This window comes from Fibrobacter sp. UBA2449, assembly GCF_002342555.1.
Taxonomy (GTDB): Bacteria; Fibrobacterota; Fibrobacteria; order Fibrobacterales; family Fibrobacteraceae; genus Fibrobacter.
In genome coordinates, this window is the sequence record NZ_DDQF01000016.1 from 40,845 (window position 1) to 98,515 (window position 57,671).

Genomic DNA, 57,671 nt, shown 5'->3' on the forward strand with positions numbered 1-57,671 from the left:
GACCCGATGGGCCGCCGCGACGTGCGCGAGGCCATACAGCAGCTGAACCGTGACGGGGTGACCATTTTCTATTCGAGCCACCTGCTGAGCGACGTGGAAAGCATTAGCCACAAGGTCGCGATGATCGTGGATGGCAAGATTGTGCGCGAAGGTACGGTCGACGAGATTACCGAGTCGTGCGGGGTGGAATACCACGTGCGCACCCGTAAGGCGATTCTCGAGAGCGACCTGCCGCAGGGAGTCTCGCTTACGGGACACCCCGAAGAATTTGTGTGCGAAGACGATAGCGCCCGCGACCGCCTGCTTGCCTTCTGCCTTGCGAACGGGATTGCGGTCGAAAAGATGGACCACAAGCGTCCGAGCCTCGAAGACATTTTGACGGAGGAAATTGCCCGTGCAGACGCTTAAGCATATTGCAATCATTGCGCACAATACGTTCCGCGAATCCATACGCGACAAGATCCTTTACAACATCGTGTTCCTCGCGATTGCGCTTACGCTTTTCAGTATCGTGCTCGGTGAATGGTCGGTGTTCGACCGCGCCTACGTGATCAAGTCCACGACGCTTTCGGTGATGAGCCTTTCGGGCCTCCTGATTTCGATATTCGTGGGCATCAGCCTCGTGCAAAAGGAAATCCAGCGGCGCACGGTGCTCACACTGCTTTCGAAGCCGATTAGCCGCGTGACGTTTATCGTGGGCAAGTACTTCGGTCTTCTGGCGGTGGTGGCGGTTCATCTCACTTTGCTGACCGTTATCTACTATGTGATGCTGTTCCTCACGAACGCGGAGCCCACAGCAAGCCTGCTCCTTGCCATCTACCTCATCTTCTGCGAGATGGCGGTGGTGATCGCAGTGGCGCTCCTGTTCAGTAGCTTCAGCAGTACGGTACTTTCGGCGCTCTTTACGCTTGGCGTGTATTTCGCAGGCCACTTGAGCAACCAGCTCCTGGAACAGGTGCGCTTTGCGAGCCGCATGGGCGAGATGGGAGATGCCTCGACGGCGCTCTTCGAAAAGGCGGCTGTCGTGATTCACGCGGTTTTCCCGGGACTCTACCGTTACAACGTGACGAGTTACGTGGTGCATGGGCTTGCACTCCCGGATCTGTATTTGTTCTGGAACACTGTATATGCGGTTGGCTATGTGGGGCTGTTCCTCGCAATCGCTAGCTGGTGGTTCAGCCGGAGGGATTTCTTATGAGAAACCAGTATATGGCAAAGGTCCTCGTTCACAACAAGGTGGTGACGCAGGAACAGGTTGATGCCCATTGGGCCGAAGCGAACGACCAGGTCGATATCGGCCAGGTGCTCGTGAATGCGGGGCTCTTGCAACAGGCGATGTATGAGAAGGTCCTTGCTTTCGTGAAGAACCTGGAAGCAAAAAATGCGGCTGCGGCTCCGGCAAAACCCACGCCCGCTGTACCTGCGGCTCCCGTACCTCCGGTGAAACCTGCGGCGCCGGCTGTCGCGAAACCGGCTGCTCCTGTCGCTCCGGAATCTGCTCCGGAAGAGCCCGCCCTGCAGATCGAGGGCAATAATATCTACGGCGAATCGTCTTCTTCGAATATGGTGGTCGAGAAGGTATCGGGCCTCGAATCAACGAGTATCTCGAACATCGGAATCTTGACAGAAGCCGAGGCTATGGCGGCTGAGGGCGAAGATGGAGAGCTGCCGTCGCGCTTTGCGGTTGTTTCGGGCGAAGGAAGCGAAGTGTCGGCGCCCGAGACTCTGCTTACAACGATGAGCCTCAAGAAGGTGATGGCGTATGCGCGCAAGTTCGGCGCCACGGACATTTTCCTCTTCGCGGGCCGTCAGGTGATGATGCGCCAGTCCGGTTCGTTGTTCCCGGTGACGGAACAGTCGCTCGACAAGACGCGCGTGACGGAGTTCCTTACGGAGGCTTCCTCCGGTTTCGCCGATGGGTACCAGGTGGTTGCCGGCAAGAATTTTAGCAAGACGTTCGGTCTTCCGGGCGTTGGCCGTGGCAGGATTTCGGTTACGTGGGATGATGTGAATCCGAGCGTGTCCATCCGCGTAATCCAGAACGAAGCGGTGTCGTTCGATAATTTGTTCCTTCCGCAGTTCTGCCAGTCTTTTGCTGACTTGCCGAGTGGCCTGGTCCTGATTGCGGGGCCTTCGACAAGTGGGCGGTCTACGACGATTGCGACTTTTGCCGAGATGATTGCGGAAAGGCGCCCGTGCTATATCCATACGGTAGAACGCCCCATAGAACGCCTGCTCAAGAATCCGAACGGAGCGCTTGCTCAGAAGGAAGTCGGTCTCCACGTGAAGACGGGCGTCGCGGGTATTGAACTTGCTCTTCGCGATGGTGCGGATGTCATCTGTTTTGACCATCTGGAATCGATGGAAGAGCTGGATCTGCTTCTTCAGGCAGCCAACGCGGGCGTACTCGTGTTTGCGGTAACGGGCGGAAACAACATTCACGCCCTGCTTTCCAAGCTGCTCGTCTCTGTCCCTGAATCGCGGAGGAATTCCTTTGCCTGCACGCTTGCCGACCAGCTGAAGGGAGTTATCGTGCAACATTTGGTGCCGGTGGTGCAAAATCAGGGACTCGTGCTTGCGTGCGAGGCGATGCGTGTCACGTCTACGGTGGCGAACATGATCCGCAAGGGAGACCTTTCTCAGCTGGCGCAGGCGATTAGCAGCCAAAAGGACCAGGGCATTACGCTCGATGATTCTTTGCAGATGTGTGTAGAATCGGGCTATATCGATGGCGCAGAGGCATGGAAGCGTGCCTACGATAGCCGCCGTTTTGCGGCGTATAAGCCGGCTTAAGGAGATTGTGTTATGGCTACAGAAATCGAACCGATTTTAGATTATGTTGTCAACATTGGCGCAAGTGAGCTGATTGTGACAGAAGGTGCCGCTCCCGCTGTTCGCCTTGCTGGCAAGGTGGGCGTTGTTCCCGATGCTCCCGAGGTGGAATTCGGTTCTCTTCGCGAGTTCCTGGGCGCAATGGAAGGCGATACGGGTTTCATGGTTTGCGGCCCGTGGGCTGGATGCAAGTGGCGCGTCCGGTTTTTCCGTGCGGCCCTCGGAAACGCAGCCGTGTTTCGCCCGCTGATTGCGGAATGTCCGTCTTTTGATTCCTTGGGCGCCCCGCAGTCTGCCTCGAGCCTTTTGGCGCTAAGTTCGGGATTGGTCGTGTTTGCAGGGCCGGCATGCTCGGGCAAGACGACGACCGCGACGGCCTATGTGAGCTCTCTTTGCGAGTCCCGGGTGTTGCGTGCAAGCCTTCTGAATGGCTTCGAAGAAATTCCCGTGAATATGGGCGGTAGCCTTGTCCTGCGTGATTCCTCGGGCTCGGTGGCCGACCGTATTTCGCAGGCGCTCCGCAGTGGTTGCGATCTTATATGGCTTGGCGATTTCAGCGGCGAAAACCTGTTGCCGATGTTGCGTGCCGCAGAAGCGGGTGCGCTTGTCGTGTGCAATGTGACAGCGGGCAATTCTGCCGGAGTGATGGATGCCCTACTTTCGATGGTCCCCTCCACGGAGCGTGACCTTTGCCGCACGATGCTTGCCGCCTATCTCAAGGCAATTGTTGTACAACGGCTGCTTCCCGGTGCTTCCGATGGAACTCCGGTGTCTGCCTGGGAAGTGTTGTTCAATACGCAGAAGGTTGCTACGCTTATTCGTAGCGGCGAATTTTTCAAGCTTTCATCGATTATCGCCGCTTCGGGTTCGGAGGGGATGCTTCTGATGGATGATTGCTTGGCCGAACTTGTGAAGGCGGGGTACATTGCCCGCGATGTCGCGGAGAGGTATGTCTCTAACGTCGCGCTTCTCGGCTAGGTTGTTTAGAACCGTTTGCACGGCGGCCCTTGCCGCTTTTTCGCTGCTGCCCGCCCAAGCTACGGATTCCACGCAGGCTCTGGTTGCTGATACACTGTCAGGGCAGTTGCCGGAATCGCCCGGGAATGTCGATTCGCTCGCGGATGCCGCTGCGACCCTTGAAGCCCTGAGCACGGTGCCCGATTCGGTTCAAAATCGGAATCCCGAGCCGGAAAAGGATTCCGCGGTTTCCTCTCGCCAGATAAAGTCCGTTCTTTATTTGGGAAGCGGGGAGAATTCTCCGTGGTTCCACCTCGGCGTGCTTTATGCGGTTGAAGCTTATTCTGTGCCTGTAGATTCCGTTGTGGGGACTTCGTGGGGAGCCTTTGTCGGATACCTCTGGACGAAGGGCGTCTCGCTGGATGACATCCAGCGGATTTTGCGCGACGAGGATTTCTCGAGAATACTTTCTTCTAAAGAGGGTTTTGCCGGGGAGCCCCGCTACAGGCTTCCTGTTTCGGAGTCCGGCATGCCGGCTCTTCGCGAACGGTTTTCGTTCTATGTCGATTCCTCGGGAAATGTTCACAGGCGACAGAAATTGCTTATCCCCGATTCGGGTAACGTGCAGTCGTCTCTTTCTTATCTCCGCCTTCAGGAATCGATTTTGCGCCATAGCGGAAAATACAGAATCCCGTTTTCCGTTTTGGGTTGTGACGGCTCGCTCGGAAGTTCGTTCAAGGAAGTCATGGGGAGCTTGCCTGTGAAGGGAAGCGAAATGCCGGGAGACTTTTGCCCTTACCTTGCGCTCCCTGCGGAAGATTCTCCCGACGAAATGGCGATTATTGCGGTTGCGGCCCCTCTCCGCGGAGAACTTCGTGTCTCGGGACCGCAGAAGGCGATTGCGTTGAATACTCTAAAAAATCTTGGGTCGCAGCCCGGAATCGTAGTGCGTCCGCATACGGTGTCGGATACTTCGCGCAACGGCTGGATCCAGGCGGGATTCTCTGCGCTCGAATCGAAACTCTCTCAGATGGCTCCCATCGGCATGCGCCGAGGCGACTACGGTTCGGCTCACGTGGCGTCCATTCCGTGGTTCAAGTTCAAACCCTCGTTCGATAGCCTGTCCGCCGAGACGCATTCCCCCGTGAAATCCTACTGGAGCGAAAGCGATACGGGAATTGTCGCTCCGAGAAATTTTGCATACAGCCTTTTGCGGTTCCCTGCGATTGATTCCGTGGCTTTCGACATGCAGCTTGATGGGGATGTCCTAGTGGATGCCGAAATCAGGCCGACTTTCGATGTGGCTGTTGGCGGGTTCGGGTCGAATGTCATCGGTCCGAATGCCTATGCCGAAATCGATTTTTATCATGTGGATCAGATGGAAATCCAACTGATGTTTTCCGGTTTTTGGGGCGGAACCTCCTATGGCTTTGCCCCGAAGGCTCAAATCGGCCGGCTCTGGAGTTTGGATTGGGGAATGGAAGTCGGGTATACCTGGCAGAAACTCCAGCCGTTAAAAACCTTTGCCGAAGACGTTCCCGGATATTACAGGATCCGTTCCGAAAAGAAGAGCGATATCTTTGCATCCATGTTCTACAGGTTTGACAAGCACCAGAAGGTTTCTGCGGATTTCCTTTTTGCGGATCGCGTCTACGAACTTGAACGCCGCTACTATCCGGGCGGGGAATTCGAGATGTATCCTGCGTCGCAGAAACTGCGCTATGAATATGTCTCGGGCGATGGACGGGTCTGGTTCTCGGAAAACGGCTTTGCCTTCCATGGCGATATTGGCCTTACGTCCATCGGCTACGACTTCGGATTCGACGAGATTATCCCGACATTCATCACTTCGTATTTCGATGCGCAGTATGCCATTTCGCCCAAGCCCTTCGTGACATTGAATGCGCTTGCCGCCTTCGCGATGAACAAGTACCATAAGCATGGTTACGGTTACGTATATCCGGAATCCTTCGAGATTGAACCCCTCGACAACTGTATCCGCCCCCGCATCGCGGCGACGCCCTGGAGCACGGAATGGATTAATCCGGATTTGGTGTCGCACCATTATGGGTTGGTTCGCCTGCAGGGAGGCTTGCATTACAGGGGCTCCGGACTCTGGCTTAATTTTGCCTATGTCCATGATTTCGAGGAAAATCCGACCGCGACTTTCGGAAAGCACAGGTTCGTCTTTGAACCGGCCCTGCGCTTGGCCTACAAGTCCGTTAAGATTTATGCAGGAATGTCTCGTGTCGTGGATAGCGAAACCTTCGGCGATCTCGCGGATTTCGACAACTATAGCTACTTTATCCGAATCGGCGAATATGACCTGTTCTAGGATTTAGATTCCGCCGTTCTATTCGCCGCGGTTCTTTGCCGCCACGTCCTTGTACTTGTTGTGTTCGGAGAGCGTCTTGCTGAAGAAGTGCGTCATGCTCCCGTCATCCTTTGCGACAAAGTAAAGAGCCTCGGTCTTGTCGGGGTGTAGTGTCGCCTGTATCGCCTTGCGCCCGGGGTTCGATATCGGGCCCGGCATGAGCCCCTTGAACTTGCGGGTGTTGTACGGGCTGTCGCTGTTGAGCTGGCTCTTGTAGATGGGCCCGGTCAGGTTCCTGAAGATGAACCGCACCGTCGGGTCTGCCCCGAGCGGCATGCCAATCCTCAGTCGGTTGTGGAATACTCCGGCGATAAGCGGGCGCTCATCGGGAATGCCCGTCTCCTCCTCGACTACGCTTGCCAGTGTAAGCACCTTGTGCCAGCTGCCGAGCGTCTTCCACATGGAACTAGCCGAGTCGGGCATGAACTGGTCGCGCACCTTCAGGTTCGCTGCCACCATCTGCTTGAGTATCGTCTCCTCGTCCGCGTCGATGGGGAAGGGGTAGGTGTCCGGGAGCAGGTAGCCTTCCAGCGAGTTCGCATCGACTCCGAGGCTTCGGGCGAACTTCGGGTCCTGGACGAGTTCGTTCCAGCGTTTTTCGTTCAGGTCCGGGAACGCCTTCTTGAGATAGGCGGGGATCTCCCACGAGGCCCGACCTTCGGGTATGGTCACCCGGCGTACCGCGGTCTTGCCGCTCCCGATGATGCCTGCAATTTCGTCGAGGGTCTGGTGCGGGGGTATCTCGAACCAGCCGGCCTTCGGGGAGGGCGGGTTAAGCTTGCACCAGACCTTGTAGGCCAGTTCGTCGTCCCAGATTCCCTTCTCGCGGAGGATGCCGAAAACGTGCCCGGCGGAACTCCCCTTGGGTATATTTATGAGCACGGTTTCGCCGTTTTTGGAGGTCTCGGCCAGCCGATTTTTCATCTGGAAGGCGAAAAAGGCACAGGCGAGGGCTAAAAAAACGCAAAAAATGGCAAAAATCTTCTTCATGATGTAAAAATTTAAAAGAAATTGTGACCAATTGCAAAAATAAAAAGTATATTCCTTATGCATTGTTGAATATTTTACCTTGTTTTTGAGGAACGATATGAAAAAGCTTTTCGTAATGGCACTTGGTTTGATGGTCGCTGCAGCCTTCGCTGCTCCCAATAAGGTCAAATCCAAGCTCGGTGATATTGAACTCACCAAGGAAAAGGGTGGTGGAAACGTAGTCTGCACTGCCGGGTTCAATGACGAACTTACCATCGTCAAGGACGGCGATACCGATGTCCTGGTCAAGGGTAGCTGCGGCCAGGGCTGGGTGCCCAAGTCCAAGGTCGAATACGTTGCAGCTCTCGCCGGCGACAAGTCCATGAAACTCGATGGCGTGGACGTGGTGGGCTGGCTCGATAACCCGAGCGCCGTGTTCGTGTTGGAAAACGACGACATGGACTTTGACGGTGTGAACATCGACCGTGACTTCAAGGAATACCTGCAGCACACGATGGACCGCGAAACCATGGAAATGCACAACAACGAAAACTAATCGTTGCAGCGTTTCGAACGGATTTACGCCCCGCATTAAGCGGGGTTTTTTGTTTCTGTTGGCAGGGACGCGTTTACTGAGGTAAACGGCAATGTTTGCGCTGTGTTTTTTGTCACGTGGATTTTTGGCGTGTAGAAATTAAATTTGGGGGTAGGGAATGGTGTAACCTTTGAAGGATGTGTGTATGAGAAAGATTACGCTTTTGATGGCTGCCCTGTTGGCGGCGAGTGCGTTCGGTCGTGTCGGGCCTGTGAGCCAGTACGGCCAGCTCCAGGCGGGCAAGGTTGGCAATGGCCCGGGCCGGATTTACGGTTCCTGCAAGGGCGTCACTAGCGGTAATGAAGTTGTTGTGCAGGGCATGAGCCTTTTCTGGGCGATTGCGAGCGGTGATGCCGGTGCGGATTTCTGGACGGCAAGCACTGTGGATAAATTAGTAAAGGACCAGAAGATTCAGATTATCCGCGCACCCATGGGTGTCGACGAGGAATGGGGTGCCGGCAACTATTTCTCCAAAATGGATTACTACAAGGGCCTGATGAATACGGTGGTCCAGGCCGCCATCGATAACGACATCTACGTGATTATCGACTACCATAGCCATTGTGCGGAGGGTGATACCAGCAAGGCCAAGCAGTTCTTTGGCTACATGGCCGAGAGGTGGGGCGGCTATGACAACGTGATTTTTGAAATCTACAACGAGCCGAAGAATTCCTGCGGCGACTCGTGGGTGGATGCAAGCGGGGCGAGGACCTATTGGGTGAACGGCATCGCTCCCTATGCGAGGACCATTCTCAAGACGATCCGCCAGTATTCGGACAACCTTGTCGTGGTGGGAACCCCGTACTACGACCAGTATACGAACGCGGCACTCGCGGATCCGATCAATGACAATAACATCGCCTATACATTCCATTACTATGCGGGCGAGGATCCCTACCGCCATACGATCGACAACCAGGGCAAGAATGCAGAAGATGCGATGAACGGCGGACTTTCCGTATTCGTTTCCGAATGGGGCAATTCGGCACCTAGTGGCAACGGTGGATTCAACGCTTCGTATAGCACCGATTGGTACAACTGGATGAAGAAGCACAACCTTTCGGGAGCCAACTGGTCTGTCTCGAACAAGGATGAGACGGCCTCGTACTTTGACGGTGGCGCCTGGAATTATTCGACGAGCGGTCAGTGGGTCAATACTAATGTGTTCGCTTCACTCCCGTCATCCTATACGGCATGTTCTACGACTCCGACATCCAGCAGCTCTATCGCAAGTTCTTCCAGCTCGCTTCCGGCTGGCTACACCGACTACATCGACGACCTGGAAGACGGTGACGGCTTTGCTTTTACCGGTGGCGAATGGTACGCCTATACCGATGCAGGCGATAAGGGAGCATCGACGATTTCCAATGGCCTCGGCAGGAACGACGGCTACAATGTGGTCATCTCGGGCTCTACGGCAGGCAATTCTACCAAGTACGTGGCGGGAGTGACCGGCGTGAAGCTTTCGCAGGGCGACAACCTGTACGACCCGTATGTGGCGCTCGGCGTGGCCCTGAACGAATCGCAGACCGCCTACGATCTTTCTGCTTGTAACGAAATCAGCTACAAGTACAAGGGCGCCGCGCACAACTTTAAGGCCGAAGATACTGACGTGACGGATTACGGCTACCACCAGATAACAAAGGCCGCATCGGGCTCATGGACGACGGTAACGATTCCCTGGAACATGCTGTCGCAGGAAGCCTGGGCCAAGCCGGTGACGCTTTCCAAGAAGCGAATAGCCAAGTTCACCTGGGAAATCAAGGGTACGCAGCCGAGCATGAACTACCTGTATGTCGATGACGTGCGCTGCTCCGGTTTGGCGTTTAAGCCTGTACCGTCTCCGACATCCAGCAGTTCTTCCGTGATGAGCAGCTCGAGCGTAGCTTCTTCTTCCAGCATGTCCTCGAGTTCCTCCAAGGTCCAGATGGTGCTCCAGCTTACGAGCGGGAAAGCAGACCAGACGGTGACTGCGGGCTATTCCATCGAGTCTATCGTCTACGGCATCAAGAATGTCACGAATATCAGCGTTGCCGGGCTTCCCGCCGGATTGAACGGCGTGGTAAGCAAGAGCAATACGACCTTCACGATTTGGGGAACGGTCGCCGATTCTTTGAGCGACAAGGAATACTCTTATACGGTTACCGCGGTGGGAGCCGACTCGACTGCGACCGCTACGGGCAAGATAACCGTGAAGCACAAGCCGGTAACGACGACGGTTTCTGTGACGAACAACTCGACGCAGACGGTGACCGCAGGTGATTCCGTCAAGCCTATCGTGCTCAGCTATGCCAATATGGATTCTGCAAAGGTGACGGGGATTCCGCAGGGAACATTCTCGATGCTTCAGGACAAGAGCGCGAAAACGTTGACGATTGCTGGCGCCGTGGACGAAAGTCTTTCCGATAAGGAATACACGGCAACGGTGACGGTGTACGGTCCGGACAACAATGCGACTGCCTCCGCGAAGATTACGGTGAAGCATAAGCCGTTGGTGACTTTGATCGAGCTTGTTAGCGGGAATTCTACGCAGACGGTGACTGCGGGCGATGCCATCGAACCGATTGTCTACAGGTACGAGAATATGAAACAGATTACTTTGTCGGGAATACCTGCTGGCCTAAAAGGAACGAAGGATGACAATGCGAAGACGTATACGATTTCGGGTATTGTAGCCGATTCGTTGACCGACTATGTGTATGACTATACGATAGCGGTGACCGGTCTCGACAACAATACTTCTGCAACGGGCAAGATTACGGTAGTAGGACGGTCTTCCAGCTCTATCGCATCTTCTAGCAGTGAGGAAAGCTCGAGTTCCGCTGAATCGTCGTCTAGCATCGAAAGCTGCTCTTCTGAAGAAAGCAGTTCAAGTGTCGCTTCGTCCAGTTCGTCGATTGAATCGAGCAGTAGCGAAGCGTCTTCTTCGGGCGTAGAAATTGAGTCCAGCAGTTCGGAAGAATCGTCTTCCAGTTCTGCCGAATCTTCTTCGAGCGATGCGAACCAGGTTGTTGTGACGGGTAGCCTGAAGCAGACTGTTGCTCGCGGCGAAGCGTTTGAAACCATCACGTTCAGCAATGTGCGGTCGTTCAATCGCGATACATGGAATATCTGGTTCTTTAATTTCAAGGAATCTGGTGAAGTGGTGACCGTTGAAGGCACCGTGCACGAGGGCTTCCCGGTAGGTACGGCTGTAGAAACCGTGACGGTTAACGGGCAGAAGTACGAGATTACGTTTGTCGTGACTGCCCCCGAAAGCAGTTCCTCCGTGACGAGCAGCTCAAGCTCGGCGCTTTCTTCTTCCAGCGAGTCTCCGGTTTCGTCCTCGAGTGAAAATCCTTTGACATCCTCGAGTGCCGAGCCTGAATCCTCTTCCAGCGAAGGCACGACAGTCGCCATGTCGCGCGTATCAAACCCGCTTTCAATGGCTGTTGCCGGCCGTACGCTTCATGTCTCGGGCGCAAGCGACATGTCGGTAGAAGTATTCGACATGCAGGGCTCTCCGGTGGCGACCTTCGCGCATGTGAAGGGCTCTGTGAATCTCGAAATGCTCCGTCAAGGCAGCTTCGTCGTACGTCTCCGCGCGGGCTCCAACACGCTGGTCCGCCGCATTGTGGTGAAGTAACAAGGAAAATATTGCACCGATAGCTGCCCACGCAAATAATCCACGTAGTAGGGAAGGCAAAGCCTTCCCTTGTTTTTACGCCTTCTTATAAAATGCGTAAATTTGCATATTTGCATAGATTTCCTATAGAATTTTTCTATATTTGTCGCCATGAAGTTTTCTAAAGGCGTCCAGGACGGCCTTCCGATAGGCCTCGGGTACTTCGCGGTGTCGTTCTCGTTCGGCATCGCGGGCTCCAAGCTTTTGAGCTGGCCGCTGGTCACGTTCATCTCGATGACGAACCTCACCTCGGCGGGCCAGTTCGCGGGTCTCCAGATTATGGCCGATGCCGCGGGCACGTTCATCGAGATGGCGATTGCGACTTTCTTTATCAACCTGCGCTACAGCCTGATGGCGATTTCCCTGTCGCAGAAGGTGGCTCCCAGCTTCGGTACGGGCAAGCGCCTGCTGTTGGCAACGGGCATTACGGACGAAATCTACGCGCTTGCGGTAAGCCAGACGGAACCTGTGACGGCGCGGTATTTTGCGGGCCTCATGGTGTTCCCCTACATCGGGTGGTCCTCGGGTACGCTCTGCGGGGCGGTCTGTGGCGAGATCCTCCCTGCGGTAGTGACGAACGCCCTCGGGGTGGCGCTGTACGGCATGTTTGTCGCCATCGTAGTCCCGCAGATGAAGGCGCATCGACCCACGCTTATCGCCGTCCTGATTGCAATTGCCTGCAGTTGCGCGTTCAGGTACGTGCCTGCGCTCAGTGGCGTGACTGTCGGGTTCGCGATTATTATCTGCGCGCTGATCGCCTCGCTCCTCGGTGCAGCCTTCTTCCCGGTAAAGGACGATGACGATTCGACCGATGACCAAAATGTTGCGCAACCTTCCGGCGCGCAACCCGCGGGGGAATGCGGACAAAGTAAGGAGAGCGCATGAACCTGAGGGATTACTGCTTCTTCCTGCTCGTGATGGCGGGTGTCACCTACCTATTGCGTGCTGTCCCGTTCGTTCTCCTGAAGGGGAAAATCAAGAGCCGCTTCTGGCGTTCCTTCCTCGCGTACGTTCCATACACGGTGCTTGCCGCGATGACGGTACCTGCCATCTTCTATTCCACGAACAGTGTGCTTTCGGGAGCGTGTGCACTCGTTGCTGCAGTCATCGCGTCGCTCCTTGGGCGCGGCCTCGTGGGGGTTGCCGTTGTCGCCTGCGTTACGGTGCTCGGTGTCGACGGCATCATGCTGCTGCTATAAATCATAAACGGCTCGCGATAAGCGACACGCATCGCAAATAAAAAAGCGCTCCGTGCGGAGCGCTCTAATACCCATGTCCGGAATCGAACCGGAATAACCTCCTTCGGAGGGAGGGACACTATCCATTGTGATACACGGGCCCGGCCAATGCAATTCCGCGCGTGGCGGAATCCATCCGGTTTTGCGAATGCAAATATAGTAATTATTCAGTCCAGAATTTTGACAATCAGCTCGTGCGGTTCTGCGTCTACCACCAGCGCGTCGTGGAATTCTCCCACGTCGGCGTCGCCCTCGAGCACCTTCACGATGTCGTCGTTTTCCATCGAGTTGCCTTCGGTGCGCCCGTAAAAATGGTATTCGCTTTCTTCCGCCACCTGGTCGATGATGATGCGTACCTTTTTCCCAATCATCGATTCAGCGTGTTCCGCGTCGATTTCTTCCTGCAGGTCGGTCACGGCATCGAGCCTTGCGCGAGCCTCGCTCTCGTCAACGGCAGGCAGGTCCATGTTCATCACGGGAGTGCCTTCCTCGGGGCTGAACACGAATCCGCCCAGGTGGTCGAACTGGATGTCTTCTAGCAGTTCCATCAGCTCTTCAAAGTCCTCGTGCGTCTCGCCGGGGAACCCGACAAGTACGGTCGTGCGGAGCGTGACTCCCGGAATGCGCTCGCGAATCCTGTGCAATATGTCGACGAGCTCCTTCTTGCGGTAGTTCCTCTTCATGTTCTTGAGCACGTTGTCGCTGGCGTGCTGGATAGGCATGTCCACGTATTTCACGAGGCGCGGTTCGTTCGCCATCAGGTCTAAAAGTTCGTCGTCCACGAACATCGGGTACCAGTACAGCGTGCGTATCCACGGGATGTTCGTGTTGTCGAGAATCGCGCGGAGCAGGCCGGCCAAGGTGCCGCCCTTCTTGCCCTTCTCGCGCCCGAAGTATGTCGTGTCTTGCGCGATGAGGGTAATCTCCTGCACGCCCTGTTTTTCAAGTTCCTTGGCTTCTGCCACAATGTCTTCGATAGAACGCGAAACCTGCTTCCCGCGGATCAGTGGAATGGCGCAGTAGGCGCAACGGCGGTTGCAGCCTTCCGCAATCTTCAGGTAGGCGTGGTGCTTGAACCCGCCGAGGTTCATGCGCGGGAGGTTCTCTGCATCGCAGCTTTGCGGGGCGACAATTCCCATCTTCTTCAGGAGTTCGCCCGGCTTGTACGTGCCTACCCAGTAGTCCACCTCGGGCAGTTCCTTCACGAGTTCGTCGCCGTAGCGGCCCGAGAGGCAACCCGACACAATCAGTTTCTGCCTTGCCTTCTTGCTTTTAATTTGTGTGAGAATCGTGTTGATGGATTCTTCCTTCGCAGCCTCGATGAACCCGCACGTGTTCACCAGGATGTAGTCCGCCTTGGCTGCGGAATCACAAGTCGCGAACCCTGCGTGCAGCATCTCGCCGACGAGGTTCTCCGCGTCGACCTGGTTCTTGGCGCATCCTAAATGGACAACGAAAACTTTGGGCTTCTTTGTAGGCATGTTTGCAAATTTAGAAAATAGGTCCTGCAAAAAAAAGAGCCCCGGAGGAGCTCTTTTCGTAAAGATTGCGCGAACCGCTTATTCCCAGTCGTCCACGAAGTCTTCGGCAGGTGGGGCAGGCGGGGCTGCGGGTGCCGGAGCGGGAGCGGGTGCAGGCTCCGGTGCAGGAGCGGGTTCTGGTGCGGGAGCGGGTGCCGGTTCAGGTTCGGGTGCGGGCGCAGGTTCCGGTTCCGGTGCAGGCGCAGGTTCAGGTTCCGGTGCGGGCGCAGGCGCGGGAGCCGGTTCAGGTTCAGGTGCCGGGGCCGGTTCGGGCTGGTTGTCCTGCGGAGGAGCGTAGTACGAACTGGATTCGCCGCTGTTGTCGGAATCGCCGGCCGGATTGCCAACTTCGTCATTCTTGCTGTTGTCGACCCACCATTGGAAGTTCAGGGCCGAAAGCACCTGCTTGCCGTATTCCTGGGCATTGGCGTAGGTTGCAAAGAATCCGACGCGAACGCGGTAGTAGGTACCTTCGAGTTCGCCCGGGTTTTCCACTTCGGCGACGTAGGCCTTGATGTTCTGTTCGGCAAGCTTCTTGACGATGCCGTCAGCGCCCTTCTTCGAGGGCTGGATGCTCACCTGGATTACAAACGGACCTTCACTTTGCGGCTGGATGTCGCCTGTAGCGGTCGGTGCCGGCGCGGTTTTTGACTTTTCTTCAACAGCGGGTTCTGACTTGGATCCTTGGGAAAGGGACTGGATGGGTACCAATTCCGGCTCGTCTGCTTGTTCGGCGGCAGCGGGGGCCTTTTCTGTGGCTGCCGGTGCGGCTTGTTTCATGTCCGGAACGATTTCCTGTTCCTCTTTGCTGCAACCAACAAAGAGCGCGCCTGCGATGACGGCGGCACAAAGTGGGTACGACCATGCTGATTTCATTCGGAATCTCCCAAAAACGATGTAAAAAACCTAAAAGTAGGGGCTTTCTGGTAAAAATATATATAAGTCTTTGAGGAACCGCAAGTTATAAATAAGAAAATAACGAAAAAAAGCCCTAATTTCGCAAATATGCGACTGAAACTTCTGTTTTGAAGTTACCCTTGACGAAATCCCGCGAGTTAAATATATTTGGCTATCCAAAAAACGAATATCTAATTCAACCAAAGGATTATCGTGATCGGCGTAATTGTTAAGTCCAACGAACCTTTTGAACGCGCTCTCAAGCGTTTCACCAAGTCCTGCGAAAAGAATGGCATCATTTCCGATGTCAAGAAGCGTCAGCGCTTCGAAAAGCCTTCTGAAGAAAAGAAGCGCGTCGAAACGGCTGCCCGCCGCAAGCGCTTGAAGGAAATCGCTGACCAGAACCGCAAGCGCCTCTACTAGTAGGCGTCCGGCTAGGCCAAGGTGTCTTGGCTGCAGTCCAGGGTTTTTGAAGGTTTTTGATTTGAGTGATGAGTCGTCGGTCCATGACCGGTGGCTCGTTGCGTGTTTTTAGAACTTTAACCACGACGCCAGGAGCGGGGCGTTATCCGCTCGGGGTAAAACATGAGCAGTGCATTGCTGACAAAGATTAAGGACGATATCAAGGCCGCCATGAAGGCGCACGACGCCGAAACTCTCGGAACGCTCCGTACCCTCCATTCCGACATCAAGAACGAAGCCATGAAGTCTGGTGCCACTCCGGCCCAGATTGAAGAAACCATCACCGACGAGATGTGCGTCGACGTTCTCGCTCGTAGCGTGAAGCAGAAGCAGGAAGCCATCGAAATCCTCAAGAAGGGTGGTTTCATGGACAAGATTCCCGCCGAAGAATCCTGCATTGCGCTCTACCGCAAGTACATGCCTGCCGAAATGACTGAGGACGAAGTCAAGGCCCTCATCGCCGAAATCAAGGCGGCGACCGGAGCCTCTTCCCCGAAGGATATGGGCAAGATCATGAAGGAACTCTCCCCGAAGGTCAAGGGCCGCTTCGACGCCAAGCGCGCATCCGCCTTGGTTCAGGAAGCGTTGAAATAACTGTAAAAAAGTCCATTTTACGTGACCAATCGCAAGTTTAGCCTTGCGGTTGGTATTTTTTTATAAAATGAAATACATACCTTGCATATTGCAATACGGCATGCCAACGTTTATGTTGACATGCCTTTTTTGAACTGTCGTTTGACGCTTAGAGCTTGCGGATTTCGTCTTCAGTGAGCTTGGAAACCTGCATAACCTTTTCTACGGGAATTCCAAGATCGAGCATGGCTTTCGCCATTTCCCGAGCCTTGTTCTTTTCGCCTTCAGCACGCCCTTCTGTACGCCCTTCTTCGCGCCCTTCAGCACGTCCTTCAGCACGTCCTTCAGCGCGACCTTCCTCACGGGCACGGACCTTGAGGGCCGCCAGGTAGTCCAGTTCTTCTTCCGTCATCACCATGTTTCTTGCCTGCTGTTTAAGGATGCTGTCCGGAGCAGTCTTTACAAGAAGGCGCTTAATCGCCTGGGCGATTACATCGTCGTTGAAGTCGGGAAGCGAGTCGGATTCGCCGGCGTGCTTCAAAAGCCAAAGCCAGCGGTCTTCGTCAGTCTCTACCTGTTCCTTCGTCTTGTCGAACTGCGTCAGGTCATAAAGAATATACTTAACTTTGTCGGTCAGCGTCAACCCCTTCTCGTTGCGGATGCCCCAGGTGCCGCAGTAGCCGTCCTGCTGTTCCAGGCGAAAATCGCAGACCCAGATGGCGTAGGTGGGAGGAATTTCGTAGCGGAGGTCGTAGCGCTGGGCGCGAATCTCGCTAGGGGTGTCCTGGTCGGATTCCTTAAAGAAATCTTGGTCCCATTCGTACTTGCTTTGGAGCATGAAGGCGCTGTGCTGCAAAAGGATGCGCTCGATAAAGCGGCTGTGTTTCGCCTTCTGCATCTCCACATTAATGCAATACCCGTTGGATGTTGTCGCGCGGATGTCGAGGCGGAAACTCTTGGTCTGCGGGAAAAGGATGTTCACCTCGGTGTTCTTCACCGTAACGGAGACGATGCGCTTTTCGCCTTCCAGGTGGAAAACTCCGTTCAAAAAGCTCACAAGAGCCTCGGGGTCGTTCAGGAAAACCTTGAATGCCACATCGTAGAGCGGGTCTAGGTAGGTGCGTTTTTTGATTTTTTCGTAGGTCAGTTGTTCCCAGTATTCGCGGGATGCTTCCGCAAAATCGGGAAAGACGGGATTGATAGACATAAAAGTCCTTTGCCGCGTATGCGGCAGAATAGGGGTGTCGCCCCTGAATGGTTTTATGAGTGATGGTATGTGCGCCAAGCCATTGCTTGGCGGAAGTCTGTCACCTTGCAGGAGGAGGCTCACTCCCGTGGTCGGCTGCGTCGCTTGCCGACTTTATACCTGCTTTCTTTAAACGCTAGGCGCAGATAGTGTAACATCCGGGCCGGGAACTCGCTTGCGTTGATATGTTCCGCAAGTTTACCACTGTCGTCCGGGTTGTCCGAATACGATAACGAATATATAAAAACGCATGACAAAAAACAAGAGGAAGGTTATCTTTACTCCCGTGCCCACATTCACCAAGTACATCCAGAACGAGGAACATTACTCCGAGGTCATCGCGCGGATTGCGAAGGTTCGCGAGACGTTGTGGATCGGTACCGCCGACATCAAGGATGTCTACGTAAAGCAGGATGGCGAATCGATGCCGCTGCTCGGACAGCTGGCCGCACTCCTGAAGCGCGGCGTGGGCGTGCGGCTCATTCATGCGAAGGAGCCGGGCCCGAACTTCCGCGAGGACTTCGACCGCTTCAAGATTTTGGCGACCGACCTTGAACGCGTCATGTGCCCGCGGGTGCATTTTAAGATGATGATTTTCGACTTGGAAACCGCCTACATCGGCTCCGCGAACTTGACGGGGGCGGGCATCGGCATGAAGAGTAGCCTGCGCCGTAACTTCGAGGCGGGTATCCTCACCAACGACCCCGAGCTTGTGCAGCCCGCGATTGAACAGTTCGACACGCTCTGGATGGGCTCGCACTGCAAAAACTGTGGCCGCCAGGAATTCTGCGGCGACCGGATTAAGTAAATTTCACATATGCACGGCTCAGTCTGTGCGTTTGTACATGGCATGTAACCTCTACAGGTTTACCTTTCATATATGTATTTGTGTATATTTAAGGAAAATTAAGGAGTACTTTATGCGTAAATTGTTTTTTCTGATGCTGATCATGCTTGTGTTCCAGCTGACGGGCTGCATGGGGTTCTTCTTCCGAATGAACCGGCTGGAACAAAAAACGTTCGCTCCTGAACTTTCGGATGCATATAAGAACAATGTCGGACTCGATACGACTTATGATGTTAGTGCCGGCAGTATGAGCTTGGAACAGATCAAAGAAAAAACGCATCCTGCTGTGCGGAAAATCCTAATGACATTTATTCTACAAGACGAATTTGATTATAGGAAGCATCTGAAGTTTAATTTGGTCAACGGTTATATCATGGACGCCGTCATGAAACGCGATGATGATGAAAACGCGACAGTTTACTTGGCGCATGTGAACTACGGTGGCGAAAAAGATGACGTTCTAAGAAACAAGCTAAAAGCCGTTTATGATGTGTGGCATATTAATGGCCGGGTCACGAGGATAAAGCATCGGATTGATGATAAGATCCTTTATGACATGGATGTCGAGAAAAAATATGAGCTGCAATACTACGACAACGGTCAAATGATGGCCGATTACCGAGGTGATTTCCTAAATGATACTGAAGGCGCTGTTCGATATAACGGAATATGGACCATATATTCCGAAAGGGGCAAAAAGGTTGCTGAATGCGAAATTAGCGATGCCCGAGTGAACGAAAGTTCCTGCCAAAAATGGGATGAAAAGGCTGATTTAAGCAAGCTTGATCGCCATCTTTATTAATCTGTACTGCCTATGTCCTCCTCGCAATCCAAAATCCAGGAACTGGAACTGCTCTACAAGATCAGTTCCATTCTGAACCAGACGCTCGATTTCGAGAGTGTTGCACATCCGATTTTGGAGGTGGTGGAATCTACGATGGGCGTGGAGCATGCGACGCTTACGCTGTACAACCGCCACACTGGCGAAATCTCCATTGAAATTGCGGAAGGCTTGAGCAGTCGCCAGGCGCGCAAGGGCCGCTACAAGGTGGGCGAGGGCATTACCGGCCGCGTTGTGGAAACGGGCAAGCCGATTATCATTCCCTCGGTCGCAAAAGACCCGGACTTCCTCGACCGCACGGGGCGCGGCAAGACGGAGGACAAGGCGTTCCTCTGCGTGCCTGTGATTATGGAGCATCAGGTGATTGGCGCCTTCAGTGCCGACGTGCAGAATCCGGTCGAAGACGAACTTCCCGAAAAGCTCCGCCTGCTGGAAATTATCGCGCAGATGCTTGCGGCGGCAGTGAAGCTCCGTCGCGAAGCCCGCGAAGAAAATGAACTCCTGAAGGCCGAAAACGAGCGCTTGACATTGGAACTCAAGGACCGTTTCCAGCCCGACAACATCATTGGTCGCTCCAGCGAGATGCAGCGCGTGTATGCGCAGATTGACCAGGTCTCGAAGAGCCCCCTCCCCGCGCTCATCGTGGGCGAGGTCGGTACGGGCAAGGGGCTCGTTGCAGAAGCAATCCATTACCGTTCCGACCGCAACATGGGCCCGTTCGTCCGCGTCCATTGCGCCTCCATGCCCGAATCGGTTCTTGACCGCGAACTGTTCGGCAGCGTGCGTGGCGCCCTTGTGGGCGTGTTCGCCGAGACGCCCGGCCGCGTAGAACAGGCCGAAGGCGGCACGCTGTTCCTCGACGAAGTGGGCGAGCTTTCGCCGAACCTTCAGGTGAAACTCCTGCGCCTGTTGCAGAACGGCGAGGTGGAACGCATTGGTGCTCGCATCCCTAAGAAGGTGAGCGTCCGCGTGATTGCGGCCACCACCAAGAACCTGCAGCAGATGGTCGAAGAAGGAACCTTCCGCGAAGACCTCTATTACCAGCTGCACATCTTCCCGATTTACGTGCCGCCATTGCGTAACCGCAAGACAGACATCGTGCTTTTGGCGGACCACTTTGTGGAGCATTACTGCCGCATCGTGGGCAAGAACGTGCGCCGCCTTGCACGTACGACCATCAACATGCTCATGAGTTACCCGTGGCCCGGAAACGTGCGCGAACTCGAAAATGGAATTGAGCGCGCCGTCCTCGTTGCTGACGAAGACGTCATCTACCCGCACCATTTCCCGACCACGCTCCAGACTGCAGAGACGAGCGGCACTCCCGTGAACGGCAATCTGAAACTCATGGTGGAGGCCTACGAGAAGGATATCATTTGCGATGCCCTCAAGAGTAGCAAGGGAAAAGTCGCCGCTGCGGCGCGCAGTCTTTCCACGACTCCGCGCATTCTTACGTACAAAATAAACCAGCTCGGTATAGACCTCGCTGGTTTTGGAAAATAGATTTTTTGCTGGAAATTTTAGTTCCAGGTTGCGGTTAATCGCAGTGTTATGCCCAAGGACGATTCACTGTCATCATAAACAGTATTTGCAAAACCAAAAAGAAGTGCCGCCGATGCTCCGATTCCCCAGTTGTCACTGACCCACCATTCCTTGCCACCGCCAACTTGAAAGCCGAACCCGGAGTTGACATCCGCAGGAGTGTTTGCGCTGGCGTTGACAGTGGCTTCGAATGTCCGCACGTCACTATTGGCATGGAACTGGCTTATTCCGAGAGAACCAGTGGCGAAAAAGTTACCGCCAAAATAATAGGTGACCCCCAAGCCGAGAAGGGACATGTTGGCTTTGATGTCGTCGTCGCCGTAGTAATCGTCGTCGCCTACGGTTCCTGTTTTCGTTGTTCCGGCAAGGGTCAAATGCAGGAGGGTGTTGTTGGCTATTCGTCCGCCTATTTTTACGTCGATGTCGGTGGCGGCTCCGGATTCGCTGAGGCTATGCAGATCATCCCCATCATCGGCAACGAAATGGATTGCCTGGTATCCCATGCCCAAAGCGAAACTCAGGAAAAACCCATCATGGGTTTTAGGCTCAGATGCTGCGAAGCTGAGTGCGGACGCAATGGCAACGATACAAAAAATGTTTTTCATTTATTCTCCTAGATTATTTTTGGATAAAATAAAGATAACTATCTATTGCCCCAAATCAAGGCTTTTTTTGTTGTTTTTTTTGAAAAAAAGTATGTGTTCTACGAATACATGACATCGGCACTTGTTTTTTTGTGGTCTTCTGTGCGGTAAAAGACCGATAATGCGATAAAGAACCGCATTGTGTTGAATGAGTTTACAATTCATTTCAAGCACTAATTCTATATTTCCCTCCGAAGAACAAGGAAACATTATGCAATTCCGTCCTGTAAAAGAACAGCTTGATATTTTGATGCGCGGCGTTATCGACGTCGTTCCGCAAGAAGAACTCGAAAAGAAACTCCAGAAGTCCTACGATACCGGGGTCCCGCTCCGTATCAAGATGGGTGTTGACCCGACAGCCCCGGACGTGCACTTCGGCCACACGGTCGTGATGCGCAAGCTCCGCCAGTTCCAGGACTTGGGACACACGGTTGTGCTCATTGTGGGTGACTACACTGCCCAGATTGGTGACCCGAGCGGCCGCAACAAAGCCCGCCCGCGCCTCACGCATGAACAGGTGCTCGAGAACGCGAAGGAATACCAGGAACAGTTCTTCAAGGTCGTCCGCCGCGACCAGGTGGAAATCCACTACAACGGCGAATGGTTCTCCAAGCTCCCGTTCAGCAAGGTGACCGAACTCATGGGCCAGTTCACTGTAGCCCAGATGCTTGAACGCGAAGACTTCCACAACCGCTACACGGCCAACACGCCCATCAGCCTGCACGAATTCATGTACCCGATGATGCAGGGCTACGATTCCGTCGCCATCCAGAGCGACGTGGAATTGGGCGGCACCGACCAGAAGTTCAACGTGTTGCGCGGTCGTGACCTCCAGATTTTCGAAGGCATGGAACCGCAGATCGGTCTCTTTATGCCGATTTTGCTCGGTACGGATGGCAAGGTCAAGATGAGTAAGTCCATCGGTAACTACGTGGGCCTCAACGAACCCGCCGACGTGATGTACCACAAGATTTACAGCCTCGCTGACAGCATCGTCGAGAACTGGTTCGAACTCCTGACGAACATTCCGCTTGCAGAAATCAAGCAGATGATGGCAGACATTGCCGCAGGCAAGATGAACCCGAATGATGCCAAGCACCGCCTCGCCATCGATATCGTGACGCAGTACTACGGTGCGGAGGCCGCCGAGGCCGCCGCCGCGAAGGAACGCGAAATCCACAGCGGTAACGCCATCCCGAGCGATGCTGCCGAATGCAGCGTGGCTCCCGGCACCTACGGAGCGCTCGACCTGCTTGTAGAAATCAAGGCCTTCGCCTCTAAGGGCGAAGCCCGCCGCATGGTCCAGAACGGCGGCGTGAAGGTTGCCGGCGAAAAGCTTGCAGACCCGCAGGCCCAGATTGAAATCAAGGGCGGCGATAATCTTGTCGTCCAGGTGGGCAAGCGCAAATTCTACAAGGTGAATTTCTAGGGAGAATTATGCCTCAGGAAACGTTGATTCTCGGTCTCAATCCCGCCTGGCAGCGCCTGTTCTTTGTGGACAAATTTACGCTGGGCGAAGTCCATCGTGTCTCGAAAGTCGAGGAATACGCTTCGGGCAAGGGAATCAACTGTGGACGCGTGCTGCAACTCCTGGGTGGTTCTCCGCTGATGATGCACTTCCTGGGCTCGGAATACGGTCCGCGCATTTTCGATGAAATTTCGGCTTGCGGAATCAACCAGGCTCCCGTGTGGATCAAGGAGCCGACCCGCATCTGCACGACAATCGTGAGCGAGGGCAGTTCAACCGAGCTGATTGAACCTTCCCCGATTATTACCCCGTCCGAGAATGACGACTTTATCCAGAGCCTCAACGAGTACTGGAATTCGACGCAGAGCGTGGCTTTGTGCGGCACATTCCCGCAGGGCTTTGATGTTACGCTGATAAATAATCTCGACTTCGCGGGCAAAAAGATTTACATCGATGCAATCGAGAATGTCGATGCCTGGCTTGCCAAGGGCGTCGAATTGCTGAAGATAAACTTGCAGGAGTATTGCAAGCTTCTTTCGCGTCTGGGAATTCCGCAGGTGATGTCTAGTCCGCAGTTCTGGAAGATGACGGCGACAGCCGTCCTGGAACGCCTCCCCATCAAGAACCTGGTGGTGACCGACGAGGAATCTCCGGTCCATGCGTTCAGGCTTGTGGAGAAGAAGTTCCAGGAACTGATTCTGCAGCCTACCACAATCGAGGTCCAGAACAATGTAGGGGCCGGCGATTCCTTCTTTGCGGGTTGGCTCTATGCCGACAGCATGGGGCTTGATTTCGAAGAATGCCTCGTGAAATCTACCGCGGTAGCCGTCGCTCGTTGCGAAGTCGAAAAACCCTGGATGCTTTCGCTCGAAAGGATTGCGGAACTCGAAGGCGAACTCAAGTCCGAAGTGGAAAGACTCGAGTAACGGGGGCTGCCATGAGCAAGACCCTCGTCGCGTTTGCATCCAAGCAAGAATTCAGCGCCCTGTTCCCGAAGATTTCGGCCGTCGTGGCGTCGTCTACGCCCCAGCCCCTGAACAGCGCTTTGGAATTGGCCGTCTGCGGGGTGGGCCTTCTTGATTTTTCCGTGAACCTTGCTCAGTTCCTTTCCCAGGGCAAGTATGACCGAGTTGTCCAGGTGGGCGTTTGCGGTGCGTATCCGGGCCGCGGTATCGGGGTGGGCGAGGTGGTCCGCGTCGATTCCGAAATCGTGGGTGATATCGGAGTTCAAACGCGAGAAGGGCATTTTGTTCCCTGGGGAGATGTTTCCGGTGCGACCGTTTCCTATAGGGGAGATTCTCCGCGGTTCTTGACGCTTCCCCTTGCGACGGTCCGTTCCGTTTCGGGCGTCACCGTCAACTGCTGCACGGGCACTGCCTACCTCGCTTCCCGCCGCTCCGCGCTTTTCGATGCCGATGTTGAGACCATGGAGGGGGCCGCCTGCTTTGCCGTATGCAAGCGTTTTGGCGTGAGTGGCTATCAGTTCCGTGCCGTGAGCAACATCGCTACCGACCGCGACACTTCCGCCTGGCGTATCCCCGAGGCGCTGAAAGCCCTCAAGGAGCAGGTCTTGGATAACCTTTAACCCGCCTCCCGCACCTCCCTTCATCTATCATCAATCATCCATTAACCATGCGTCTTTCCCTCGGCATCTCCACCTGTCCCAACGACACCTACATCTACGAAGCACTCGTCCGTGGTCTCGAAAAGTCCCCCTTTGAATGGGACGTGCATTTTGCCGATGTGCAGACCCTGAACGAGATGGTGTTGCGCGGCGAACTCGACGTGGCGAAGGTGAGCGCACAGGTCTATCCGAAGATTCGTGACCGCTACGTGTGCCTCGGGTGCGGTGGCGCCATCGGGTATGGCTGTGGCCCGCTCCTGCTCTCTTCGGGCTCCAGCACCTTCGACCCTGCACAGGAAACTGTCCTTCCCGGAGCAAATACGACGGCCGCGCTCCTGTTCCGCTTCTGGTTTTCGCGCGAATATGGCGACAAGTCTGGCCGTCTTGGCGTGTGTGCACCGCAGGTGCGTTACGCCCTTTTCAACGAGGTCTATTCCTCGCTGCTAGACAAGTCTGCGGCCCAGGGGGTCACCATTCATGAGCATCGCTTCACCTGGAAACGTGACGGACTTCACATGCTGCAGGATCTCGGTGCTTACTGGGAAGAGCATACTGGTTCGCCGATTCCGCTTGGAATAGCTGTATCTCGCCGCTCGCTTTCAGATGAAGTTGTAAGGAATGTCGAATGCGAAATTCGCCGAAGCCTGCTCGAGGCGCAAAATCGGATTGAGCTTGTGACTCCGTTCATCCGTGAAAAGGCGCAAATTTCCGACGAAAAGGTCATCGAGTCGCACATTCGGATGTTCGTCAACGACTTCTCCAGGGATGTGGGAGTGGACGGTCGCCGCGCCTTGGAATGCCTCTGGACGGCCTCAGAGTGTTGATAACCTGTTGACAAGCCAAAAAATCGTGTAATAATCCGTAAACGTAAAATTGTTTTTACAAAATAGCGAATTTTTGCGAAAAACTTTATTTATTTTCCAAAAAGCATCTTTTTAGGGAGTTCAACTATGAGCTTAGTCAACGACCTCGATCTCGAAGTGGAAAACTTCAAACGTGAGTACGAAAAGTTCGAACGCGGCAACAAGTCTGCCGGGACTCGTGCGCGCAAGGTTCTGCAGGACATCAAGAAGACCTGCCAGGAAATCCGCGTGTCGATCCAGGGCGCGAAGAAGGAGGAGGAAAAGTCGAACCTTCCCCCCGAGAATTGACGATTCTTGCCTTCCGTAACGGCTTAACTTCGCATTTTTAGGCTTTTTTTTGTCTATTTGGCAAAAAAACGTTTGACCGAAGCCCGTTATGAAGGTATATTCCCTCTTGGGTTTTTGAATTTGTCGATTCGGCAAACCTAAAACAAACGATTTTATGTGTTCTATGATTGGAGAAACGTAGCAGTATGACCCTAAAGAAACTGGTCTTCATTACGGCCGGGGCTTTGCTTCTTTCCGGAACCGCCATGGCAAGGATTATCAACGTGCCTGGCGAATTCCAGAAGATTGGCGACGCTCTCGGCAACGCCGATGCTGGCGATACCATCAAGGTAGCGCGCGGCACCTATAACGAAAACATCACTCTGGTGATGGGTGTGGTCTTGAAAGGCGAAGATCCGCTGACAACTATTATCGACGGTGGCCGTAATGGTCCGACTGTCATGGGAACCTCGGGCGCGGAAATGTCGCACTTCACTGTGAGGAACGGCCTTGAAGGTATTCTTTGTGAAAACGCTGCTCCTTACATTCACCACTGCTATGTGGTGGACAACCATGCTACGGGTATCGGTGCGTTCATTTCGCTCCCGCATCTCCGTAACAACGTGGTGTTCGGCAACCGCTGGTCCGGCATCCTCGCTTGGGGTGCTAAGTCCCTCGACGCCTTCATCGAGCACAACGTCGTGCTCCGCAACGGCTATTCGGGCCTTGCCCTGAAGGGACCGACGAACGTGATTGCCCGTAACAACATCTTCATGGAAAACCACTACTACGGTGTGTTCGCCGACCCGGCCGCCGGCCAGACGAAGGTGGAGTACAACAACATCTACAAGAACTACTACCCGTTCAACCAGTTCATCAAGGTGAACCGCACGAACGTTTCGCTCGATCCGAAGTTCATGAACCACTCCGCTTCGAAGCCGAACTACTACTGCCAGTCCACCTCGCCGATGCTGAAGCGCGGCAAGGGCAAACTGGATATCGGTCTTACTACGGTCGAGGTCGTGAAGGAAGAAGAACAGGTCGAGGAAACTCGTAACCCGGATACCGATGCCGATGGCCTCTGCGATCCGTGGGTTTCCGAAGATGGCGTTACGGATAAATACGCAAGTGTCTGCACGGGCGTCGACAACTGCCCCGAAGAAGCTGAAGACTTCGACGGTTACCAGGATGACGACGGCTGCCCGGATGCGGACAACGACCGCGACGGTCTCTGCGATCCGTGGGTCGAAGCCAAGGGCTTGCTCCCCAACTTTGCTCATGTGTGCAAGGGCGTTGACCTCTGCCCCGAACAGGCTGAAACTACGAACAGCTATAAGGATGAAGACGGATGCCCGGATGAAGTCCCGCAGCCGCCCAAGAAGGTGTTCGTTCTCGAAGGCGTGAACTTCGAATCCGGCAAGGCTACTATTACTCCTGATTCCCACATCTCCCTCATGAAGGTGGTGGACATCATGGAAACCTTTACCGAAGCTACATTCAAGATTGTCGGCCATACAGACAACGTTGGTTCCAAGGATAAGAACAAACAGCTTTCTGCAGACCGCGCCGCTGCCGTGAAGAACTTCCTCGTTGAAAACGGCATTTCCGAAAGTCGAATTGAGACCGAAGGTATGGGCGATGCCAAGCCGGTGGCCTCCAACAAAACCCCTGAAGGGCGTGCGCAGAACCGTCGTATCGAGTTCATCCGCACGGATATCAAGTAAAGGAGTAGGTGATGATGCATACTAGTTTCATCAAAACGTCAGTCCTCGGACTTACTGTGGCTGCGAGCTCTCTGTTTGCAGAAGCCACCTACGCTCCACACAAGTATCAGCAGAACGACTGGTTCGCCGAATTCGGCGGCAACACGTCCATGTACGTGAACCCGGCAAGCATTGCGGAAACTGACCAGCTCGAATTCAGTGCGGCTTTCTTCAGTTCCATCAGCGGTGAAGCGAGCCAGGAATACGTGAGCTTGACTTTCCCGATGGATTACAAGCATACGCTCGGTTTCTCCTTCTTCGAGAACGGTGCATCCATTGACGGAGGCAAGTCCTATGGCGAATATGCCTTCATGTTCGGCTACGCCTACAACTTGTTCCAGCTCGTCTCCTTGGGTGTCGACCTCTCCGTGCTCTATATCAACCAGTTCGATGATGTGAAGCAGTTGACTGTCGGTACCGATGTCGGTGTCAGCTTCAACCCGCTTGCTTCTTCGAAGCTTGGCTACCTCCTTATCGGTGTTGCCTTGCAGAATGTCGTTCAGCCGGGTGTTAGCACCGAGAACGGTGACGGCGGATTCTCGTTCGTTACTCCGGGATTCTTCGGTGCCGACCGCGATGATGCCTACATCATCCCGGCCAACCTGAACGTCTCCCTCTTCTATCGTGGCCTCAACAGGAGCCTCGAAGCGAAGATCGAATTCTCCTTCATCGATATCTTCCACAACGACGCGGAAGGTGGTGAAGGCTTCAACCTCGAAACAAGCTTCACCTTGACCTATTACCTCTCTCCGCACTTGGGCGTGCGTGGCCGCTTCACCAAGGAAGGCTACTTCGTCGCTGGAGCAACGGTGAATGTCAAGGACGTGAGCATCTTCCGTTACCTCTCTCTTGACCTCGAAATGTCGCACGACGACCTCTATGCCAAGAAGAACCGTGGCTTCATCTGGGCCGTGAAGATTACTTCTCGCTTCGGCGATACCCGTGAAGAGAAAATCGGTGAAGAACGTTACCGTCGCTTGAAGATCGAGCCTGAAAACGACTACCGCGCTGCAATGCGTCTGTACTTGAACCGTCAGTTCCTCGAAGCCGCTTATGCTTTCGGTAAGGTTCAGACCAAGTACCCGGCATTCCACTTGGTGGACCAGGCTGCGTTCTACAAGGCGAAGTCCTTCGAAAACCTCCGTATGCACAAGGCTGCAAAGTCCGTGTACGAAGACGCTATCAAGCGCTATCCGCAGAGTGACCAGAAGGCCAAGTACCACTTCCAGTTGATGAACATCGACTACAAGGAAGGCAAGTATACCGAAGCCATGGCCAAGTACCAGAACATCGCCCAGAAGTTCGGTGAAAGCGACGTGAAGGCTGACGCTGACTACATTGCCGGCCAGATCAAGTTCGAACAGGGTCTCTACCAGGAATCTGTTGACCTGCTCGCCGCCATCCTTCCGGGTAACGCGAACTACTTCTACGCCCGTTACACCATGGGTATCGCCTACAGCCGTCTCGGCAAGTGGGAAGAAGCTGAAAACTGCTTCCGCGACATTACCGAGCAGCAGTACTCCAACCAGTCCGAACAGGATTTGCAGGATGCCGCCCGTGTGAAGCTCGGCCACATCTACTTCTCTGGCGAAAAGGCTGACATTGCTGCCGCCGCTCAGATGTACGGACAGGTGCAGGCCGGATCCCCGGTGTATGACGAAGCGATGCTCGGCATTGCATGGTCCTTCCTCAAGGTGAACAAGCCCGATGAAGCGATGAAGCCGGCTCAGTGGATTATCTCTAACCTTCCGGAATCCTTCCTCGTGTCCGAAGCTTACCTCGTTCAGGGTTACTGCTACTTCATGAAGAAGGAATACAAGAAGGCCGCCGCTTCTCTCGAACAGGCCGAAAAGAAGACCGAAAAGCCCGCAGTCTCTGTTGCATCCCGCGACAGCGCCCGCCAGGCCTACGATGCCATGCAGGGTGAGTTCGACTCCGTGCAGGTCCAGGCTCTTGACCTTGCCCGCCAGTTGCCGACTCCGCGTGTGCAGAGCAAGCGCGAAGCCCTGCGTCCGACTTTCGACAAGGCGAACCAGGCTATCGAAGATTATGCAGCATTTACCCAAAGAGCTCTTCAGAGTGACCGCTTCGAATCTAACCGTAAGCGCATCCTCGAAGACGCCGGCTTCACTCTCGCTACTGTGAGGACCAAGATGGGTCAGGGTGAAACTTCGTCCGAAGCTGCTCAGGAACTTGAAGAATTGGAGGACCTGGAGTAATCCGGGGCCTCCCCTTTTTTATGAATATATAGGTGGATAGAGAACGATGAAAAAAATCATTCTTGTCGCGGCAGTTGTGTGCTCCTTTATTGGAACTTCCTTTGCCGCATCGGATCCTTGCAAGGAAAAGACTAGCGAAGCGAAAAAAATGCTTGCCAAGTGCAAGTCCATCGGAAAGGGCAAATCTGGTTATGAACAGTGCGCCAATTCCTATAAGGTCATCAAGAACCAGGCTGAACAGGCTTGCCGTTCTGGTGGTCTCGACGAAGAGGGTATGAAAAAGGCTATTGCCCAGTGGGAAAAGCTTGCCAAGGGCGAAACCTGTAAGGGCAAGCTTTCTGACCGCTGTGCTGGCGCCCTCCAGCAACTGGGTCACTACCAGTTCATGCTCGAAGAAAAGCAGTTCTTGGACATCCAGGCCCAGTACGAAGAAGATGTTGCCTGGTGTGCCGACCGCGATAACAAGCCGGCCAAGTGCGCCAACATCAGCCAGTATCCGAAGGCCGATCACCAGAAGGCTCTGGGATACTTCCTCGAGTACATCGACAAGTACCCGAAGGCCCCGAAGATTCCGGTGGTGCTCTACCAGGCAGCTGCCGTGCAGGAAGCGAGTGGCGAAGACGCGAAGGCTTTCAAGCTTCGTGAACGCCTCGTCAAGAACTTCCCGAACGACGGTCTCGTGCCGAAGGCTTGGCTCCGTATCGCTGAATACCACTTCATGAACCGCAAGTTCAAGGACGCTATCGCCGCCTACAAGAAGGTGACTGGCTTCGAGAACCTCACCGGTAAGGAAGCGGCCCTCGCCATGTACCACTTGGCTGAATCCTACTACAATATTGCCGAATACGAAACTGCTGCTTACAAGTACTACGAATACATCATCGGTGCCGACAAGGGTAAATATCCTAACGACCTCCGCGCCGAAGCTATGGACTTCATGGCGGCCTCCTTCTCTGACTTGGAAGGTGGTGGTGTCGCCGAGGCCGAATCCTTCCTCAAGGACAAGAAGGTTCCGTTCAAGGATTCCGTGTACTACCGCATCGGTATGAAGAACAAGGATCATGACCGTAACGAAGAAGCGGTCCAGTCCTTCAAGCGCTTGATGCAGATTAACCCGGACTACATCGATGCTCCGCTTGCCGATATTGCCATGATCGAAATCTTGCTCGTGCAGCAGAAGTTCGACGAAGCCCAGCAGTACCGTTACGTTGTGGTGAAGCGCTACGACAAGAATTCCTCTTGGCGCAAGAAGAACACCAAGTATAAGGAATCCGTCGCGAACGCCGACAAGGCCATCCGTGGCGCTATGCTCGAAATTCCGCACTACCATCACCAGCAGGCCGCGAAAATCACCAAGGAAGGTGATATCGAGGGCGGTAAGAAGCGCTATGCAGAAGCTATCAAGGCTTACGAAGCATTCTTGACCCGTTACAAGAACGAGCCGACGTGGGATGAATACACCGTGCATATCGACCTCGCTGCCGCCTACCAGGAAATGGGCCAGCATGCGAACGCCGCCAAGATGTTCAACTGGATCGTCGATACCGATACGACTCGCTATGGTCGCCGCGCACTCGGTTCTGCAGCGCTCCTGAAGAAGGAAGAAGCTGCGTACAACGCCGTTCTTATGATGGACCAGGCTCGCGAAGAGGCCTTGAAGACCAAGGCTCAGGGCGATACGGTCAAGGCTTACAGCCTCCCCGAAACGAAGGCGTACTTCGCCCAGGTGGACAAGTACATGCAGAAGTTCGGTCAGAACAAGGAAGCTGCTGAACTTGCCTACAACGCTGCTCTCGTCCATTACAATGCAAAGCAGTTCTCTGTTGCGGTTAACGTTCTCCGTGAACTTCGTACGAAGTATCCGAACCACCAGTACATCCTGCTCATCAGCCAGATGCTTGCCAAGTCCCTCCTGGAATCCAACCAGCTTGACGAAGCCCTTAAGGAATTCGAATGGCTGTTGAAGCAGTACACGCAGGTGAAGGCCACCAAGAACGACTCGATGGCCAAGGAAACCGAGAAGGCTATTGCATTCGTGCTCTACCAGATGGCAGAAAAGTCCGTGAAGGAAGGCCAGTACGAGAAAGGCGCTAACGCTTACCTTGCTCTCGTGAAGCGCTACCCGAAGGTCGAAATTGCCGACAAGGCCATCTTCGAAGCCGCTGCCGCATACGAAAGTGCAAACCAGTACACCAAGGCTGCAGAAACCTTCATGATTTTGCCTAAGCAGTATGCCGGCTCTCCCTTGACTATCAAGGGTGTGCTCCGTGCCGCTTCCGCCTACAAGAAGGATAACAAGCCGCAGCTTGCCGCAACGACGTTCCTCTTCATCACGAACAACTTCCCGCAGGATTCCATGGCCTTCCAGGCTATCGGCTTTGCTGCTGCCGTGTATGATTCCATCCCGGATAAGAAGAATGCCGCTGTCACTTATGAACTTGCCTACAAGCGCTACCCGAAGAACGAGAAGACACCGAGCTTCCTCTACAGTGCCTGCTTGAGCTACGACGAAGCGAAGATGACCGACGAGGCTATCCGCTGCTCCAAGGATCTCGTGCGTGATTATCCGAAGAGCACCTACGCTCTCGATGCTGCGTTCTCCATCCCGATGGCCTACGCGAATGCTAAGAAGTGGGATCTCGCCGCTTCCGAATACCATAACTTCATCAAGATGTACCAGGAAGACAAGGAAAAGCTGATTGCCGCTTACATCGGTGCAGCCCGTGCCTACATGGAACTCAAGGAAGAAGACAAGGCTATTGCCGACTACGAACAGACCCTCAAGAACTACGACAAGTTCGGTCTCCAGATCAAGAACGCTGACCCGGGCGTCCCGGCCGAAGCCGCCTTCTACATGGGCGAACACGAGTTCCACAAGATGGACCCGATCGTGCTGAAGGGTAAGGAAAAGGATAAGGCGAAGATCGTTAAGCAGTTGGTCGAAATCCTCCAGAAGGCGATGGGCCACTACTCCAAGTCTGCTGCCTACGCATCTGAAAAGTGGACCTTCCGTTCTACCAATAAGATGGGTATGCTCTTCGTGACCATGGCCGCCAAGATTCGCGAACAGGAAATGAATGCTAAGAAGGAAGACGAAAAGTTTGCCGAACGTATTACTATCGTGCAGCAGCTGCCGAGCTACTACGAACAGGCCCGTCCGATTTTCCAGAAGAACATCGACCTTGCCCGCGACCAGGGCTTCTACAACAAGGACGTGATCGAGGCCGAAGAAGGCTATATCGAGATGTTCTACCAGGGTTGTGCCGTGTTTGTCGAAGTGGCTGACGCCTTCGCGAATGCACCTCTTCCGGATAGTGCGCAGATTGTTGCTTACTACGTTGCGGAAGAAGGCATGACCAAGGAAGACGCTATGGAAGCCGTGCACGAAGACCAGGAGGCCTACCGTGAGGAATTGGCCAACAAGTCCGATGCTTCCAAGCAGCTCGCTATTCCGCAGTGCGCTACGGGTATCAAGGCTTCCGCCCACTACGGTATCGACAACCAGTGGACTGCAAAGTTGTTCGAAACCCTGCGCAGTTTGGACGAGGCTAACGAGGTTCTTGCAACAAAGATCGAGAAATTCGACCCGTCTACGCTGTTCTCTGACCCGGCGTACTTCAAGACTAAGGCTCGTATCGAACAGATTTCGAAGTCCGAAGTCATGACTCCGGAAGAAAGGATCAACACTTTCCGCGAAATCATCAAGGATGCGAAGGCTGAGGCCGAAAAGCTCCGTGCTGAACTCGCCGACCTCCAGAAGCAGATTGCTTCGGGCGTTTCCGCACCGGCTTCTGAACCCGAACCTTCGATGTCTGAACCCGAACCGGAACCGGAAGCAGCTCCCGCTGCTCCCGCCAAGAAGAAGGGTGGTAAGAAGAAGGGTAAGAAGAAATAGCGGTAAAATCTATTTTACGGGGGACCTCGTTCATGGGTTCCCCCCTATTATTTGGGTTTTTTAGGGGGTGAAATGGTAGTAAATATAATTTTACCCGTTTTACCCTCCTAAATTGCTCTAAAAAAAATAAATATGAACAAAGATTTCAAAAAACAAAAACAACAAACAACACTCTAAAGGAGTACTCTAATGTCTAAAATGCTTCAATCCTTCAGCCCTGAATCCGATGGTTGGCAGTTCATGTGGATCATCCTGGCTGTGTTCATCATCGGCCTCGGTATCTCCATCGAACGTATCATCTACATCATGGTGAAGAGCTCCAAGGGCCGCGCCAAGTTCCTCGCTGATTTCGGTAAGCTCATCTCTTCTCAGCAGTTTGACCAGGCTCTGAGCCTTGCCAATGCGACCAACCTCCCGGTTGCCCGCATCATGTCTGCGATCGTTTCTAACCGCGCCGGTGGCCGTGAAGGCATGCAGGCTGCTTGCGATGCAGTGTTCCTGACTGAAGCTCCGCGTCTGACTCGTTACATTAGCCTTGTTTCCGTGATGGCATCCATCTCCACGTTGCTCGGACTTATGGGTACGATTTACGGTCTGATCTACACCTTCGACGCTGTGGCTAACAAACCCGCTTCTGAACGTGCCAAGGCTCTTTCCGACGGTATCGCTATCGCTATGGGTACGACGCTTGAAGGACTTCTCTCCGCAGTGCCTCTCCTGGTCATTGTGGGCTTCCTCAACATGAACTCTGAACGCCTTATCCAGGAAATGGAAGAAAAGGGCCTCAAGATTATCAACTCCCTTTGCTAATCACTAATAAAAGTTAGTTTTTAAATGGAGTTTTAAAACATGGCAAAAGAAGTCAAGAAACCAGCAAAGCCTGAAGAACCGGACCTGTTGCCGGCGATGGGCTTGTTCACCATCCTGATTCCTATGCTTTTGTCCATGGCTGCTTTCTCTAAGCTGGCAATCGTCCAGGTCAACCTGCCCGAACGCAGTATGATGACCAACACTGACGAACAGCAAGAACCGGACCAGCAGGCATTGAACCTGTCGCTCGGCATCACGAACGATTATCTCGTGATTGGTGCCCGTGGCGGTTTCCAGCCGAACGTCTATTTCAAGGAAATGTGGACGTTCCGCTGCAAGTCCGATGCCAAGCTGATTACGCATGCCGTTGAAGATGTCAAGGCTGCGGTAGAAAGTGGGCATGGCCCGAAATGCAAGGATGGTAGCGAGATGGATAAAGAGAAGTATCTCTATGAAATCGAAGCTATCGAACTTTGGGCTATTCACAAGGAATCCGAAGAAGATCCGGGCCGCGTGATGTGGGCTCTCTACACGAACGGCGGAACGGCCGAAGAACCGATCGCCGACAGTGCCTATGTCAACGGCAACAACGACTTCCTCTCGCTTCCGGGCGAAGGCCCCATGGGGCTCACTCCTCCGCCGGCTTTGAAGAAGCCTGCTGCCGGAACAGCCCTTGCGACCCTTACCCCGAACTCTGCACGTCAGCTGAAACCTGATGTTGCGGCTAAGAATCTCATCTACCCGCTCTCGGCTTACGACCTGATCGCTAAGGATCTGATCGCAATCCATACACAGTTCATTGACCTGGAAGACGTCGACAACATCATTATCGTGGCTAACTACGATACGCAGTTCGACAAGATCATCCAGCTCATGGACCGTTCTAAGGAAGCGGGCTTCAGCAAGATCAACCTTGCGCTCTTGGGAGGTTAATCATGGCTAGAAGAACTCGTAAATACGCAGACGACGTCCCGTTCTCGATTACCTCGATGATGGACATGATGACCATCATCCTGGTGTTCATGATCAAGAACATGGACGCTGAAGGTCAGCTTTTGACCCAGGCCGAGAACCTGATTCTTCCGATCTCCACGTCCAAGCTCCAGCCGACTGAAGTTTCCTTGACCATCGTTATCGATGCGAACAATGTCGTGGTCGATAATGAAAAGGTTGTGGCAACTTCGGACGTGAACGAACAGGAAGACCTTTGTGTTCAGCCTGTGCTCTCAACACTCTACCAGAAGCGCAAAGCTGAAGTGGATCAGCGCTTGCGTCAGGGCCAGCCCGCCGACGAAGCCGGAAGCGTGGTTGTCCAGATTGACAAGAACATCCCTTACAACGTGATGTATAAGGTGATGGCTACCTGCGGTATCGCCGGTGTGCCGTCCTGCACCTCTTCCGAAGGCGAAGCCGGTTACGAGAAGATGAGTGGCTATACGAACGTTTCCTTTGCTGTTATGGAAAAGAACGGAGGGGAGGAATAATCTATGGCTAAGAAAAATACTCCTGTAGATCCGTTAGTTGCATCTTTGATGCCGGAATCCGACAAGAAGATGGGCGCCATTGCTGGCGGTTCCGTGCTTGTCGCTCTCGCCCTTTCTTTCTGGGCTTCCATGTACGAAGCGGTCGTTGATGAAGTTATCTTCGACACTTCGGAAGGTCCGGACCTGACTGCTTCTATGTCCATGGACGAGAAGAAGGAAGAAAAGAAGGAAGAGAAGAAGAAGGAAGAACCCAAGAAGCCTCGTAAGAAGGCCGGTGGCGGTGGTAAGCCGCGTGGTAAGGGCCAGCCGAACGCTCCGCAGACTCGCGGCGTGCTCAAGCTCCTTACTGCCCAGACCAAGACTGCCAGTGCTGCTGCTTACGACCTCATGAAGAACCAGAAGTTCACCAAGGACATCGACAAGGTTCTTAAGGACGTGGCTGGCCTCCAGACGACGGGTAAGACCGTTCTCGGTGGTCGTCGCGGTAAGGCTGATGGCGGCTTCAACGAAGGTTATGCCGAAGGTGGCGCCGGTGGTATCGGCGACGGCCTTGCAGGCCTCTTCGGTGGCGGCGGTGGCGGTATCGCTACTAAGGCCAAGGGTAACATCAAGACCCCGTCTGCTCGTGATATCGACATGGGTGCCGGTGGCGGATCCCGTTCCGCTGCGGACATCATGAAGGTCGTGCGCCAGCGTACTCCGGGTCTGCGTCACATCTATAACAAGTTCCTGAAGAAGAAACCGGGATTCCAGGGTAAGGTTACCTTGAAGTTCACGATCGCTCCGGGTGGCGAAGTTATCAGTATTTCCATTGTGTCTTCCACCACCGGTTACGGCGAATTTGATGCTCAGGTCAAGAGCGCTGTCAGTAGGTGGACGTTCAGCAAGGTCAAGTCTGGTAACACGACTGTGACGATTCCGTTTACCTTCACCGAATAATCCGTATTTGGCTGAAAAAAGGACCAAGCCCAAAAAGCTTGGTCTTTTTTTATTTTTCTATTGCGTTTTTGATTATTTTAATCTAACTTTATACTAGAATTTTTAATAGGAGTCCTCAAATGAAGTTGAGATCTGCAATTGCCGTTGGAACAGCTTTTGGCATTCTCGGGGTCGGTTCTGCTTTTGCAACCTTCGCCCGTATCGAATCCATGGGCAAAAATACCACGTACATCATGGATGATGTGAGCATTTTTGACAACCCTGCAAACATCAATCTCTACCCGAATTACTTGATCGGTGAATTCGGTCCTTACACGCAGGATGTCCCTGCCGGTACGAACCAGGACCCGATGTTCCCGAACTTCGGCGGCATCTTCTCGCTCTCCCTCGGTGACGAGAATAATCCGGATCCGCGTCTCTCCATCGGCGGTCTCTTCGGACGAATCAATAATGAACTCGCTCGCTTCTTGCCGACATACGTGATTGGCGAGAATGCCCGCGTGATTTCCAGGGTCCCTGAAACGGTGACGAACTTCGATGGCTTCCTCGGTGGTACGCTTTCTAGCGGAGACGCCTGGGGCTTGCACGTTTACATCGCGCATCAGGATGGCGGTACTGAGACCCCGAGCGGCCTCTACCAGGTCGATGACAACGCCTACGCTTCCATCGTGCAGGCCGACGCAGGCTTGAACATGCAGTTCGGTGGCAACATCGATTTCGAGTTCTCCTTCGCTCTTGCCCGAATCCAGTTCGGTCCGGACCACAAGAACTTCTTCGATGACGGCGACTTTAGCTTCCTCGTCAAGTCCCGTGCATTCTTCACTCTCGAAGCGATTGACGGCGAACTCGTTCCGGCCCTCTCCGCGAATTTCATCGAGGCCCCGGGCATCGACAACAAGCATGCGCAGGTCGGTGTCGGTATCAACGTCGCCCTCGACCGTGGTTTCTTCTGGTTGGGCGCCGACTTCATCTGGGATCAGCTGAAGGCTCACGACTGGACCTACAACTATGCAACGGGTGAATCTACCTACAACTCCCAGAACAACGACGATCCGGCTTGGGACAAGCGCCGTGACATCGGCGGCATGATCAGCTTCGGTATCGAACGTAACATCTGGTGGGATTGGTTCGTGATTCGCGTGGGTGGCCAGAAGTCTATCCTCTACACGAGCTGCGACCAGCACGACAAGAACAAGGGCAAGAACGGCGTCTGCAACGACGACGGCAACTTCTTCAGCACGAACCCGCTTGCTGATGGCACTGCCGACGACCACGTGGGCTTTGGCTTCGGTATCAACATCGAAGAGAAGCTGAAGATCGACGTGACGGTTGCCGAAGACCTCCTCTTCAGGAACCCGTTCCAGGGCGAAGGCCGCATCTTCTCCAGAATTTCTGCGACTTACTCCTTCTAGTCGAGAACGGACAAGCTATTGAGGAACGCCCTCTTTTGGAGGGCGTTTCTTTTTATTTTTAGGACATGAAAAGAGTCATATACCTTTTGGTCGCCTTGCTCCTTGTCGGCTGTTCCGAACGGACCGACCGCATTGAGAACAAATTAAACACCTATGTGCAGGAAGACTTGAAGTTCATCGTCGCACAGACAATCCATGCTTCTGGAGATAGGAGCGGCATCTTGGATACCCCTTATTATCGCATCAAGGATTTTAGGCTTTTCCAGGGTGACACGGCCGCTATTTATTCGGCATATGCCGAGGTGGACTTCTTCATTTATCAGGACATCCAGATGCACGAGAAGCGCAAGTACCGCTACGACGCCCATGCTAGGCAGTGGGACCGCTATTTCAAGGCGCTTAAATTCGGGCAGGATTCCTTGGATCGCAAGGAAAAGCAGAAATAAAAGTTTTATATTTTCGCTTGTAAGGATTCACCTTTTCAAAGGACCATATTTTGTTCGGACTCTTCTCCTGTGATATCGGTATCGACCTGGGTACGGCGAACACGCTCGTTCACGTGGCAGGCCAGGGCATTGTCATTAACGAACCCACGGTGATTGCCGTGGACAGCAAGAACAATCGCGTGTCGGCGATTGGTTTCGAAGCGAAAAAGATGCTCGGCAGGACCCCGGGCGAGACGCGCGCCGTGCGCCCCATGCGCGATGGCGTGATTGCGGATTTTGAACTGGTGGAAACCTTGCTCCAGACATTCATCAAGCGCGTGCAGAAGTACCCGCTGTGGATGGTAAAACCCCGTGTGGTGGTCGGTGTGCCGAGCGGTATCACCGAAGTGGAAAAGCGCGCCGTGATCGATGCTGCGAAGCAGGCGGGTGCAAAGGAAGTTCACCTGGTGCATGAACCGATGGCTGCAGCTGTCGGTATGGGCATCCCGGTGGAAGACCCTGTGGGAAACATGATTGTGGATATTGGCGGTGGAACTTCCGATATCGCGGTTATCGCACTGAACGGCACGGTTTGCAACGCATCCGTGCGTGTGGGCGGTGACGAGATGGACGAGGCGATTGTCCGCTACCTGCGCACCATGTACAACCTCCATGTGGGCGAGAGCACTGCCGAACAGATCAAGATCCAGATCGGTTCTGCAAGCCCGCTTGAAGAGGAACTTTCGATGGAAGTCAAGGGCCACGACTTTATCGCCGGTATGCCGCGCACGATGACGATTTCGAGCACGGAAATCCGCGAGGCCTTGAACGAGCCCGTTACGGCCATTATCGAAGCCGTGAAGCAGGCTTTGAGCATTACGCCTGCCGAACTTTCTGCGGATATCTACGACAAGGGCATCATCATGACGGGTGGCGGATCCCAGCTGCGCGGCTTTGACGAACGAATCCGCAAGGAAACGGGACTCTCCGTGAACGTGATCGATGAAGCCCTGGTGTGCGTCTGCAAGGGCGCTGCCCGCATCCTCGAGGATTTGGACAAGTACCGCCCGGTGCTGATTGCATCTTCCAACTAGCGGGGTGATTGTCGGGTCCGATGCTCAGGGCTTTCCGCTTTATAGTCGAACTTTTTACCCAGAGGCATGGCGTTATCGCTTTTGCCTTTTTCCTGTTGGTAGGACTCCTGATGCGGCAGGCTCCGCTGAGCGTGCGCGAGAGCATTGTCTCTTCGGCGCTGGGGACGGTGTTTTATCCGGCGCAGGTGATTATTTCTTCTGTTAATTCGGTTCGGTCGGTGACGGCGGAGAACCAGCACCTGAAAGAAGAAAATGCGCGCCTGCGGCAGGAAACCTACTATGCAAGTGAGGGGTTGCAGGAATTGGCTCGACTGCACACGTTGGTCCGGTTTGATGACAAGTGGGATTATCCCATTGTGACTGCGCGTGTAGTGGGACACAATCCGGGAAGGTTCCTCACGACGCTCGTGATAAACAGGGGCACTTCGCATGGGGTGAAGGAAAACATGCCCGTGTTCTCGATGAACGGCCTGGTCGGAAAAATTACGAAGGCGGCCTATACGCATTCCCGTGTCCAGCTGCTCGTCGACCCGAACCTTAAGTTGTCTGTGCTCGAACGCAAGTCTCGCGTGGTCGGGTTCCTGGAGTCTGTAGACGGGCATCTGCTTACGGCCATGATCCCTTCGCATGCGGGAGTCAAGGAAGGGGATACCCTGATAACGTCCGGGCTTGGCGGCATTTTCCCCAAGGGGATTCCTGTGGGTACGGTGAAGGCTGTGCGCAAATCCGACCTCGACGTGATGCGGCAGATGGATGTCGCGCCTTTCCAGGAGTTTTCTTCGCTTGAAGAAGTATTTGTGATGGAAAAGGAACCGGAATGGATTATCCAGGAGCTTCTTGATGAACAGTAACTGGAAATGGCTGCGAGTGTTCATCCTGTTCCTTGTCTGCTTCGCCTTGCAGACAACGGTGGCGGAATGGCTTCAGATTTTTGGTGCGGGCCCCGATTTCGTAATCATCCTTGTCGTTTCTATTGCAATCAAGCATGGACCTGCAGCCGGTGTGCTTTGGGGATTCCTTGCCGGATTTACGCAGGACGTATATGCTCCGGTGGAATGGCTCGGTGCGAATACGATTTCGCTGACGGCGCTCGGGTTCTTGGTGGGGCAGTTGGAAGAAAGGTTCTTGACGCTTAATTTACCTGCGAAGATCGGTGTCCTCGGTTTTGGATTCATGCTTTGCGATATGCTCTACTTCTTCTTGACGGGGCTCGAGAAGGATGTCGTTACGAACTTGTTCTTCTCCAAGACGCTTCCTGAATGCGCGTATACGATGGCTGTTGGTGCGGTGGTCTTCCATTTGTCCATCGGGAAGAAAAAGAAACATGCGTAGTTTGTCGGACAACGACAGCGTCCAGACGAGGAACTGGAATATCCTTGTGTTTATGGCGGGGGTTGTTGTCCTGGTCATAGTGCTGCTTTGCAGGCTCTATTCGTTACAGCATACCCATTACGACGAGAACTTCAAGCGCTCCGAGAAAAACCGCTTGCGTCGTGTGGAGCTTGTTGCCGAACGCGGTTATATCTATGACCGCAATGGGGAAGTCCTGGTGCGCAACCGTCCGTCTTTCCAGATTGCATTGCAGGCGCTTCACCTTCCGCGAAAAAAGGAAGGCCGTGACTCTGTCTTCAACCTGCTCCTGGGAATCAAGGACAAGAATGGCGCCCGCGTGTTCGATTCCCTTTCGCTGGATACGGCGTTCCAGAGGACCCGCTGGATAAAGAACAGGCCCATCCGCATTCTGGAGGATGCGTCTCCCGAGCAGGTGGCCGTGATAGAGGAACATTCGTCCGAGCTTCCGGGAGTCGTGACGCTTACGGAATCGAGGCGCGATTATCCATATGGGACGCTTGCGTCGCATGTGCTTGGCTACACGAGTGAAATTTCCGAAGAGCAGTTGAAATTGCCAGCGTTCGAAGGATACTCGCAGGGCGATCGCATTGGCCAGAAGGGCTTGGAACAGGAATACGATGCGGAGTTCCGCGGCAAGAATGGCGTGAAGCTTGTGGAAGTAAATGCTTTTGGCCGAGAGGTTGGCTCGCCGCGGGCGGTTGAGGGAATGGCTCCGGTTCCGGGGTATCACCTGGTATCGACGATAGACTTGAAGTTGCAGAAGGCCGCGGAGGCGGCGATTCCCGACAGCGTGAGGGGGGCCTTGGTCGCTATAGACCCCCGGAATGGCGAGATCCTTGCCATGGTGAGTTCCCCGAGGCTTGACCCGAACATCTTCTCGCTCAAGAAGCGTGAGCGCAATAAGGGTTGGGCGCAGGTTGCTCTGGACTCCCTGCGTCCGCTTACGAACAGGGCTGTTTCGGGTGTCTATCCTCCGGCGTCCGTATTCAAGCTTGTGACGGCGGGTGCGGGCCTTGAAAGCGGAATCCTGTCCGAATCCAAGTATTATCCAAAGTCCTGTACGGGCGGGTTCCAGTACGGAGTGCGCTACCAGAAATGCTGGGGTGTCCACGGGAACCTGAACGTGGTAAATGCCATCCGGCTTTCTTGCGACGTTTTCTTTTACCAGGCGGGTTTGGAAATCGACATGGCTCGTATTAACGAGTTTGCACGCCGCTTTGGTTATGGCGAGGAGCCGCTCGGTATCGACATTCCCGGAGAAAAGAGCGGTTGGCTTCCGGATTCCGCTTCGTTCAACGCAAGGAACAAACGTGTGGGGTGGCGTTGGGCGCGTGGGCTTATCCTGAACCTCTCGATTGGGCAGGGACAGCTGGTGACTCCGCTGCAGCAGGCGACTTTCATCGGTTCGCTTGCGACGAACAAGGGCGTGTACCGTCCGCATTTTATGAAGGAACTTCGGGATTCGCAGGGAAATGTCGTGCGACGCTACGAGCCTGAGATTATCCGTTCGGGCAAGATGAAACCGGAAACGCACCGGGTACTTTTGGCTGCCATGGATTCCGTGGTCAACCATCCGGGTGGAACGGGAAAGCGTGGTGCGATTCCGGGCATCCGTGTGGGCGCAAAGACCGGTTCGGGCGAATGGAAGAAGGGGGAGAAAACGCATGCGTGGTATGCGGCTGTCGCTCCGCTCTACGACCCGCAAATCGCTGTCGCCGTGATTCTGGAGGCTGCCGGTGGCGGCGGCTCGAAAGCGGCGCCTGTAGCAAGGAAAGTCCTCATGGCCTACTTTGGACTTGACGAGGAGGAAAAATGAGTTCTAAGTCTTTCCTTGATGTCTCGCTGAGGGTCGATTGGTTGTTCTTGGCTATTACGCTTGCGCTTATGACTTGCGGCATCTGCCTTGTCTACTCCGCGACGGCGAGCGACGAGATTGCTTTTTACGAAACGCTTTGGTTTAAGCAGATTATTTATTTTGTGGGCGGCTGTGTACTTGCTGCCGGAATCGTTTTCCTCAAGATTGACTGGCTGAAGCGCATTACGGTTCCGCTTTATGCCATTTCGCTTGTGCTTCTTCTGGTGGTTCTGTTTGTGGCGGGAGACGTGGTAAAGGGGGCCGGCCGCTGGATTGACCTTGGACTTTTCAAGTTGCAGCCTTCGGAGTTTGCCAAGATCTCGTATCTTCTCACGATTTCTTATTGGCTGTCCAGGCATCCGGTCAGCCTGTTCAAAATCAAGACGTTCGTGATTCCGTTCCTGCTCTTTATCGTCCCCTTTGCACTGGTGCTGAAACAGCCGGATTTGAGCACGGCGCTTGTCTTTATCGCGGTCACCTACATGGGATTCTTCTTTGCGGGGTTGACGTTTACGGATATGTTCTTGCTTGCAAGCCCTGTCTTGTCCGTACTCCTGTCGCATTCGCAGACGACTATTTTCCAGGTGCTGTGGGGCATGCTGATTTGCGCGGTCGTTTTCGCCCTGGTGCGGAGGAAACTGCCCAAGGTGCTTACGGTGTTTTTCTTGCTTGCGAACATTCTGGCGGGATATGCCAGTTCGATGGCATGGGGCATGCTTGAGCCACACCAGCAGAAACGCGTCAATACGTTCCTGGATCCGATGAGCGACCCCATGGGCGATGGCTACCAGGTGCTGCAGTCCATGACGGCCATAGGTTCCGGCGGCCTTACCGGGAAGGGATTCGGTAACGGCACGCAGACGAACCTTGCCTTTTTGCCGGAGGGGCATACGGACTTTATTTTTAGCGTGCTCGGCGAGCAGTTCGGCTTCATGGGCTGCCTTGCCGTACTTACGCTGTATGTGCTTTTCTTGTGGCGCGCCTCCTCGGCGTGCAAGCTGTACTCCGATCCGTTCATTACGCTCGCTACCATGGGCGCCTGTACGATATTCCTGTTCCACATCATCGTGAATATCGCGATGACGGTCGGGCTCATGCCTGTGACAGGGCTTCCGCTCCCGTTCCTTTCGTATGGCGGCTCCTTCGCCGTGACCTGCATGGTGCTGGTCGGCGGCATCCTTTGCATGCGCTACCAGGGCGGTCGTCAGTAACGCCCGGAATTCGGGGCGGGTTTAAGGCGAGTTGCAAAAAAAAATGAGGCAAAAGGTAACGTTTTGCCGTTTTGACCGTTTTTAGTAATAGAAGGACGGTCTTTGATGAATATTGCGAGAAATATTTCGAATTTTGTCTTTGGAATGGAATGCCTGGGATGCGGGTGCGCTTCGGAACGGCTGGACCCTTGGCTTTGCCCTGCTTGCCGTGAGGAACTTGGGCGCGAGGCGAAGGAGCCTTCGTTTCCGGGGCCGGATGTCGCCTGCCTGTTCCCGATGCGTCCGCTGACGCGACGGCTGATTCATGCGCTCAAGTACAGGAATTTACCGGGGATGGCGAGATACCTGGTCGGTCGGTCTTCGGCTGTTGGTCGGGGGGAGGTCGCCGACAGCATGAAGGAACTTGCTAGGCCGTTCTATTTTGTCCCGGTCCCGCTTCACCCGTCGAGGTTCAGGGAACGCGGCTACAACCAGGCGGAACGGATTGCCGCGGCGCTTGCCTCGCGCTTTGGCGGTCGGGTGTGCCGCTGGCTTGCAAGGTCGAATTTCCGAGTGTCGCAGACGAAGCTTTCGCGAGAGGAGCGGGAGTGGAATGTCGCCGGAGCTTTTATTCCGAGGCTTCCTTCGCGGCTGCCGCGGACGGGGACTGTGTTTGTCGTTGACGACGTCTATACGACGGGGGCGACAACGATGTCGTGCATTGCCGCCTTCGGAAAGGATTTCCCGCTGGTTTTGAAAGTTTGTACGTTACTTTACGACGAACCGGCTTCGGCGGTGATGGACTACGCGGCGGATTGCGAGATGGAATGGGATGCCCGCTGGATTGGGTTTGGCAAAGAAAAAAGCCCCGGATGACGGGGCGTTTTAGCGGAGGAAGAGGGACTCGAACCCCCAAGCCTTACGGCGGCGGTTTTCAAGACCGCTGACTTACCAATTAGCCTATTCCTCCGAATTCAGCGCAAAGAATAAAAAAGAAAAGCAGTTTCGTCAATTGTTTTTGATGAATTTGTGAATAATAACTATCTTTGGGCTATGGAATCGAATGCGCAAGATTTGATGAATATTGTCGGAACGGCAGAGAGCAAACAGGATTCGGATAGGATTCTCGATTTACTGTTCTCCTACATGCCGAAAATTGCTGCCGAGCGTAGCCTGCAGAACCTTCTGGTTCTCATGGCGGATCTCGGACGTTCGCTTGTCCGGGCCGATCGCTGTTCTCTCTGGCTTATCGATGAAGACAAGAACGAGCTCTGGACGAAAGTCGCCCATGGCGTGAATGAGCTCCGTATTCCCATTACTGCTGGTTTCGTGGGCCATTCCGTGAAAACGGGCGAGGCTCTTTTGGTCGAGGACGCCTACAAGGACGAACGCTTCGATCACCGTAGCGACGAAAAGACGCACTACCACACCACGTCGGTGATGACCGTGCCCCTGATGAACGGGGCTGGCAAGGTGATGGGTGTCTACCAGGCCATCAACAAGCAGGGCGAGACTCCTGTTTTCTCGAAGCAGGACTTGGAACGCCTTGCGCTTACGGCTGTCTATTCCGCAAAGACGATTGAATCGGCTACCCTTACCGCAGAGCTCGAGGCCGCGAAGGTTGAACTGGAAGCGACCCAGAAGGAACTGATCCATATCTTGGGCGACGTATCCGAATCCAGGAGCCGCGAAACTGGGGACCATATCCAGCGCGTGGCCGAGATCTCTTACAAGCTGGCGGTCTACTACGGTCTTCCCGAACAGGAAGCCCAGCGCATACGCCTTGCAGCCCCGATGCACGACCTGGGCAAGGTGGGCATTCCCGATGCGATTCTCAACAAGCCGGGGCGGTTTACCGACGAAGAATATGCCGTAATGAAATCCCATGCCCAGATTGGCGAGCAGATCCTCCTTAAATCCAAGCGCGAACTGCTGGTGTTCGCCGCTTCGCTTGCGGGGGCGCACCATGAGCGTTGGGATGGCAAGGGCTATCCGAGGGGCCTCAAGGGCGAAGAAATCCCCCTGGCGGGCCGTATATGCGCCGTTGCTGACGTGCTGGATGCCCTTTCGAGTCCGCGCTGCTACAAGTCGGCTTGGCCCGAGGAGAAGGTCAAGGAAGAATTCATCAAGCAGAGCGGAATGCAGTTCCAACCGGAGCTGGTGGACGTGCTCGTGAAGAATTGGGACGATATCTTCGGCTGTTTCCGTAAAATTCGCGCCGAAATGGAGGCTGTCGCCGTCTAGGCGGGCTCCGTTAAGGATGTTTTGGCGGTTTTCTTGTAAAAACCGCCTTTTTTTGCACTTAAAATTTTTTTTAGCAAAAAAAGAAAAACCCCGACTTTCGTCGGGGTTTTCGTGGTTCCGATTGGAATTGAACCAACGACACGCGGATTTTCAGTCCACTGCTCTACCAACTGAGCTACAGAACCATTTTGGTAGACCCAAAGATAGAAGAAAATGTGATTGTTGTCAAGGGTAAATAGAATATTACCGAAAAAATTTTGATTTTGGCTCATATTCTTCTAAATTTAAGGTGGGATATTTTGAACGGGTGTTTTAGGGGCGCTTGTCGTCCTTAAGGCGTCAACATTTTTATAGGCTAGTTTTATGCGCTTAAAAAAACAGATTTGGAATACGTTGCTTGTCGGCGTGCTTGCCTGTGGATTCTACGCATGCGGTGGTGATGAAGGCTCCGATGTTGTGGGCCCTCCGCCAAATTCTTCTGGTTCCGTTTCGGATGGAAAGATTTCCGGAGAAGGCGGCAAGGATGGCTCAAGTTCGTCTGTTGGCGGCGATAGCGTTCGGACGATTGACCCGGATACGGGTGATACAATCTATGTCATTGTTGTCGATCCGGTTCCCAAGGATACGATTCCCCATTGGGAAGGGAATTCCGCGTTGGTGATTACTGAAGTCTCCCCGGTCAACCTTGACTGGCTCGATGAAAACGGCGACGATCCGGGCTGGGTCGAAATTTATAATGCCGGCACCGAGGCTGCGAACTTGAAGGGTTATTCGCTTGTCGAAAATCTTGAAAAGCCGCGCAAGTGGGTCTTCGGTGACGAACTGATTGCCCCGAAATCCTTCCGCACTGTTTTCTGCGACAAGAACAACGTTGCTGCCGTGCTTGACGGAGGCGATGCGAACAACTATCATAAGCGCACCCATACGAACTGGAAGCTTGAAAAGGCTGGCGGCTCGATTTACTTGATTGACGCGAATTATGGCATTCGTGACTCGGTGCATTATCCGGCGATGACGGTCGGGATGAGCTGGGGCATTGTCGACGGCGGTGCCTGGAAGTATTTCGATAAGCCGACTCCCGAAAAGCCGAATACGGCCTCTACCGCCTACGAAGGCGTTGCTCCCAAGTTTACCTTCTCCGGTGCGCAGGGCGGTTTCTACAACGAACCGGTCACCCTGAATCCTCCGTCTGTTTCGAACGGAATCAAGGTGCGCTGCACCCGTGACGGTTCCGTGCCTACGAAGAACTCCGAAGAGTTCAACTCGCCTATCACGATTAGCCAGACGACGGTTCTCCGCTGCGCGGCCTACAAGGAAGGGTATTTGACGACTGAATCGGTGACGAATACGTACTTTATCGGCGAATCGATAAATATGCCCGTGGTGTCGGTGAGCGTTAATCCGAGATTCTTCGAACTGTATTATAAGAAAACGGATGGCGGCGAACCCAATATGGACGGCGACCTGATGTATGCTCCTAACAAGGCATACCCGGATAGCACCGGCGAATATCCTGTCCACGTGGAATTCTACGACAAGGGCAGCAACACCAAGGAAAAGACCTGGGAAGTCAACGGCGGTATTTCCCTGATGGGTGGCTGGAGCCGCATGGAACGCAAGAAGTCCGTCGCTATCGTGATGCGCGAGGAGTTCGGTGGAACCTGGCTGCATTACCCGCTGTTTGACGCTCTCAAGGTAAGCAAGGGCGGAAGCGACAAGTACAAGGGATTCAACCTGCGCAATAACGGAAACCGCTTCGTGAGCGACTACTTTGCCGATGCCCTGGGCGGTGCCATTCTTGACGGAAGCAGCGTCGACTTCCAGCGCAGCCGTCAGGTGGTGGTGTTCTACAATGGCCAATACCGCGGTATCCACGACATGCGCGAACGTTTCAACAAGAACTATGTGGAAACGAACTACGGCATCGATGCCTCCAGTGTCAATTTCATCAAGCACCTGGGCGAAGAAATCGAAGCGAGTAACGGTACTATCGATGACTACGTCGCGATGCTGGAATACGTTGCCGCTCACGACTTCAGTGGTGAAAACAACGCTGACTACGAATACATAAAGGGAATTATGGATGTAGGCAACTTTGCAGACTACATGATTGCCGAGATGTATGTCCACAATGGCGACTGGCCCAACAACAACGTGCGTGCCTGGCGCAATCCGGACAATCCCTGGAAGTTCATGATTTACGACCTGGACCATGGCTTTGACTGGAAGTGGGGCGTACAGGGCTTTGGCCAGAGCACGAACATGTTCAACTGGGTCAAGCAGGGTGGTCGTAGCAACGGAAAGTGCTATACGGGTAGCGACAAGGAATTTACGGGCGAGAAGGCCCATTGCTTCCATGTGCTCTACACGCGCCTCATCAAGAACCCTGACTTCAGGCGCCTGTTTATCAACCACTCTGCGGTAATGTTTGAGAATTACCTGAATGCCAATGTGGTCGAAAAGGTCCGTGCAAAGATGGCGGGCTCGATCGACGCTTCGGAAGCAGAAAGGGATCTGTCGACGAATGGCCAGAAGAATCGCTATTATGACGATGGCTTTACGGTTCATTATGAGCGCATTACCGACTGGGCGAAGTCTCGTGACGAAGAAATTGTGGGTCAGTATAAGTCCGAATTCTCCGAGATCGGCGGTTCCGTCAACGTGTCGATTTCTTCGAACGGAAACGGCATGGTGCTGATGGATGGGATGAAGCTCCCCGGATCTACGGCGACTTCTACCAAGTACTCGGGCAAGTTCTTCAGCGGTGTCGAAATGGAACTCACTGCGGTCACTTCGGGCGGGTCCGTGTTTACCGGCTGGTCGGGATGCACTCCCGTGGAGGGCGCCCCGGAAAAGTGCCGTGCGACGATTGCGGAAGGACTGTCGGTTACGGCAAACTTCAAGTAATGTCGTTGGCTTGACGATGGATTTGCGCGGGCTTGTCGCCCGCGCTTTTTGTTTATCGTGGGATATTTCTAAATTTGGATGCATGATGAGCCCCGTGCGAAAGATGTTCGACGGTATCGCGAACCGCTACGATTTCTTGAACCACTTCTTGAGTTGTGGCCAGGATATCCTGTGGCGCCGTACGTGCTGCCGCGAAATCCGGCGGCTGCGTCCCGGAAAGCGCCTTCTTGATCTGTGTGGCGGTACGGGTGATTTTGCGGTTACGTACGAGAAGTTCAATGGCGTGCAGGATGTCGCCATTCTGGGCGATTTTTCTTATGGCATGCTGAAGGGCGCCGCGGGCAAGAAGACTGCGGCTGTTCCCGTGCAGCTCGATGCGATGAAGATGCCGTTTGCGGATGGCGCGTTCGACGTGATTCTGAACGGGTTCGGGATGCGCAACTTGCCCGATGCGGAGGGCGGCCTGAAGGAATCCGCGCGCGTGCTTAGTGCGGGCGGCTACCTGCAGGTGCTTGAATTTTTCTCCCCGCGGAACGTGTTCAACAAGTTCTTCTACAAGGTGCTCGCTCCGCTGTTTATCCCGGTGCTGGGAGCGTTTTTCAGCAAGCGCGACGCGTACGAATATTTGGTGAATTCCATCTTGCGTTTTTTGCCGGTGGCGGACTTTGTCGCGCTCGCCGAAAGGAACGGGTTCGAGCTTGTGCACGTGAAGCCCTGCTTTTTCGGGGTGGCGTACCGCGTGCTTCTGCGCCGGAAGTCTATGCTGGCGGGAGGTGATGCGTGAGCCGCTATATCCTTGGGGTGACGGGTGCGAGCGGGGCAATCTATGCGACTCGTACCGCTATGCACTTGAAGCGCCTCGGGCATGAGGTTTCGCTCGTGGTGACGGCGCCCGGCCGCGAAGTCGTGGAATACGAGGGGCAGAAGGCGCTTTTTGACCTTGTGGACAAGACCTTCGACGTCGATGATTTTTTTGCGGAATGCGCGAGCGGTTCTGCCGACTATGCGGGCATGGCGGTGGTGCCGTGTTCCATGGGAACGCTCGGGCGCATTGCTGCGGGGACGTCGGACAACCTGCTGGTACGCAGTGCGGATGTTTGCCTGAAGGAGCGTCGCCCGCTGGTGATTGTTCCGCGCGAGATGCCCTACAACCTCATCCACATCGAGAACATGGCGCGCGTGACCCGCGCGGGTGCGATTGTTGTGCCGGCCTCGCCGCAGTTCTACAGCAGCCCTGCAAGTATCGAGGAACTGGTAGATACCGTCGTTGCGAAAATCCTGAAGCATCTGGGTGCGGCGTCGGGTGAGGAGTGCGCCGGGATTGTTAAACCCTGGAACGGAAACGTATGCTGAAGAAAATTCTTGAATTCGGGCACATGGTGCGCTTTAGCCACTCGCTTTTCGCGATGCCGTTTGCGCTCGGCTCCATGTGGGTGGCGGCGAACGGGTTCCGCGACATGACCGCTGCCGAGACCGCGCGCATCGTGCTCCTGATTGTCGGTTGCATGGTGACCGCCCGCAACAGTGCGATGAGTTTCAACCGTATCGCCGACGCCGATATCGACGCGAAGAACCCGCGCACGGCGAAACGCCACCTGCCGGCGGGCCGCCTTTCGAAAAAATCGGTAATTGCGTTTCTTGCCATAAACGGCGTGCTGTTCGTTGCGTTCGCGTTCCTGCTGCAGCCCCTCGCGGGCCTGCTCGCCTTGCCTGTATGGCTTTTGCTGCTTTCCTATTCCTACTGGAAGCGTTTTAGCTGGCTATGCCACTGGTTCCTGGGTTTTGCGATAGGGATGAGCCCGCTCGGCGCCTGGATTGCTATCCGTGGGGAGTTTGCGGTGTTCCCAATCTTTTTGCTCGTGATTCTCATGCTCTGGATGGGCGGTTTCGATATCATCTATGCCACGCAGGACGAAGAAATCGACCGCCAGATGGGGCTCCATTCTGTGCCTGCGCGTTTTGGCCGCAAGCGCGCCTTGCAGATTGCCTTCTGGAGCCATGTCGCGATGCTCGCCCTGTGCGTCGCGTTCGGGTTCGTGTGGAATATGGGCATTCCCTGGTGGGTTGTGACCGGGCTCATGACCGCCGCCGTGCTCTATATACATTTGTTCCGCAAGTCCGACGATCTCGACGCCATGAACCGCGATTTCTTCCTGGCGAATGTCGCCATAAGCGTACTCGTGATGGCTGGGCTCATCGTGTGGATTTGCATGGGAGGGGATGTCAATGCCCTTTATTAAGAAGACCGACGGAAAGTTTACGACCGAAGATAAGGTCAAGATGTTCCAGCAGATGGGTTCCGTGGGTGCGGTGATTGCGCTCGTGTTCGTGGTGCTTATCGAGTCGGGCGTTGCGGGCGAACATGCCGATTTGGCGGAATTTGGCCTTACCGCGATGATTGTGGTGCTCGCCGTGTCGCTTATCGGCAGTATGTATTTTAAGCGGAAACTGTAGTAAGCGTTCTTGTGGAATGCTGAAATAGAACTCTGGCCTTGTGGTTGGGGCTTTTTTGTGGGTTGTTTGTTGTAAACAACGTTGTGTAAGAAATTTGTATGAAAAATTATGTTGTTTTTTCCTTGAGTTTGGAATGTAAATAAAATAATTTTGTGCAAAAAAAGGAAATGATATGAATTGCTTATTCGAAGATAATGGAAAAGAATTTATTCAATTTTTGATTGATAAAGGATATCCGAAAGAAAGTATCGCAGTGGAATATGCTGCTGATTCTCGACATAGAATTGACGTTGCTGTTCTTGATTTGGATTATGGCACACCTATACAAATATTTGAACTAAAGAGTGTGAAAAATCCTCGAACAATAAAAAGTGGCAAAGAACAATTGAAAGAATATTTGAAACTATTGGGCAATGAAAATATTCCAGCCTATTTGGTTTTTCCTGGGGAAAAAGGGTTTGATGTAATACGTGTAAATGAATGTTCATTGAAGGTCGATTCTAATAAAGAAAATGTTGACTGTGAAAATGATAATTTAGGTGTGTTGAACTACAATGGTCAAAGATTAGCCCGTCGAGTTGAAAGTATAAATGGAATAAAAAGGAAAAAGGAAAAAACTATTGACTTCTTTAAAATAGCTTGTTGGATTTTGGCAGCTGTTTTAATTGTATTATTTTTTCTTAAACAGCTGAATTATATTCATTTAGATAAGGAAGATATAGCTCTGATTGGAGTTGCTGTCATGCTGTTTTTGGCTCCAAGTGCTCAAAAATTAAAAGTATTAGGAGTTGAATACGAAAGGGCGATGAAAAAGAATGAAAAGTGACGATAAAAATAAAAGTACGGATTTTTTCAGATTAAAGCGGATCGATTGTTCTGGGGAAGAACGTAAATACAAACGATGGATGGCCGAAGAGCCATGTAAAGATGATTATAGCTCTATTTACGAACAGGTAATGCGTGTAAGTAATACTGCTAATAAAAATAAAGGTCTAACCGGTTGGTGGCCTTATTTCTTTATAGAGAACGCTGATGCATATAAGGAATTTCTAAAGAATGAACAGGTAATATTAGAAGCTGCAGAAAAAGTTATAAAAAAAGAGGGAAATCAGACTGAAATAGAAAAGAATTTCAAAGAAGGAACGCTTAAGAAGTATTTATTGTCAAGGCTTAATAAAAGTGCTTTGAAAAAAGGAGAAGACTATTTTTTTAATCTTCTTGAGTTGGGAACTAGTCAAGAGGCTGTTGTTGTTTCGATTGATATTAGAGATTCTACACAACTTATGCTAAATGCCAAAAGACCGGAATTATTTGCGGATTTTATAGGAGATGTTACGGCAAAGATTTTCGAAATCGTGAAGGAAAATTATGGCATAACAGATAAATTTACAGGAGATGGGTTGTTATGCTTTTTCCCAAAGAAATATTCTGGAGATGACGCTGTTTATTATGCTCTTAAAGCAGCCGCTGCAGCACATAAACTTTTTGCAACGGAGTATAAGAAACATTATAATAAGTTTTCTGTAGTTAAAGCTGATGTTGGCTTAGGTATAGGAATTGATGCTGGTGAGGTTTATTTTACTCCAGTTTGCCAGGACCCAACAATAGTTGGAATACCTGTCGTGTATGCTTGCCGATTGTCCGCTGCACCAGCATATCATACGTATTTAAACCAGCCCGCTTTTGAACTTGTTGAAAAAAAATATAAGAACCTTTATTCGTATGATATGTGTACAATATCTTTCAAAAATCAGGGTTCAATGGTGGCGTATGATGTCAATTTAAATTATGACGCAATTTCGCCAAAGGATCCCGATTGGTTGAATGATAATTAAAACTTGGAAACTTAGACTCGGTTTATTCTCTACACTTCCAAATCGGCGGAATAGACTACTTCGGTAGTTCCGTCATCGCATTCAAATAAGAGGCTGCCGTCATCGTTCATGTCGATGATGCGGCCTGTTTTCTTTGTGGCGCCTGTGCCGCTGTCGCGATTCTGGTCGGTGCAGCGGTTGTTCACGATGACAGTCCCGCGCGCGCCTATAAACTGGTCCATCTTGCGCCAGGCGGCAACCCATGGCGATATCCCGAAGGCTCGGAACTGTCCGATGGCGCGCTCCAGGCCTGCGACAAGCGACTGCAGCAGCTTTTCGCGGTTGACGATTCGTCCGCAGATATCCCTGAGAGTGGTGACGGCGCGCCCGAGATGCGCGTAGTCCGCGGGGTCGCTGTTCACGTTGATTCCGACTCCCATGCTGATGGCGGGAGTGCTTTTTATATAAACTAATTCAGCGAGAATCCCGCAGAACTTGTGCTTGCCGCACAGGATGTCGTTCGGCCACTTGACAGTGATTTTTCCGATATCCCTGTTGCCGAGCCCCTGCGCATTGGAACTATCTTGCAGGTCTCGGAATATCTCGGCGAATGTGATGGCTGCCACCTGCGTAATCTGCGGTGCGGATGCAAGCGGAATTCCGTCGAGCGGGATGAGGATATTGAAGTAGAGGTTCTTGCCTGCGGGGGAGGCCCATGTGCGTTCGTGCCGCCCGCGGCCGGCTGTTTGCGTGTCGGCGACAATGAGCGTGCCGGGAACGATTTTGCCTGCAGAAGCGCGTGCCTTCATCAGGCTATGCGTGCTTTCAATGGAATCGAAAAGGAATGCGGGCGCATCGCCGAATCCCGCGAGGTGCCATTCTGAAAATTTTGATTCGGGCGAAAACATATTCAAATGAAGATCCCCGGACAAGCCGGGAATGACAAGCTATTCTTCGTCTTCCTTTTGTTCCTGCAGTTCCTTGAGCGCTTCTTCGGGGAAGATGGTAAAGAATTCGCGCTTGCGGTCTTCGAAGAGCTGCAGCATGCGTTCCTGCTCGAACTGCTCGCGGTCGATGTTCTGCATGAAGAACTCGTCGCGGGCGAAGTCGCGGGTGGTCATCATCTTCTTGAGGTCGTCGGAGATGTCCATGCGGTCCCATAGGATATAGTAGGACTGCACGTCCAGACTGCCGAAGATGTCCACGTTCAGGAAGACGGAATTGGCCTTGCTGGAATCGACGAGTTCGACTTTCGTCTCGCGCTTTTCGGGACGGAAAACCTGGGCGTCGCTCACGTTCTGGGGAATATCCTTCGGGGTGTCTTCGGCAAAAGAGAAAACGGCGAAAGCAGCGGCCATCACGGCGGCGATGCAGAAAGCCCTATGTGGATTCCGGATAGTCATGGATACAATATAAATTCAAGTTTGTTAAAAAGCGAGGGCCGTGCAAAAGTTTGTGAGTAAAATCCCCGGAAACTGCATGGAAAATCCATTTTTTACGGTGCGAGCGGCATCCAGGGCTTTACAACGTCGATGGACTTGAGCTGCCCTTGGCGGTTGCGGCGGATGGCAGCCGCGGCGATCATCGCCCCGTTGTCGGTGCTGAGGCTCCTGTCGGGGATGCAGAAACGGATGCCGTGGCGGCCGCAGTAGTCTTGGAGGCGGTTCCTGAGCCATGCGTTCGCGCTGACCCCGCCACCGACGACGAGCGTCTTCATGCGGGTCTTCTTGAGCGCGTTGATTGTTTTTTCCACAAGGCTGCCAACGATGGCGTCTTCGAGGGAGGCGCAGATGTCGCCCAGGTTCTTTTGGATGAATTCCGGGTCGTGCGTCTCGGTGTAGCGCAGCACGGCAGTCTTTAATCCGCTGAACGAGAATTCGCAGTTGTCGTGCGAATGGAGGGCTCGGGGAAATTCGACGAACTTGCGGTTGCCGTTTTGGCCGAGCCTGCTTATTGTCGCCCCTGCGGGGTACTTGAGGCCGAGCAGCTTGCCGCATTTGTCGAACGCTTCGCCTGCGGCGTCGTCGCGGGTGCGCCCGATGCTCGTGTACCTGAATCCGGGTTCTTCCATCACGAGTTCGGTGTGCCCGCCCGAGACGGTGAGCGTGAGGAACGGTGGCTCTATATCCGGGTTGCTGAGCCAGGCGGCGGCGAGATGGCCTTCGAGGTGGTTCATGCCGTAGGCGGGAATCTGGAGGTCGCGCGCAAGCCCTTTTGCGAAGCTCGCTCCCACAAGAAGCGGCCCCATGAGGCCCGGTCCCGTGGTGTAGGCGATTGCGTCGATATCCTTGAGACCGATGCCCGCTTCCCTGACGGCCGCTTCCGCGATGGGGGCAATCTTTTGCAGGTGGGCGCGAGCTGCAATTTCGGGAACGACGCCGCCATACAGCGCGTGTTCGTCAATCTGGCTGTAGAGCGGGTTCGAAAGGACCTTGAGAGGTTCGTCCTGCAGGACGGCGCAGGCGGTCTCGTCGCAGCTGGATTCGATGCCGAGCCAAATCATTCGAGTTTCTCCTCGGAATCCTCGCTCAACGAATCGGCCGGGGCGACAGGTTCTGACTTGATTTTTTGGAGCGAGACCTTGTCTGGCGAGAGCTGGATTGCCTTGATGGACATTTCGCGGTTGACATCCGACCCGAGCTGCAGCTTTACCGTCGGCGCGAGGCTGTCGACGTCTTCTATCTGGAAACGGTTGTATTCAACAAAGAGGTTGACGTTGTTGATGCTTACGGAATCGAGAATCCTTTCGCCGCCGGTTATCTCGACGGATACGCTTCCGGGGGTGAGCCTGAATGCGCCTCTCTCGAAAATGCCGATGAGCTGCACGGGGACGTTCCTGATGGTTTTCTTGCCGATTTTCTGGATGCTGACCGAGATATCGATGATGGAATCGCTCGGCGTCACGTGTGCCGGAAGCTGCTTGAAATCCAGGGGGATGGAGAAGGTGGTGTCCGCCTTGAGCGAATCGAAGATGGTCGAGTCCGTCGGTATTTCGATGATGCGCGTGATGACGTTCCTTGCTCCGGAAACCGTGACGTAGTCGGGAGTCATCTTGGGAAGGTCCGTCAGCAGGTAGCCCGTTGCCGCATCGAAGGTGGACATGGAACGGATGGGGATGTTGCGCACGATTCGCGTGTCGAGGTCAATGTCGATGAAGAGGAGCTGGTTGTCCGGCTCGATAAAGCGGATGTTCGGGAAGGCGGGCGCGGAAAAATTCTTGTCGGTGATGTGCATGCGCATGGAACCGAGCTCCGCATCCTGGAGGTCGACGATGATTGCGGCGACGGTCGTATCGTTGTTCTTGAGTTTTGACTTGAGGCGCATCAGGTCGAATGGGGCGCCCTCGAGCGTGACTTCCATGAAATGCGGCGGCTTGGAAGCGATGGCTAGCAGCTCGGGCAGTCGGACCAGGCGCACGGGCACTTCCATGGTCACCTTGAAGGTGTTGAGTGACATGACATAGAGCCACAGTGCGATTCCGAAAATGAATGCCGTAATCTTTAATGCGATATGTTTCATAGATGCCCCGAGAGACCCTCTTAAATTTAGTTATATTCAATGCGTGTTCGGACAGATAAGGTATCTAATATCGGAATCTTTTCGTGGGTGGCGGCAACATCGCACGGTCATTTTGCCGTCGCTGCTTACGATTTTTTTGAGTTCGCTGCTGCTGGCGGCGTCCCTTACGGCCCTGGGCGGTGTTTTCCGCATCCTCCGTGCCGAGGGGTCGCTCTATACGGTCGAGGCTTTTTTGCCCGAGAACGTGGCTGCGGATTCGATTGGCGCCATCAGGAACCGGCTCGAGCATTTCAGGAATATCGATTCGGTCGAGTTCGTGAGCGCGGATTCGGCGCTGGCTGATTTCCGTAGGCATTTTTCTGGCGAGATGCTGGACCTTGTCGACGAGAATCCTATCCCTCCGTTTTTCCGCATGACCCTGGTTCCGGGTGCGCGTAACCCGTCGGACCTGGTCGATGTCATGAATGCGCTGTCCAGGGAGGGGTCGTTCGAGGAGGTGCAGGCTCCCGTGGCTTGGGCGACCCGTGTGTCGGAATGGAAGTTCAAGATGGTTTTCTGGCCCATTTGCTTGAGCGTCATGCTGTTGGTGACGCTCTCGCTCATCATCTGCAATTCGGTCCGTCTGTCGCTGATGTCGAGGAAACTTCTCGTGGAGAACATGAAGTATGCGGGCGGGAGTCCCTTCTTCATCGAGTTCCCGTTTGTCCTTGAGGGGATGATGCAGGGTTTTGTCGGCAGCGCTCTGTCGGTCCTGCTGCTTGGGGCGGTCGTCAATTCCCTTGCGCGCGCCATGCCGATGCTTGCTGAAAATATCGGGGGCCTCGGTATTCTCCTTGCCCTTGTCGTGTGCATGGTGACGGCGCTCTCGGCC

General features: G+C 53.8%; 51 protein-coding genes, 3 tRNA genes and 1 pseudogene (1 of these 55 only partly in view). 43 read left to right on the top strand and 12 right to left on the bottom strand.

Annotation, left to right across the window (positions count from 1 at the left end; genetic code table 11):
* The 5 genes and pseudogenes from B4B27_RS10200 to B4B27_RS10220 form a co-directional block, all read left to right on the top strand.
* Window positions 1–408, top strand: a pseudogene (locus B4B27_RS10200) (ABC transporter ATP-binding protein); the annotation flags it as partial.
* Entirely contained in the window at window positions 395–1,198 is an 804-nt protein-coding gene (locus B4B27_RS10205; protein WP_173365202.1) for an ABC transporter permease, read from the top strand. The pseudogene B4B27_RS10200 and the gene B4B27_RS10205, both read left to right, overlap by 14 nt.
* The gene (locus tag B4B27_RS10210; protein ID WP_173382557.1) at window positions 1,195–2,793 is read left to right on the top strand and encodes a type IV pilus twitching motility protein PilT; all 1,599 of its coding nucleotides are present in this window, start codon (window positions 1,195–1,197) and stop codon (window positions 2,791–2,793) included. The genes B4B27_RS10205 and B4B27_RS10210 overlap by 4 nt, the downstream gene beginning before the upstream one ends.
* A 12-nt stretch (window positions 2,794–2,805) precedes the next feature.
* Window positions 2,806–3,810, top strand: a complete 1,005-nt coding sequence (locus B4B27_RS10215; protein WP_173365200.1) for an ATPase, T2SS/T4P/T4SS family — start codon at window positions 2,806–2,808, stop codon at window positions 3,808–3,810.
* Window positions 3,782–6,124, top strand: a complete 2,343-nt coding sequence (locus B4B27_RS10220; RefSeq protein WP_290726210.1) for a patatin-like phospholipase family protein — start codon at window positions 3,782–3,784, stop codon at window positions 6,122–6,124. Before B4B27_RS10215 ends, B4B27_RS10220 begins: the two co-directional genes overlap by 29 nt.
* A gap of 18 nt (window positions 6,125–6,142) precedes the next feature.
* On the opposite strand, the gene mltG is transcribed toward B4B27_RS10220, so the two are convergent.
* Window positions 6,143–7,153, bottom strand: coding sequence for an endolytic transglycosylase MltG (gene mltG, locus B4B27_RS10225; RefSeq protein ID WP_290726213.1), 1,011 nt, complete (start codon window positions 7,151–7,153; stop codon window positions 6,143–6,145).
* Between the two features lie 115 nt (window positions 7,154–7,268).
* On the opposite strand from mltG, the gene B4B27_RS10230 reads away from it, so the two are divergent.
* From B4B27_RS10230 to B4B27_RS10245, 4 genes are all read left to right on the top strand, one after another.
* Window positions 7,269–7,688 carry a hypothetical protein gene (locus B4B27_RS10230; protein WP_254794669.1) on the top strand — a complete coding sequence of 140 codons (420 nt, stop codon included), beginning with the start codon at window positions 7,269–7,271 and terminating at the stop codon, window positions 7,686–7,688.
* A gap of 184 nt (window positions 7,689–7,872) precedes the next feature.
* Window positions 7,873–11,352, top strand: coding sequence for a cellulase family glycosylhydrolase (locus tag B4B27_RS10235; protein ID WP_290726216.1), 3,480 nt, complete (start codon window positions 7,873–7,875; stop codon window positions 11,350–11,352).
* A gap of 150 nt (window positions 11,353–11,502) precedes the next feature.
* Window positions 11,503–12,276, top strand: a complete 774-nt coding sequence (locus B4B27_RS10240) for an AzlC family ABC transporter permease (protein ID WP_290726218.1) — start codon at window positions 11,503–11,505, stop codon at window positions 12,274–12,276.
* Window positions 12,273–12,590: an AzlD domain-containing protein gene (locus tag B4B27_RS10245; protein WP_072807790.1), complete on the top strand. Its 318-nt coding sequence runs from the start codon at window positions 12,273–12,275 to the stop codon at window positions 12,588–12,590. The genes B4B27_RS10240 and B4B27_RS10245 overlap by 4 nt, the downstream gene beginning before the upstream one ends.
* Before the next feature lie 68 nt (window positions 12,591–12,658).
* Here the strand turns inward: B4B27_RS10245 and B4B27_RS10250 are convergent.
* The 3 genes from B4B27_RS10250 to B4B27_RS10260 all read right to left on the bottom strand — a co-directional run bounded on the left by B4B27_RS10250 (window position 12,659) and on the right by B4B27_RS10260 (window position 15,025).
* Window positions 12,659–12,730, bottom strand: a tRNA-Arg gene (locus tag B4B27_RS10250).
* 66 nt (window positions 12,731–12,796) lie between these two features.
* Window positions 12,797–14,110: a 30S ribosomal protein S12 methylthiotransferase RimO gene (rimO, locus tag B4B27_RS10255; RefSeq protein ID WP_290726221.1), complete on the bottom strand. Its 1,314-nt coding sequence runs from the start codon at window positions 14,108–14,110 to the stop codon at window positions 12,797–12,799.
* A 78-nt stretch (window positions 14,111–14,188) separates the two neighbouring features.
* Complete coding sequence (locus B4B27_RS10260; RefSeq protein ID WP_173366554.1) at window positions 14,189–15,025, bottom strand: SPOR domain-containing protein; 837 nt, start codon at window positions 15,023–15,025, stop codon at window positions 14,189–14,191.
* Between the two features lie 234 nt (window positions 15,026–15,259).
* On the opposite strand from B4B27_RS10260, the gene rpsU reads away from it, so the two are divergent.
* Both rpsU and B4B27_RS10270 read left to right on the top strand, forming a co-directional pair.
* The gene (gene rpsU, locus B4B27_RS10265) at window positions 15,260–15,469 is read left to right on the top strand and encodes a 30S ribosomal protein S21 (RefSeq protein WP_173366553.1); all 210 of its coding nucleotides are present in this window, start codon (window positions 15,260–15,262) and stop codon (window positions 15,467–15,469) included.
* A 162-nt stretch (window positions 15,470–15,631) separates the two neighbouring features.
* Window positions 15,632–16,102: a GatB/YqeY domain-containing protein gene (locus B4B27_RS10270; RefSeq protein ID WP_290726224.1), complete on the top strand. Its 471-nt coding sequence runs from the start codon at window positions 15,632–15,634 to the stop codon at window positions 16,100–16,102.
* 148 nt (window positions 16,103–16,250) lie between these two features.
* Here the strand turns inward: B4B27_RS10270 and B4B27_RS10275 are convergent, their stop codons facing one another.
* Window positions 16,251–17,288, bottom strand: a complete 1,038-nt coding sequence (locus B4B27_RS10275; protein WP_290726226.1) for a PD-(D/E)XK nuclease family transposase — start codon at window positions 17,286–17,288, stop codon at window positions 16,251–16,253.
* A gap of 289 nt (window positions 17,289–17,577) precedes the next feature.
* Here B4B27_RS10275 and B4B27_RS10280 point away from each other — a divergent pair, with 289 nt between their 5' ends.
* From B4B27_RS10280 to B4B27_RS10290, 3 genes are all read left to right on the top strand, one after another.
* Entirely contained in the window at window positions 17,578–18,135 is a 558-nt protein-coding gene (locus tag B4B27_RS10280; RefSeq protein WP_173382859.1) for a phospholipase D family protein, read from the top strand.
* A 112-nt stretch (window positions 18,136–18,247) separates the two neighbouring features.
* Complete coding sequence (locus B4B27_RS10285; protein ID WP_290726228.1) at window positions 18,248–18,976, top strand: hypothetical protein; 729 nt, start codon at window positions 18,248–18,250, stop codon at window positions 18,974–18,976.
* A gap of 12 nt (window positions 18,977–18,988) precedes the next feature.
* Window positions 18,989–20,518, top strand: a complete 1,530-nt coding sequence (locus B4B27_RS10290; protein WP_290726230.1) for a sigma-54 interaction domain-containing protein — start codon at window positions 18,989–18,991, stop codon at window positions 20,516–20,518.
* Window positions 20,519–20,535: 17 nt separating this feature from the next.
* Here B4B27_RS10290 and B4B27_RS10295 read toward each other — a convergent pair whose 3' ends face one another.
* On the bottom strand, window positions 20,536–21,162 hold the full coding sequence (locus B4B27_RS10295; RefSeq protein WP_173382856.1) for an outer membrane beta-barrel protein: 627 nt from the start codon (window positions 21,160–21,162) through the stop codon (window positions 20,536–20,538).
* Window positions 21,163–21,412: 250 nt separating this feature from the next.
* Here B4B27_RS10295 and tyrS point away from each other — a divergent pair, with 250 nt between their 5' ends.
* The 20 genes from tyrS to B4B27_RS10395 all read left to right on the top strand — a co-directional run bounded on the left by tyrS (window position 21,413) and on the right by B4B27_RS10395 (window position 44,738).
* The gene (tyrS, locus tag B4B27_RS10300; protein ID WP_290726233.1) at window positions 21,413–22,630 is read left to right on the top strand and encodes a tyrosine--tRNA ligase; all 1,218 of its coding nucleotides are present in this window, start codon (window positions 21,413–21,415) and stop codon (window positions 22,628–22,630) included.
* 8 nt (window positions 22,631–22,638) lie between these two features.
* Window positions 22,639–23,595: a 1-phosphofructokinase family hexose kinase gene (locus B4B27_RS10305; protein WP_173381881.1), complete on the top strand. Its 957-nt coding sequence runs from the start codon at window positions 22,639–22,641 to the stop codon at window positions 23,593–23,595.
* An 11-nt stretch (window positions 23,596–23,606) separates the two neighbouring features.
* Entirely contained in the window at window positions 23,607–24,254 is a 648-nt protein-coding gene (mqnB, locus tag B4B27_RS10310; protein WP_173381880.1) for a futalosine hydrolase, read from the top strand.
* 47 nt (window positions 24,255–24,301) lie between these two features.
* Window positions 24,302–25,117 (top strand): 1,4-dihydroxy-6-naphthoate synthase, encoded by an 816-nt coding sequence (locus B4B27_RS10315; protein WP_290726237.1) that lies wholly within the window; start codon window positions 24,302–24,304, stop codon window positions 25,115–25,117.
* Window positions 25,118–25,243: 126 nt separating this feature from the next.
* Window positions 25,244–25,444, top strand: coding sequence for a hypothetical protein (locus B4B27_RS10320; protein ID WP_173366609.1), 201 nt, complete (start codon window positions 25,244–25,246; stop codon window positions 25,442–25,444).
* Window positions 25,445–25,629: 185 nt separating this feature from the next.
* Window positions 25,630–27,147 carry an OmpA family protein gene (locus tag B4B27_RS10325; protein ID WP_290726240.1) on the top strand — a complete coding sequence of 506 codons (1,518 nt, stop codon included), beginning with the start codon at window positions 25,630–25,632 and terminating at the stop codon, window positions 27,145–27,147.
* 11 nt (window positions 27,148–27,158) lie between these two features.
* Entirely contained in the window at window positions 27,159–29,405 is a 2,247-nt protein-coding gene (locus tag B4B27_RS10330; protein WP_173381877.1) for a tetratricopeptide repeat protein, read from the top strand.
* A gap of 46 nt (window positions 29,406–29,451) precedes the next feature.
* The gene (locus B4B27_RS10335; protein WP_290726243.1) at window positions 29,452–33,300 is read left to right on the top strand and encodes a tetratricopeptide repeat protein; all 3,849 of its coding nucleotides are present in this window, start codon (window positions 29,452–29,454) and stop codon (window positions 33,298–33,300) included.
* Between the two features lie 189 nt (window positions 33,301–33,489).
* On the top strand, window positions 33,490–34,110 hold the full coding sequence (locus tag B4B27_RS10340; RefSeq protein ID WP_173365556.1) for a MotA/TolQ/ExbB proton channel family protein: 621 nt from the start codon (window positions 33,490–33,492) through the stop codon (window positions 34,108–34,110).
* Window positions 34,111–34,149: 39 nt separating this feature from the next.
* The gene (locus B4B27_RS10345) at window positions 34,150–35,043 is read left to right on the top strand and encodes a biopolymer transporter ExbD (protein WP_173381876.1); all 894 of its coding nucleotides are present in this window, start codon (window positions 34,150–34,152) and stop codon (window positions 35,041–35,043) included.
* A gap of 2 nt (window positions 35,044–35,045) precedes the next feature.
* Window positions 35,046–35,594 (top strand): ExbD/TolR family protein, encoded by a 549-nt coding sequence (locus tag B4B27_RS10350; protein WP_290726247.1) that lies wholly within the window; start codon window positions 35,046–35,048, stop codon window positions 35,592–35,594.
* Between the two features lie 3 nt (window positions 35,595–35,597).
* A complete protein-coding gene (locus tag B4B27_RS10355; RefSeq protein ID WP_290726249.1) occupies window positions 35,598–36,533 on the top strand; it encodes an AgmX/PglI C-terminal domain-containing protein in 936 nt (311 codons plus the stop codon).
* A gap of 119 nt (window positions 36,534–36,652) precedes the next feature.
* Window positions 36,653–37,945, top strand: coding sequence for a hypothetical protein (locus tag B4B27_RS10360; protein ID WP_173365560.1), 1,293 nt, complete (start codon window positions 36,653–36,655; stop codon window positions 37,943–37,945).
* 65 nt (window positions 37,946–38,010) lie between these two features.
* Window positions 38,011–38,391, top strand: coding sequence for a hypothetical protein (locus tag B4B27_RS10365; RefSeq protein WP_290726252.1), 381 nt, complete (start codon window positions 38,011–38,013; stop codon window positions 38,389–38,391).
* Window positions 38,392–38,441: 50 nt separating this feature from the next.
* Window positions 38,442–39,464: a rod shape-determining protein gene (locus B4B27_RS10370; protein WP_173365562.1), complete on the top strand. Its 1,023-nt coding sequence runs from the start codon at window positions 38,442–38,444 to the stop codon at window positions 39,462–39,464.
* A 110-nt stretch (window positions 39,465–39,574) separates the two neighbouring features.
* Entirely contained in the window at window positions 39,575–40,315 is a 741-nt protein-coding gene (gene mreC, locus B4B27_RS10375) for a rod shape-determining protein MreC (RefSeq protein WP_290726255.1), read from the top strand.
* A complete protein-coding gene (gene mreD / locus B4B27_RS10380; protein ID WP_173365564.1) occupies window positions 40,305–40,796 on the top strand; it encodes a rod shape-determining protein MreD in 492 nt (163 codons plus the stop codon). Before mreC ends, mreD begins: the two co-directional genes overlap by 11 nt.
* A complete protein-coding gene (gene mrdA / locus B4B27_RS10385) occupies window positions 40,789–42,633 on the top strand; it encodes a penicillin-binding protein 2 (protein ID WP_290726258.1) in 1,845 nt (614 codons plus the stop codon). The genes mreD and mrdA overlap by 8 nt, the downstream gene beginning before the upstream one ends.
* Entirely contained in the window at window positions 42,630–43,883 is a 1,254-nt protein-coding gene (rodA, locus tag B4B27_RS10390) for a rod shape-determining protein RodA (protein ID WP_173381870.1), read from the top strand. The genes mrdA and rodA overlap by 4 nt, the downstream gene beginning before the upstream one ends.
* Before the next feature lie 105 nt (window positions 43,884–43,988).
* Window positions 43,989–44,738 (top strand): ComF family protein, encoded by a 750-nt coding sequence (locus B4B27_RS10395; protein WP_173381869.1) that lies wholly within the window; start codon window positions 43,989–43,991, stop codon window positions 44,736–44,738.
* 13 nt (window positions 44,739–44,751) lie between these two features.
* On the opposite strand, the gene B4B27_RS10400 is transcribed toward B4B27_RS10395, so the two are convergent.
* A tRNA-Ser gene (locus B4B27_RS10400) sits at window positions 44,752–44,832 on the bottom strand.
* An 83-nt stretch (window positions 44,833–44,915) separates the two neighbouring features.
* Here B4B27_RS10400 and B4B27_RS10405 point away from each other — a divergent pair.
* Window positions 44,916–46,106, top strand: coding sequence for an HD domain-containing phosphohydrolase (locus B4B27_RS10405; RefSeq protein WP_290726262.1), 1,191 nt, complete (start codon window positions 44,916–44,918; stop codon window positions 46,104–46,106).
* A 112-nt stretch (window positions 46,107–46,218) separates the two neighbouring features.
* Here the strand turns inward: B4B27_RS10405 and B4B27_RS10410 are convergent.
* Window positions 46,219–46,291, bottom strand: a tRNA-Phe gene (locus tag B4B27_RS10410).
* Between the two features lie 178 nt (window positions 46,292–46,469).
* Here B4B27_RS10410 and B4B27_RS10415 point away from each other — a divergent pair.
* The 7 genes from B4B27_RS10415 to B4B27_RS10445 all read left to right on the top strand — a co-directional run bounded on the left by B4B27_RS10415 (window position 46,470) and on the right by B4B27_RS10445 (window position 53,302).
* Window positions 46,470–49,013 (top strand): CotH kinase family protein, encoded by a 2,544-nt coding sequence (locus B4B27_RS10415; protein ID WP_290726264.1) that lies wholly within the window; start codon window positions 46,470–46,472, stop codon window positions 49,011–49,013.
* Between the two features lie 82 nt (window positions 49,014–49,095).
* On the top strand, window positions 49,096–49,797 hold the full coding sequence (locus B4B27_RS10420; protein ID WP_290726266.1) for a ubiquinone/menaquinone biosynthesis methyltransferase: 702 nt from the start codon (window positions 49,096–49,098) through the stop codon (window positions 49,795–49,797).
* Entirely contained in the window at window positions 49,794–50,366 is a 573-nt protein-coding gene (locus tag B4B27_RS10425) for a UbiX family flavin prenyltransferase (protein ID WP_290726268.1), read from the top strand. The genes B4B27_RS10420 and B4B27_RS10425 overlap by 4 nt, the downstream gene beginning before the upstream one ends.
* The gene (locus B4B27_RS10430) at window positions 50,360–51,253 is read left to right on the top strand and encodes a 4-hydroxybenzoate octaprenyltransferase (protein WP_290726270.1); all 894 of its coding nucleotides are present in this window, start codon (window positions 50,360–50,362) and stop codon (window positions 51,251–51,253) included. Before B4B27_RS10425 ends, B4B27_RS10430 begins: the two co-directional genes overlap by 7 nt.
* A complete protein-coding gene (locus B4B27_RS10435; RefSeq protein WP_173365571.1) occupies window positions 51,240–51,467 on the top strand; it encodes a hypothetical protein in 228 nt (75 codons plus the stop codon). Before B4B27_RS10430 ends, B4B27_RS10435 begins: the two co-directional genes overlap by 14 nt.
* Before the next feature lie 172 nt (window positions 51,468–51,639).
* Window positions 51,640–52,293, top strand: coding sequence for a hypothetical protein (locus B4B27_RS10440; RefSeq protein ID WP_173381865.1), 654 nt, complete (start codon window positions 51,640–51,642; stop codon window positions 52,291–52,293).
* A complete protein-coding gene (locus tag B4B27_RS10445) occupies window positions 52,283–53,302 on the top strand; it encodes a hypothetical protein (RefSeq protein ID WP_290726273.1) in 1,020 nt (339 codons plus the stop codon). Before B4B27_RS10440 ends, B4B27_RS10445 begins: the two co-directional genes overlap by 11 nt.
* Window positions 53,303–53,331: 29 nt before the next feature.
* Here the strand turns inward: B4B27_RS10445 and B4B27_RS10450 are convergent, their stop codons facing one another.
* The 4 genes from B4B27_RS10450 to B4B27_RS10465 all read right to left on the bottom strand — a co-directional run bounded on the left by B4B27_RS10450 (window position 53,332) and on the right by B4B27_RS10465 (window position 56,800).
* Window positions 53,332–54,189 carry a biotin--[acetyl-CoA-carboxylase] ligase gene (locus tag B4B27_RS10450; RefSeq protein ID WP_290726275.1) on the bottom strand — a complete coding sequence of 286 codons (858 nt, stop codon included), beginning with the start codon at window positions 54,187–54,189 and terminating at the stop codon, window positions 53,332–53,334.
* A 39-nt stretch (window positions 54,190–54,228) separates the two neighbouring features.
* The gene (locus tag B4B27_RS10455; RefSeq protein ID WP_173381862.1) at window positions 54,229–54,684 is read right to left on the bottom strand and encodes a hypothetical protein; all 456 of its coding nucleotides are present in this window, start codon (window positions 54,682–54,684) and stop codon (window positions 54,229–54,231) included.
* Window positions 54,685–54,776: 92 nt separating this feature from the next.
* Window positions 54,777–55,784, bottom strand: coding sequence for a tRNA (adenosine(37)-N6)-threonylcarbamoyltransferase complex transferase subunit TsaD (tsaD, locus tag B4B27_RS10460; protein WP_173381861.1), 1,008 nt, complete (start codon window positions 55,782–55,784; stop codon window positions 54,777–54,779).
* Window positions 55,781–56,800, bottom strand: coding sequence for a CdaR family protein (locus B4B27_RS10465; RefSeq protein WP_173381860.1), 1,020 nt, complete (start codon window positions 56,798–56,800; stop codon window positions 55,781–55,783). The genes tsaD and B4B27_RS10465 overlap by 4 nt, the downstream gene beginning before the upstream one ends.
* A 136-nt stretch (window positions 56,801–56,936) precedes the next feature.
* Between B4B27_RS10465 and B4B27_RS10470 the strand changes: the two genes are divergently transcribed.
* A protein-coding gene (locus B4B27_RS10470; RefSeq protein WP_290726279.1) for a cell division protein FtsX crosses the window boundary here: on the top strand, window positions 56,937–57,671 show its 5' portion. It continues 60 nt past the right edge of the window; 735 of the gene's 795 nt are visible here — the first part of the coding sequence; the start codon lies at window positions 56,937–56,939; the stop codon falls past the right edge of the window.

Bases quoted from the DNA above. Each gene is read 5' to 3' on its own strand.
- B4B27_RS10215 (WP_173365200.1), top strand. From the start codon at position 2,806: ATGGCTACAGAAATCGAACCGATTTTAGATTATGTTGTCAACATTGGC.
- tsaD (WP_173381861.1), bottom strand. From the start codon at position 55,784: ATGATTTGGCTCGGCATCGAATCCAGCTGCGACGAGACCGCCTGCGCC.
- B4B27_RS10270 (WP_290726224.1), top strand. From the start codon at position 15,632: ATGAGCAGTGCATTGCTGACAAAGATTAAGGACGATATCAAGGCCGCC.
- B4B27_RS10340 (WP_173365556.1), top strand. From the start codon at position 33,490: ATGTCTAAAATGCTTCAATCCTTCAGCCCTGAATCCGATGGTTGGCAG.
- B4B27_RS10345 (WP_173381876.1), top strand. From the start codon at position 34,150: ATGGCAAAAGAAGTCAAGAAACCAGCAAAGCCTGAAGAACCGGACCTG.
- B4B27_RS10395 (WP_173381869.1), top strand. From the start codon at position 43,989: ATGAATATTGCGAGAAATATTTCGAATTTTGTCTTTGGAATGGAATGC.
- B4B27_RS10420 (WP_290726266.1), top strand. From the start codon at position 49,096: ATGATGAGCCCCGTGCGAAAGATGTTCGACGGTATCGCGAACCGCTAC.
- B4B27_RS10305 (WP_173381881.1), top strand. From the start codon at position 22,639: ATGCCTCAGGAAACGTTGATTCTCGGTCTCAATCCCGCCTGGCAGCGC.
- B4B27_RS10440 (WP_173381865.1), top strand. From the start codon at position 51,640: ATGAATTGCTTATTCGAAGATAATGGAAAAGAATTTATTCAATTTTTG.
- B4B27_RS10415 (WP_290726264.1), top strand. From the start codon at position 46,470: ATGCGCTTAAAAAAACAGATTTGGAATACGTTGCTTGTCGGCGTGCTT.
- mrdA (WP_290726258.1), top strand. From the start codon at position 40,789: ATGCGTAGTTTGTCGGACAACGACAGCGTCCAGACGAGGAACTGGAAT.
- tyrS (WP_290726233.1), top strand. From the start codon at position 21,413: ATGCAATTCCGTCCTGTAAAAGAACAGCTTGATATTTTGATGCGCGGC.
- B4B27_RS10455 (WP_173381862.1), bottom strand. From the start codon at position 54,684: ATGACTATCCGGAATCCACATAGGGCTTTCTGCATCGCCGCCGTGATG.
- B4B27_RS10220 (WP_290726210.1), top strand. From the start codon at position 3,782: ATGTCTCTAACGTCGCGCTTCTCGGCTAGGTTGTTTAGAACCGTTTGC.
- B4B27_RS10430 (WP_290726270.1), top strand. From the start codon at position 50,360: ATGCTGAAGAAAATTCTTGAATTCGGGCACATGGTGCGCTTTAGCCAC.
- B4B27_RS10350 (WP_290726247.1), top strand. From the start codon at position 35,046: ATGGCTAGAAGAACTCGTAAATACGCAGACGACGTCCCGTTCTCGATT.
- B4B27_RS10280 (WP_173382859.1), top strand. From the start codon at position 17,578: ATGACAAAAAACAAGAGGAAGGTTATCTTTACTCCCGTGCCCACATTC.
- mreC (WP_290726255.1), top strand. From the start codon at position 39,575: ATGCGGCAGGCTCCGCTGAGCGTGCGCGAGAGCATTGTCTCTTCGGCG.
- B4B27_RS10275 (WP_290726226.1), bottom strand. From the start codon at position 17,288: ATGTCTATCAATCCCGTCTTTCCCGATTTTGCGGAAGCATCCCGCGAA.
- B4B27_RS10295 (WP_173382856.1), bottom strand. From the start codon at position 21,162: ATGAAAAACATTTTTTGTATCGTTGCCATTGCGTCCGCACTCAGCTTC.
- B4B27_RS10465 (WP_173381860.1), bottom strand. From the start codon at position 56,800: ATGAAACATATCGCATTAAAGATTACGGCATTCATTTTCGGAATCGCA.
- B4B27_RS10365 (WP_290726252.1), top strand. From the start codon at position 38,011: ATGAAAAGAGTCATATACCTTTTGGTCGCCTTGCTCCTTGTCGGCTGT.
- B4B27_RS10210 (WP_173382557.1), top strand. From the start codon at position 1,195: ATGAGAAACCAGTATATGGCAAAGGTCCTCGTTCACAACAAGGTGGTG.
- B4B27_RS10245 (WP_072807790.1), top strand. From the start codon at position 12,273: ATGAACCTGAGGGATTACTGCTTCTTCCTGCTCGTGATGGCGGGTGTC.
- rimO (WP_290726221.1), bottom strand. From the start codon at position 14,110: ATGCCTACAAAGAAGCCCAAAGTTTTCGTTGTCCATTTAGGATGCGCC.
- B4B27_RS10355 (WP_290726249.1), top strand. From the start codon at position 35,598: ATGGCTAAGAAAAATACTCCTGTAGATCCGTTAGTTGCATCTTTGATG.
- B4B27_RS10285 (WP_290726228.1), top strand. From the start codon at position 18,248: ATGCGTAAATTGTTTTTTCTGATGCTGATCATGCTTGTGTTCCAGCTG.
- mreD (WP_173365564.1), top strand. From the start codon at position 40,305: ATGAACAGTAACTGGAAATGGCTGCGAGTGTTCATCCTGTTCCTTGTC.
- B4B27_RS10235 (WP_290726216.1), top strand. From the start codon at position 7,873: ATGAGAAAGATTACGCTTTTGATGGCTGCCCTGTTGGCGGCGAGTGCG.
- B4B27_RS10315 (WP_290726237.1), top strand. From the start codon at position 24,302: ATGCGTCTTTCCCTCGGCATCTCCACCTGTCCCAACGACACCTACATC.
- B4B27_RS10450 (WP_290726275.1), bottom strand. From the start codon at position 54,189: ATGTTTTCGCCCGAATCAAAATTTTCAGAATGGCACCTCGCGGGATTC.
- mltG (WP_290726213.1), bottom strand. From the start codon at position 7,153: ATGAAGAAGATTTTTGCCATTTTTTGCGTTTTTTTAGCCCTCGCCTGT.
- B4B27_RS10260 (WP_173366554.1), bottom strand. From the start codon at position 15,025: ATGAAATCAGCATGGTCGTACCCACTTTGTGCCGCCGTCATCGCAGGC.
- B4B27_RS10320 (WP_173366609.1), top strand. From the start codon at position 25,244: ATGAGCTTAGTCAACGACCTCGATCTCGAAGTGGAAAACTTCAAACGT.
- B4B27_RS10240 (WP_290726218.1), top strand. From the start codon at position 11,503: ATGAAGTTTTCTAAAGGCGTCCAGGACGGCCTTCCGATAGGCCTCGGG.
- B4B27_RS10335 (WP_290726243.1), top strand. From the start codon at position 29,452: ATGAAAAAAATCATTCTTGTCGCGGCAGTTGTGTGCTCCTTTATTGGA.
- B4B27_RS10445 (WP_290726273.1), top strand. From the start codon at position 52,283: ATGAAAAGTGACGATAAAAATAAAAGTACGGATTTTTTCAGATTAAAG.
- B4B27_RS10405 (WP_290726262.1), top strand. From the start codon at position 44,916: ATGGAATCGAATGCGCAAGATTTGATGAATATTGTCGGAACGGCAGAG.
- rodA (WP_173381870.1), top strand. From the start codon at position 42,630: ATGAGTTCTAAGTCTTTCCTTGATGTCTCGCTGAGGGTCGATTGGTTG.
- mqnB (WP_173381880.1), top strand. From the start codon at position 23,607: ATGAGCAAGACCCTCGTCGCGTTTGCATCCAAGCAAGAATTCAGCGCC.
- B4B27_RS10435 (WP_173365571.1), top strand. From the start codon at position 51,240: ATGCCCTTTATTAAGAAGACCGACGGAAAGTTTACGACCGAAGATAAG.
- B4B27_RS10290 (WP_290726230.1), top strand. From the start codon at position 18,989: ATGTCCTCCTCGCAATCCAAAATCCAGGAACTGGAACTGCTCTACAAG.
- B4B27_RS10330 (WP_173381877.1), top strand. From the start codon at position 27,159: ATGATGCATACTAGTTTCATCAAAACGTCAGTCCTCGGACTTACTGTG.
- B4B27_RS10325 (WP_290726240.1), top strand. From the start codon at position 25,630: ATGACCCTAAAGAAACTGGTCTTCATTACGGCCGGGGCTTTGCTTCTT.
- B4B27_RS10230 (WP_254794669.1), top strand. From the start codon at position 7,269: ATGGCACTTGGTTTGATGGTCGCTGCAGCCTTCGCTGCTCCCAATAAG.
- B4B27_RS10360 (WP_173365560.1), top strand. From the start codon at position 36,653: ATGAAGTTGAGATCTGCAATTGCCGTTGGAACAGCTTTTGGCATTCTC.